This is a genomic window from Duganella sp. Dugasp56 (genome assembly GCF_047304105.1).
Lineage (GTDB): Bacteria > Pseudomonadota > Gammaproteobacteria > Burkholderiales > Burkholderiaceae_D > Rugamonas > Rugamonas hordei.
The window spans coordinates 1-57,028 of record NZ_JBGLYQ010000045.1 but is presented as its reverse complement, the minus strand read 5'-3'; the positions used below and the strand labels follow the sequence as shown (position 1 = coordinate 57,028).

General features: G+C 61.9%; 51 protein-coding genes, 1 tRNA gene and 1 pseudogene (1 of these 53 cut by a window edge). 14 read left to right on the top strand and 39 right to left on the bottom strand.

Features of this window, described 5'->3' with window-relative positions; genetic code table 11:
• Together ACCD07_RS26055 and ACCD07_RS26050 are read right to left on the bottom strand one after the other, a co-directional pair.
• The coding region annotated (locus tag ACCD07_RS26055; protein ID WP_413449008.1) for a hypothetical protein crosses the window boundary (this coding region is incomplete at its 3' end): on the bottom strand, positions 1-1,033 show 1,033 of its 1,442 nt. 409 nt of the annotated region lie to the left of the window's left edge.
• 239 nt (positions 1,034-1,272) lie between these two features.
• Entirely contained in the window at positions 1,273-2,622 is a 1,350-nt protein-coding gene (locus tag ACCD07_RS26050; protein WP_413449007.1) for a sigma 54-interacting transcriptional regulator, read from the bottom strand.
• A 217-nt stretch (positions 2,623-2,839) separates the two neighbouring features.
• On the opposite strand from ACCD07_RS26050, the gene ACCD07_RS26045 reads away from it, so the two are divergent.
• Positions 2,840-3,472, top strand: a complete 633-nt coding sequence (locus ACCD07_RS26045) for a 1-acyl-sn-glycerol-3-phosphate acyltransferase (RefSeq protein WP_176650141.1) — start codon at positions 2,840-2,842, stop codon at positions 3,470-3,472.
• Here ACCD07_RS26045 and ACCD07_RS26040 read toward each other — a convergent pair whose 3' ends face one another.
• The 9 genes from ACCD07_RS26040 to ACCD07_RS26000 are packed head-to-tail and all read right to left on the bottom strand — an operon-like array spanning position 3,473 to position 9,631.
• Positions 3,473-4,030, bottom strand: a complete 558-nt coding sequence (locus ACCD07_RS26040; protein ID WP_413449006.1) for a HupE/UreJ family protein — start codon at positions 4,028-4,030, stop codon at positions 3,473-3,475.
• Positions 4,027-4,668, bottom strand: coding sequence for an urease accessory protein UreG (ureG, locus tag ACCD07_RS26035; RefSeq protein ID WP_353404981.1), 642 nt, complete (start codon positions 4,666-4,668; stop codon positions 4,027-4,029). Before ureG ends, ACCD07_RS26040 begins: the two co-directional genes overlap by 4 nt.
• Before the next feature lie 13 nt (positions 4,669-4,681).
• A complete protein-coding gene (locus ACCD07_RS26030; RefSeq protein WP_176650138.1) occupies positions 4,682-5,362 on the bottom strand; it encodes an urease accessory protein UreF in 681 nt (226 codons plus the stop codon).
• Entirely contained in the window at positions 5,362-5,865 is a 504-nt protein-coding gene (ureE, locus tag ACCD07_RS26025) for an urease accessory protein UreE (RefSeq protein ID WP_176650137.1), read from the bottom strand. The genes ACCD07_RS26030 and ureE overlap by 1 nt, the downstream gene beginning before the upstream one ends.
• A gap of 6 nt (positions 5,866-5,871) precedes the next feature.
• Positions 5,872-7,572, bottom strand: coding sequence for an urease subunit alpha (gene ureC / locus ACCD07_RS26020; RefSeq protein WP_176650136.1), 1,701 nt, complete (start codon positions 7,570-7,572; stop codon positions 5,872-5,874).
• 14 nt (positions 7,573-7,586) lie between these two features.
• Entirely contained in the window at positions 7,587-7,913 is a 327-nt protein-coding gene (locus tag ACCD07_RS26015) for an urease subunit beta (RefSeq protein ID WP_176650135.1), read from the bottom strand.
• A complete protein-coding gene (locus ACCD07_RS26010) occupies positions 7,910-8,440 on the bottom strand; it encodes a GNAT family N-acetyltransferase (protein ID WP_176650134.1) in 531 nt (176 codons plus the stop codon). The genes ACCD07_RS26015 and ACCD07_RS26010 overlap by 4 nt, the downstream gene beginning before the upstream one ends.
• Positions 8,441-8,454: 14 nt before the next feature.
• A complete protein-coding gene (locus tag ACCD07_RS26005) occupies positions 8,455-8,757 on the bottom strand; it encodes an urease subunit gamma (protein ID WP_176650133.1) in 303 nt (100 codons plus the stop codon).
• 16 nt (positions 8,758-8,773) lie between these two features.
• The gene (locus tag ACCD07_RS26000) at positions 8,774-9,631 is read right to left on the bottom strand and encodes an urease accessory protein UreD (RefSeq protein ID WP_176650132.1); all 858 of its coding nucleotides are present in this window, start codon (positions 9,629-9,631) and stop codon (positions 8,774-8,776) included.
• A 193-nt stretch (positions 9,632-9,824) separates the two neighbouring features.
• Here ACCD07_RS26000 and ACCD07_RS25995 point away from each other — a divergent pair, with 193 nt between their 5' ends.
• A complete protein-coding gene (locus tag ACCD07_RS25995; protein ID WP_413449005.1) occupies positions 9,825-10,544 on the top strand; it encodes a PEP-CTERM sorting domain-containing protein in 720 nt (239 codons plus the stop codon).
• 117 nt (positions 10,545-10,661) lie between these two features.
• Positions 10,662-11,558 (top strand): NAD-dependent epimerase/dehydratase family protein, encoded by an 897-nt coding sequence (locus tag ACCD07_RS25990; protein ID WP_413449004.1) that lies wholly within the window; start codon positions 10,662-10,664, stop codon positions 11,556-11,558.
• Between the two features lie 3 nt (positions 11,559-11,561).
• Here the strand turns inward: ACCD07_RS25990 and ACCD07_RS25985 are convergent, their stop codons facing one another.
• The 5 genes from ACCD07_RS25985 to ACCD07_RS25965 form a co-directional block, all read right to left on the bottom strand.
• The gene (locus ACCD07_RS25985; protein WP_413449003.1) at positions 11,562-12,938 is read right to left on the bottom strand and encodes a DUF945 family protein; all 1,377 of its coding nucleotides are present in this window, start codon (positions 12,936-12,938) and stop codon (positions 11,562-11,564) included.
• 102 nt (positions 12,939-13,040) lie between these two features.
• Complete coding sequence (locus ACCD07_RS25980) at positions 13,041-14,822, bottom strand: DUF885 domain-containing protein (RefSeq protein ID WP_413449002.1); 1,782 nt, start codon at positions 14,820-14,822, stop codon at positions 13,041-13,043.
• 23 nt (positions 14,823-14,845) lie between these two features.
• Positions 14,846-17,050: an EAL domain-containing protein gene (locus ACCD07_RS25975; RefSeq protein ID WP_176650125.1), complete on the bottom strand. Its 2,205-nt coding sequence runs from the start codon at positions 17,048-17,050 to the stop codon at positions 14,846-14,848.
• Between the two features lie 42 nt (positions 17,051-17,092).
• Positions 17,093-19,591: an ATP-binding protein gene (locus ACCD07_RS25970; protein ID WP_413449001.1), complete on the bottom strand. Its 2,499-nt coding sequence runs from the start codon at positions 19,589-19,591 to the stop codon at positions 17,093-17,095.
• A 211-nt stretch (positions 19,592-19,802) separates the two neighbouring features.
• The gene (locus ACCD07_RS25965) at positions 19,803-21,449 is read right to left on the bottom strand and encodes a SulP family inorganic anion transporter (RefSeq protein WP_413449000.1); all 1,647 of its coding nucleotides are present in this window, start codon (positions 21,447-21,449) and stop codon (positions 19,803-19,805) included.
• A 283-nt stretch (positions 21,450-21,732) separates the two neighbouring features.
• Here ACCD07_RS25965 and ACCD07_RS25960 point away from each other — a divergent pair, with 283 nt between their 5' ends.
• Positions 21,733-23,028, top strand: coding sequence for a porin (locus ACCD07_RS25960; RefSeq protein ID WP_413448999.1), 1,296 nt, complete (start codon positions 21,733-21,735; stop codon positions 23,026-23,028).
• A 44-nt stretch (positions 23,029-23,072) separates the two neighbouring features.
• Here ACCD07_RS25960 and ACCD07_RS25955 read toward each other — a convergent pair whose 3' ends face one another.
• Positions 23,073-23,630 carry a hypothetical protein gene (locus ACCD07_RS25955; RefSeq protein ID WP_413448998.1) on the bottom strand — a complete coding sequence of 186 codons (558 nt, stop codon included), beginning with the start codon at positions 23,628-23,630 and terminating at the stop codon, positions 23,073-23,075.
• An 828-nt stretch (positions 23,631-24,458) separates the two neighbouring features.
• On the opposite strand from ACCD07_RS25955, the gene ACCD07_RS25950 reads away from it, so the two are divergent.
• Entirely contained in the window at positions 24,459-26,219 is a 1,761-nt protein-coding gene (locus ACCD07_RS25950; protein ID WP_413448997.1) for a fibronectin type III domain-containing protein, read from the top strand.
• 1 nt (position 26,220) lies between these two features.
• Here ACCD07_RS25950 and ACCD07_RS25945 read toward each other — a convergent pair whose 3' ends face one another.
• Positions 26,221-26,793 (bottom strand): TetR/AcrR family transcriptional regulator, encoded by a 573-nt coding sequence (locus ACCD07_RS25945; protein ID WP_413448996.1) that lies wholly within the window; start codon positions 26,791-26,793, stop codon positions 26,221-26,223.
• An 86-nt stretch (positions 26,794-26,879) separates the two neighbouring features.
• On the opposite strand from ACCD07_RS25945, the gene ACCD07_RS25940 reads away from it, so the two are divergent.
• The gene (locus tag ACCD07_RS25940; RefSeq protein WP_413448995.1) at positions 26,880-28,016 is read left to right on the top strand and encodes a thiolase family protein; all 1,137 of its coding nucleotides are present in this window, start codon (positions 26,880-26,882) and stop codon (positions 28,014-28,016) included.
• On the opposite strand, the gene ACCD07_RS25935 is transcribed toward ACCD07_RS25940, so the two are convergent.
• Positions 28,013-29,488, bottom strand: coding sequence for a GGDEF domain-containing protein (locus ACCD07_RS25935; protein ID WP_413448994.1), 1,476 nt, complete (start codon positions 29,486-29,488; stop codon positions 28,013-28,015). The two genes, ACCD07_RS25940 and ACCD07_RS25935, sit on opposite strands and share 4 nt — an antisense overlap.
• 213 nt (positions 29,489-29,701) lie before the next feature.
• Between ACCD07_RS25935 and ACCD07_RS25930 the strand changes: the two genes are divergently transcribed.
• Together ACCD07_RS25930 and ACCD07_RS25925 are read left to right on the top strand one after the other, a co-directional pair.
• Positions 29,702-30,700, top strand: a complete 999-nt coding sequence (locus ACCD07_RS25930; RefSeq protein WP_353404953.1) for an SDR family oxidoreductase — start codon at positions 29,702-29,704, stop codon at positions 30,698-30,700.
• Positions 30,701-30,703: 3 nt separating this feature from the next.
• Positions 30,704-31,651 (top strand): Ku protein, encoded by a 948-nt coding sequence (locus ACCD07_RS25925; protein ID WP_413448993.1) that lies wholly within the window; start codon positions 30,704-30,706, stop codon positions 31,649-31,651.
• Here ACCD07_RS25925 and ligD read toward each other — a convergent pair.
• Positions 31,635-34,115 carry a DNA ligase D gene (gene ligD / locus ACCD07_RS25920; RefSeq protein ID WP_413448992.1) on the bottom strand — a complete coding sequence of 827 codons (2,481 nt, stop codon included), beginning with the start codon at positions 34,113-34,115 and terminating at the stop codon, positions 31,635-31,637. The genes ACCD07_RS25925 and ligD overlap by 17 nt on opposite strands.
• Before the next feature lie 176 nt (positions 34,116-34,291).
• Here ligD and ACCD07_RS25915 point away from each other — a divergent pair, with 176 nt between their 5' ends.
• The gene (locus ACCD07_RS25915; RefSeq protein ID WP_176650113.1) at positions 34,292-34,654 is read left to right on the top strand and encodes a hypothetical protein; all 363 of its coding nucleotides are present in this window, start codon (positions 34,292-34,294) and stop codon (positions 34,652-34,654) included.
• A gap of 91 nt (positions 34,655-34,745) precedes the next feature.
• Here the strand turns inward: ACCD07_RS25915 and ACCD07_RS25910 are convergent, their stop codons facing one another.
• The 5 genes from ACCD07_RS25910 to ACCD07_RS25890 all read right to left on the bottom strand — a co-directional run bounded on the left by ACCD07_RS25910 (position 34,746) and on the right by ACCD07_RS25890 (position 41,921).
• Complete coding sequence (locus ACCD07_RS25910; protein ID WP_176650112.1) at positions 34,746-36,248, bottom strand: efflux transporter outer membrane subunit; 1,503 nt, start codon at positions 36,246-36,248, stop codon at positions 34,746-34,748.
• Between the two features lie 13 nt (positions 36,249-36,261).
• On the bottom strand, positions 36,262-39,450 hold the full coding sequence (locus tag ACCD07_RS25905) for a multidrug efflux RND transporter permease subunit (protein WP_176650111.1): 3,189 nt from the start codon (positions 39,448-39,450) through the stop codon (positions 36,262-36,264).
• 6 nt (positions 39,451-39,456) lie between these two features.
• Positions 39,457-40,704, bottom strand: a complete 1,248-nt coding sequence (locus ACCD07_RS25900; protein ID WP_353404943.1) for an efflux RND transporter periplasmic adaptor subunit — start codon at positions 40,702-40,704, stop codon at positions 39,457-39,459.
• 144 nt (positions 40,705-40,848) lie between these two features.
• Positions 40,849-41,715, bottom strand: coding sequence for an alpha/beta hydrolase (locus ACCD07_RS25895; RefSeq protein WP_353404941.1), 867 nt, complete (start codon positions 41,713-41,715; stop codon positions 40,849-40,851).
• Positions 41,712-41,921, bottom strand: coding sequence for a hypothetical protein (locus ACCD07_RS25890; protein WP_176650108.1), 210 nt, complete (start codon positions 41,919-41,921; stop codon positions 41,712-41,714). Before ACCD07_RS25890 ends, ACCD07_RS25895 begins: the two co-directional genes overlap by 4 nt.
• Positions 41,922-42,045: 124 nt before the next feature.
• Here ACCD07_RS25890 and ACCD07_RS25885 point away from each other — a divergent pair, with 124 nt between their 5' ends.
• From ACCD07_RS25885 to ACCD07_RS25875, 3 genes are all read left to right on the top strand, one after another.
• Positions 42,046-43,002, top strand: coding sequence for a LysR family transcriptional regulator (locus ACCD07_RS25885; RefSeq protein WP_176650107.1), 957 nt, complete (start codon positions 42,046-42,048; stop codon positions 43,000-43,002).
• Entirely contained in the window at positions 42,999-43,970 is a 972-nt protein-coding gene (locus ACCD07_RS25880) for a D-2-hydroxyacid dehydrogenase (protein ID WP_176650106.1), read from the top strand. Before ACCD07_RS25885 ends, ACCD07_RS25880 begins: the two co-directional genes overlap by 4 nt.
• Positions 43,971-44,287: 317 nt before the next feature.
• Complete coding sequence (locus tag ACCD07_RS25875; RefSeq protein ID WP_413448991.1) at positions 44,288-45,550, top strand: IS110 family transposase; 1,263 nt, start codon at positions 44,288-44,290, stop codon at positions 45,548-45,550.
• 134 nt (positions 45,551-45,684) lie between these two features.
• Here the strand turns inward: ACCD07_RS25875 and ACCD07_RS25870 are convergent, their stop codons facing one another.
• The 10 genes from ACCD07_RS25870 to ACCD07_RS25825 all read right to left on the bottom strand — a co-directional run bounded on the left by ACCD07_RS25870 (position 45,685) and on the right by ACCD07_RS25825 (position 52,592).
• Entirely contained in the window at positions 45,685-46,434 is a 750-nt protein-coding gene (locus ACCD07_RS25870; RefSeq protein WP_413448990.1) for an RES family NAD+ phosphorylase, read from the bottom strand.
• A gap of 69 nt (positions 46,435-46,503) precedes the next feature.
• Entirely contained in the window at positions 46,504-47,145 is a 642-nt protein-coding gene (locus ACCD07_RS25865; RefSeq protein WP_413448989.1) for a hypothetical protein, read from the bottom strand.
• An 840-nt stretch (positions 47,146-47,985) separates the two neighbouring features.
• Positions 47,986-48,639 carry a DJ-1/PfpI family protein gene (locus ACCD07_RS25860; protein WP_413448988.1) on the bottom strand — a complete coding sequence of 218 codons (654 nt, stop codon included), beginning with the start codon at positions 48,637-48,639 and terminating at the stop codon, positions 47,986-47,988.
• A 423-nt stretch (positions 48,640-49,062) separates the two neighbouring features.
• Positions 49,063-49,464 (bottom strand): hypothetical protein, encoded by a 402-nt coding sequence (locus ACCD07_RS25855; RefSeq protein ID WP_413448987.1) that lies wholly within the window; start codon positions 49,462-49,464, stop codon positions 49,063-49,065.
• Positions 49,461-49,718, bottom strand: a complete 258-nt coding sequence (locus ACCD07_RS25850) for a hypothetical protein (RefSeq protein WP_413448986.1) — start codon at positions 49,716-49,718, stop codon at positions 49,461-49,463. Before ACCD07_RS25850 ends, ACCD07_RS25855 begins: the two co-directional genes overlap by 4 nt.
• Positions 49,719-49,757: 39 nt before the next feature.
• Complete coding sequence (locus ACCD07_RS25845; RefSeq protein WP_413448985.1) at positions 49,758-50,267, bottom strand: hypothetical protein; 510 nt, start codon at positions 50,265-50,267, stop codon at positions 49,758-49,760.
• Positions 50,268-50,355: 88 nt separating this feature from the next.
• Positions 50,356-50,766, bottom strand: coding sequence for a hypothetical protein (locus tag ACCD07_RS25840; RefSeq protein ID WP_413448984.1), 411 nt, complete (start codon positions 50,764-50,766; stop codon positions 50,356-50,358).
• Positions 50,767-50,865: 99 nt separating this feature from the next.
• Positions 50,866-51,297, bottom strand: coding sequence for a hypothetical protein (locus ACCD07_RS25835; RefSeq protein ID WP_413448983.1), 432 nt, complete (start codon positions 51,295-51,297; stop codon positions 50,866-50,868).
• Between the two features lie 525 nt (positions 51,298-51,822).
• Entirely contained in the window at positions 51,823-51,993 is a 171-nt protein-coding gene (locus ACCD07_RS25830; RefSeq protein WP_413448982.1) for a hypothetical protein, read from the bottom strand.
• Positions 51,994-52,325: 332 nt separating this feature from the next.
• A complete protein-coding gene (locus ACCD07_RS25825) occupies positions 52,326-52,592 on the bottom strand; it encodes a hypothetical protein (RefSeq protein ID WP_176656004.1) in 267 nt (88 codons plus the stop codon).
• Between the two features lie 212 nt (positions 52,593-52,804).
• Here ACCD07_RS25825 and ACCD07_RS25820 point away from each other — a divergent pair.
• Positions 52,805-53,039 (top strand): annotated as a pseudogene (locus ACCD07_RS25820) (glycerate dehydrogenase); the annotation flags it as partial.
• Here the strand turns inward: ACCD07_RS25820 and ACCD07_RS25815 are convergent.
• From ACCD07_RS25815 to ACCD07_RS25800, 4 genes are all read right to left on the bottom strand, one after another.
• Positions 53,040-54,560: a diguanylate cyclase domain-containing protein gene (locus ACCD07_RS25815; RefSeq protein WP_413448981.1), complete on the bottom strand. Its 1,521-nt coding sequence runs from the start codon at positions 54,558-54,560 to the stop codon at positions 53,040-53,042.
• Positions 54,561-54,714: 154 nt separating this feature from the next.
• Complete coding sequence (locus ACCD07_RS25810) at positions 54,715-55,860, bottom strand: L-lactate dehydrogenase (protein WP_176655996.1); 1,146 nt, start codon at positions 55,858-55,860, stop codon at positions 54,715-54,717.
• Between the two features lie 70 nt (positions 55,861-55,930).
• Entirely contained in the window at positions 55,931-56,380 is a 450-nt protein-coding gene (locus ACCD07_RS25805; RefSeq protein WP_413448980.1) for a hypothetical protein, read from the bottom strand.
• Positions 56,353-56,429 (bottom strand) — tRNA-Arg (locus ACCD07_RS25800). Before ACCD07_RS25800 ends, ACCD07_RS25805 begins: the two co-directional genes overlap by 28 nt.
• Positions 56,430-56,555: 126 nt before the next feature.
• On the opposite strand from ACCD07_RS25800, the gene ACCD07_RS25795 reads away from it, so the two are divergent.
• Positions 56,556-56,894 carry a hypothetical protein gene (locus tag ACCD07_RS25795; RefSeq protein ID WP_176655994.1) on the top strand — a complete coding sequence of 113 codons (339 nt, stop codon included), beginning with the start codon at positions 56,556-56,558 and terminating at the stop codon, positions 56,892-56,894.
• Positions 56,895-57,028 lie beyond the last annotated feature (134 nt).

Here is a 57,028-nt window from a genome sequence, read left to right as displayed (position 1 = left end):
CCGAGGTGCCGGCGCCGCCGGTACCGGAACCAGAAGCAGCCGTCGCCGTATGACTAGGCAGGGTGGCCGGTGTCTCGCCGGTAGTGCTCGGGACGGTGCTGCTGGTCGATGCCGTCGCCGCACCGCTGCCGGCACCGCCACCGGACGCGCTGGTGCTGGCCGTGCTCGATCCGCTGCCGGCGCCGCCGCCGGCCGCACCTGCGCCGCCCAAGCCGCCCGCACCTCCACCGCCGCCGGCCGCGCCGCCGCCGTTACCGGTATTGCCGCCATTGCCGCCATTGCTGCCGGTGGCCGCGCCGGTCAGGCCGCCGGCACCGCCGGTCGAACCGCCGTTGCCGCCGCCCGCGCCGCCGGTCGCGGCGCCGGTCGCACCGCCGAAGCCGCCGTTACCGGCGGTGGCTGCCTGGCCACCGCCGCCGGCGCCGCCAAAGCCGCCCGCGCCGCCGCCGCCGCCCGCACCCGTGGTGGCGCCGGTGGCTGCGCCACCCGCACCGCCAAAGCCGCCCGTAGCGCCGCCGACTGTGGCCGTGCCGCTAGTGGCGCTACCGCTGGAGGCGCCGCCGCCGAAACCGCCTGCGGCACCGCTGCCGCCGACGGCATCGCCGCCGTAGCCACCGGTCGAGGTGGCGCTGCCGCCCGTCGCTGCGCCGCCGATGCCGCCATAGCCGGCGCCGCCCGTGCTGCCGGCACTGTTGGTGGCGTTGTTGCCGATGTCATGCACGGTATTGCCGGTCACCGTGCCTGTCAACGTGCTGTTGGCGTTGGCGGACGAGGTGTTGTAGGCGTTGGTCAGGGTCGCGGTGGCCGTGCCGCCGTTATTGGCCGCGGCTGCGCCGATATCGCTGGCAGCGGCGCCGCCGGTGCTGTTGTTATTGTTGTTCTTGTTGCTGCTGTCCTGGACCGCGGACGATGCATCGTTGGCGTGTGCTCCGGCGCCGGATTGGTTCGTTGTCGGTGGCGTCGTGGTTTGCGCATAGGCTGCGTTCATACCAAACGCCAGCGCAATGGCCGCGCTGATCAAAGTTTTTTTCATAGCTGCTCCCTACCTAACAAGTTGTACGGGTTGATCAAGAATAGTTATGCCAGGGGACCGATCTCCCGGCCTACCCCCTTTTGCAAGCTTGATGCCACCCGCGCGTGGTCGCGGCAAGCCATTGAAAACTAAAGATAATTCGCAACAGGGGCACGTTGTCGGCAGGCGCGCCCTGGATTTGCAGGCGCTGTTCGTCACGCGGGTGTGACAGCATCCGGAGCGCTGTCACAGCGGCCGCGCTATTTCGCCGGGGGGCCGTTGGTGTAACAGGCACGCGACGGCGCCGGAATGCCGTGCTTGGCCAGCAGCCGGTACAGCGTCATGCGCGAGACGCCGAGGTCGCGCGCGGCCAGCGTGATGTTGCGTCCGGCCCGCTGCAGGCTGGCGTCGATGGCGTCGCGCTCGGCGCGGATGCGGGCATCGTCCAGCTGCGCCGCCGAGACCGCCGCGCGCTCCGCGCTGAGGCCAAGATCCTGCGGCAGGATCAGGCGGCCCTCCGCCATCACCATCGCGCGCCGCACGCGGTTGATCAGCTCGCGCACATTGCCGGGCCAGTCGTAGTCGCGGATCGCCTGGGCGGCGCGGACGCTGAAGCCTTTGACGCGCGGCGCCCGCTCGCTGGAGAAGGTATGGAAGAAGTGTTCGGCCAGCGGCAGCAGGTCGTCCTTGCGCTCGCGCAGCGGCGGCACGTCGAGCGCCAGCACGTTGAGACGATAGTAGAGATCCTCGCGGAAGGCGCCGCGCGCCACCGCCTGCGACAGGTTGACGTGCGAGGCGGCGATGACCCGCACGTCGACCGCGATGCTGTGGGTCGAGCCCAGCCGGTAGATGGTCTTCTCCTGCAGGAAGCGCAGCAGGTTGGCCTGCAGCTCCATCGGCAGGTCGGCGATCTCGTCGAGGAAGATGGAGCCGCCTTCGGCCGTCTCGATCAGGCCGCGCTTCTCGCGCGCCGCGCCGGTAAAGGCGCCCCGCTCGTAGCCGAACAATTCGGACTGGATCAGCGAGGCCGGAATCGCGCCGCAATTGATGGGCACGAACGGGCCCGTGCGGCGCCGCGAATGCGCGTGCACCGCCTGCGCCACCAGCTCCTTGCCGCTGCCGCTCTCGCCCCAGATCAGCACCGGCGCACTGGCCGCCGCCACCTTGACGATCTGCCGCCGCAGGCGGGTGATGGCGGCGCTTTGCCCGGTCATGCTGTTTTCGTGATTGCCGCTGCCATTGATGATGCCGATGCCGCTGCCGCGCGACGGCGGCTGGCGCAACTCAGCCAGCCCATGCGCATGTCCAAGCGTGTGGCGCAGCCGCACCACGTCCAGCGGCCAGGTGTGGAAATCGGCGCAATGGTCGTGCACCAGCTGGCGCCAGCCAGACGATTCCAGGGCCGGCGCGTGCAGTACCGCCACCCAGTGCATATTCCAGTGGTCGTGCAGGAATCCGCTCACCGTGTCGCACACAGCCTGGTCGTGCGCTTCGACCAGCAACAGACCTACCGGCAGCGGCCGCGCCTTCAGCTGCCGCCGCGCCTCGGCCAACGTGGTCGCCCTCACTACTTCCCATCCTTCTGTTGCAGCGCCCAGAGCTTCTGGCATGGCGCGGATTCCGATTGCTACGCAGAGTATGGTTTTTTTCGTCATGTCCCTTGGACCGCGAAAAGATAAATAAAGTTCAATCTTGCAAATATAATCAACCAGAAGTCGCTTGCCGCGACTACGTCGTCAATATAGAATGCCTGCGCGGTTTTTTTGACGAGGGATATGCCAGCCTGTCAATAGTGAAAATAAGTTAAAACAAAGACGGGGTGCGAACATGAGCGATTTTCAACTGAAACCGGCGGATCTGCCGCATTGGGGCCAGCGCGCCGCCTTGCGCGTGCTGGGCCTGTTCGGCTGGCGCATGTTGTACCGTCCCCTGCCCGGCCCGCGCGGCATCGCCGTGATTTATCCGCATACCTCCAACTGGGATTTCATGGTCGGCCTGTTCGGCAAGTGGAGCCTGAACCTGCCGTTCCGCTGGCTGGCCAAGGACTCGCTGTTCAAGACGCCGCTGGGCGGCTGGTTCCGCTCGCTGGGCGGCGAGCCGGTCGATCGCAGCGCGCCGAACGGCATGATCCGTTCGCAGGCCGAGCGCATGAACGCGGCCGACTGGTACTGGCTGGCGATCACGCCGGAAGCCACGCGCGGCTACCGCCCCGGCTGGAAGAGCGGCTTCTACCACCTGGCGCTGGAAGCCAAGGTACCGCTGGCACTGGTCTATCTCGATTACCCGAACAAGACGCTGGGCCTGATCGACCATCTGCACCTGACAGGCGACCAGGAGGCCGACATGGCCGCGATCCGCGCCATCTATGCCGGCCACCACGGCCTGTATCCGAAAAACGAAGCGCCCATCATGCTGCAGGAACGCCGCGCGGAAACGCGCGACGAGCCGGCAAAAAAATAGTCAGGCGGCCGCCACCAGCATCATGCCGGTGGCCGCGATCATCGCTCCGCCGACCTTCAGCGCCAGCGCCGGGCTGACCCGGCCCAGCAATCTCCCGCCGTAGACCAAGGCCGCGCTGGCCAGCAGCATGCCGACGGCGCTGGCCGCCTGCGGCAGTTCGTGGCCGTGCGCGTTGCCATGCAAGAGCGCGAACGCGCCGACCATCGCCGCCCCAACCGCAGCCGGCAGCCGCGCGGCGACCGCGATCAACAATCCCATCAACACCACCGTCAGCGCGACGCCGGTTTCCAGGCCCGGTATCGCCAGGCCCGCCGCGCCGGTCGCGACGCCGAGCAGCATCATGCCGAGGAAGGTGGGCGGCAGCCAGGAGGCGTTGGACTGGCGGATGCTCCACCCGCCCACCGCCAGCATCGCCAGCAGGTGATCGAGACCGGTGAACGGATGCGCGAAGCCGTCAAGGAAGCCGTGCGTGTGGGCGCCGCCCGCTTGCGGGTGGGCCGCCGCGGCGGCGCTGGCCAGCATCAGAACGGCGGTCGCCGCGAGGTGTTTGTTCTTCATAGCATCTCCTGTGCAAAGTGTGGAACCTGACCGAGCAGGCCTTGTTCGCGGATGAAGTCGATGACGGCGGTCACGCCGTCGCCGCTGCGCAGATTGGTGAACACGAACGGACGCGAACCGCGCTGCTGTCTGGCGTCGCGCGCCATCACGTCGAGATCGGCGCCGACGTGCGGCGCCAGGTCGGTCTTGTTGATGATCAGCAGATCGGAACGGGTGATGCCGGGACCGCCCTTGCGCGGTATCTTCTCGCCGCCGGCGACGTCGATCACGTAGATCGTCAGGTCGGACAGCTCCGGGCTGAAGGTGGCGGCCAGGTTGTCGCCGCCGGATTCGACCAGGATCAGGTCCAGGTTGGGGAAGTCGGCCTGCATGCGGGCGATGGCTTCCAGGTTGATCGACGCGTCTTCGCGGATCGCCGTGTGCGGACAGCCGCCGGTCTCCACGCCCATCAGGCGCTCGGCCGGCAGCGCGTCGGCGCGCAGCAGGATCTCCATGTCCTCCTTGGTGTAGATGTCGTTGGTGATGACGGCCATGTCGAAATGGTCGCGCATGCCCTTGCACAGCATCTCGCACAAGGCGGTCTTGCCGGAGCCGACCGGGCCGCCGATGCCGACGCGCAGTGGATTGGAGGTTGTCATAGTTGTTCTCTCTTCAGGATCGGTATAAACGGCTGTACTGCACTTCGTGCTGCATCGACAGCAGCGACAGGCCGGGCGCCCAGTTGCACATGTCGTCGTCGGCGACGGTTTGCGCGTGGCGGGCGGCGGCTTCGATGTCTGCCCGCAGCGACAGCAAAATGCGCTGGCCCGCCACCTGTCCCAGCGGGACGGATTTGACGCAGACCAGCACCTGGTTCTCGGCCCACGCGAACAGCATCGCCAGCAAGGCGGCGTCGTGCGGGATGTCCAGCGCGGCGACGGCGCAGGCAAAGGCGGTCGGCAGGGCCACTTCCGCTTCGCCCTGCAGATGCGCCAGCATCTCGGCGTCGACGAAGCCCAGTTCGGCCACCAGTTTGGTCAGCGAGTAGCCCATCTGGATGGTCTCGGCGCGGAATTCGGCGCTGTCGCGCGAGGCGATGAAACGTTCGCTCCACTCGGCCGCGCCGCGCCAGTCGCGCCGCGAGTAAGCCTGCATCAAACGCCAGCACACCGGCGCTTCCCACTGCGCCACCACCTCGTGCAGATGGCGCAGGATCCAGGCGCGCGCGGTGTCGGCGTTGTGCACGGTGCCGTTTTCCAAGGCCGCCTCCAGCCCCTGCGAATAGCTGTACGCGCCGATCGGCAAGGCCGGACTGGCGAACTGCAACAGGTTCAGGAGCGCGGAAGCCTGCATTACTTTGCGTCCCCCGGGCGGTGGATCTTCTGGCGCAGCGGGATCGGCGCCAGCGGATTGCCGTCGTGATGATGCGAGTGTCCGCCGCCGTACGCGCCGGACTCCGGCTCGAAGGCGGCCTTCTCCTCCACCACCGTCGCGCCCAGCCCGGCCAGCATTTCCTTCAGCACCGCGTCAGCGCGGATGCGCAGGAAGCCGTCGCCGACCTGCGCCTGCGTGTGGCGGTTACCGAGATGGAAGGCGCAACGCAGCAAGGTGTGCGCGTCGGCGCAGGTGATCTTGTAGGTCGGCTCCGGCGCCGCCACAACCTTGACCACGCGCTTGTCCTCGCCGGTCAGCAGGTCGCCGTCGCGCAGCACGGTGCCACGCACGGTGAACACGGCGACATCCTCGCCGGTATCGAGCGTCGCCCGCAGGCGGCATTTTTCGCGCAGTTCGTAGGGCAGCACCAGTTGGGCCGCAATCACGTCCGCGCTCGGGATTTTAGTGTGCAGTGTCAGCATGATTTTCTAGAACAGGAAGTAGCGTTGCGCCATCGGCAGCACCGCCGCCGCCTCGCACACCAGCAGCTCGCCGTCGGCGCGCACTTCATAGGTTTCGGGATCGACACTCATCTTCGGCGTCAGGCCGTTGTGGATCATGTCGGACTTGCGCAACGCGCGCATATTCTTCGCCACGATCAGCGTCTTGTTCAGCTTGAGCTGTTCGCCGATGCCGGCATCGAACGCCGCCTGCGACACAAAGGTGAACGACTTCTTCAAGCCGCCGCCGAAGGCGCCGAACATCATCCGGTAATGCACCGGCTGCGGCGTCGGGATCGAGGCGTTCGGGTCGCCCATCTGCGCGGCGGCGATCATACCGCCCTTTAAAATCGTCGACGGCTTGACGCCGAAGAAGGCCGGCTTCCACAGCACCAGGTCGGCGATCTTGCCCACTTCGAGCGAACCCACCACGTGCGAGATGCCGTGCGTGATGGCCGGATTGATCGTGTACTTGGCGATGTAGCGCTTGACGCGGAAGTTATCGTTGCGCGAGGAATCCTCGGCCAGCGGACCGCGCTGCACCTTCATCTTGTGCGCCGTCTGCCAGGTGCGCATCACCACTTCGCCGACGCGGCCCATGGCCTGCGAATCGGACGACATCATCGAGATCGCGCCGATGTCGTGCAGGATGTCCTCGGCCGCGATGGTCTCGCGGCGGATGCGCGATTCGGCGAAGGCCACGTCCTCGGCGATGGCCGCATCGAGGTGGTGGCAGACCATCAGCATGTCCAGGTGCTCGTCCAGCGTGTTGACGGTGAACGGCCGCGTGGGATTGGTCGACGACGGCAGCACGTTGCCCTCGCCCACAGCCGCGATGATGTCCGGCGCATGGCCGCCGCCCGCGCCCTCGGTGTGGAAGGTGTGGATGGTGCGGTCCTTGAACGCGGCCAGCGTGTCGGCCAGGTAGCCGCCCTCATTGAGCGTGTCGCTGTGGATGGCGACCTGCACGTCCATCCGGTCCGCCACGGACAGGCAGTTGTCGATGGCGGCCGGCGTGCTGCCCCAGTCCTCGTGCAGCTTGAGGCCGATGGCGCCGGCGCGCACCTGCTCCTCCAGCGGCTCCGGCAGCGAGACGTTGCCCTTGCCGAGGAAGCCCAGGTTCATCGGGAACGCGTCGGCCGCGCCCAGCATCGAGTGCAGGTGCCACGGGCCCGGCGTGCAGGTGGTGGCCGAGGTGCCGGCCGAAGGACCGGTGCCGCCGCCTATCATGGTGGTCACGCCGCTCATCAGCGCTTCCTCGATCTGCTGCGGGCAGATGAAGTGGATGTGCGTGTCGACGCCGCCGGCGGTGACGATCATGCCTTCGCCGGCGATGATCTCGGTGGCGCCGCCAATGGCCATCGTCACATCCGGCTGGATGTCCGGATTGCCGGCCTTGCCGATGCCGGCGATCAGGCCGTTCTTCAGGCCGATGTCGGCCTTGACGATGCCCCAGTGGTCGACGATCACCGCGTTGGTGATCACCGTGTCCATCACGTCGGCGGCCACGCGCTGCGACTGGCCCATGCCGTCGCGGATCACTTTGCCGCCGCCAAATTTCACTTCCTCGCCATAGGTGGCGTAGTCTTTTTCGATTTCGATAAACAGTTCGGTGTCAGCCAGGCGGATGCGGTCCCCTTTCGTGGGACCGAACATTTCCGAGTAGGCGCGGCGCGAGATTGTAGCCATATCAGCCTTTGTTATTAGCTTTTTGGTGGATTGGGGTCCAGCTTGCCCATTACTTTGCCGTTGAAACCATACACCTTCTGCTCGCCGCCCAGCTTCACCAGTTCGACGGTGCGCTGCTGGCCCGGCTCGAAGCGGACGGCGGTGCCGGCCGCGATATTCAAGCGCATGCCGTAGGCTTTCCAGCGCTCGAACTTGAGCTCAGTGTTGACTTCGAAAAAATGAAAATGCGAGCCGACCTGCACCGGCCGGTCGCCCTGGTTGGTCACCACGACGGTCGCAGTGGCGCGGCCCTCATTCAGGCCGATCTCGCCCTCTTCGAGCAGATATTCACCGGGTATCATAGTGAGCTCCTTAAAAACAATGTCTTGTAGTAGATTGCATTTGAACGCCATTCGCCGGATGGGCTGCAGGCGTACTCGGGGAGGCCGGCGGCGTAGGTAAAGCCGCAAGCCAGGTAAAACGGTTCCGCCGGCGAGCCGGCTTCGGTGTCCAGGTACAGCAGGCCGCGCTGCAGCGAGCGCGCCACCTCTTCCACTTCCTGCATCAGCCGGCGCGCTATGCCCTGGCGCTGCGCGCCGCTGTGCACCAGCAGCTTCTGCACCTCGGCGCGATTGACGCCGTTGCGCTTCTGGCACAACTCCATCTGCACCGTGCCGACGACGCGGCCTTCGCGTTCCGCAAACCACAGCAGGCGCGCGTCGGTCTGCATCGCGGCGCGCACCTCGCACCAGTAGGAACTGGCTTCTGTCGGCGTCAGCGATGCCAGGAAACCGAGCGACGAGCCATGCGCCACCGCGTCCAGCAGCAGCGCCACCAGATCGGCGCGGGCCGCGTCAAACTGCTCCAGGTTCGGTTGGAATATCTTCATACGCGCTATGGAATCTATGGAATCGGGTTGTGCACGGTCACCAGCTTGCTGCCGTCCGGGAAAGTGGCTTCGACCTGGATGTCCGGGATCATCTCCGGGATGCCTTCCATGACGTCGTTGCGGGTCAGGATGCGGGTGCCGTCGGACATCAGCTGGGCCACGGTCTTGCCGTCGCGCGCGCCTTCCATGATGGCGCAGGTGATCAGCGCCACCGCTTCCGGGTAGTTCAGCTTCAAGCCGCGCGCGAGACGGCGCTCCGCCACGATGCCGGCGGTGAAAATCAGCAGCTTGTCTTTTTCTCTTGGTGTCAGGTCCATATGTTCTCTAAGGGTTTCAGGTTTGCCAGATGCGTGGCGTGACGGCCTCGCGATCGAGCAGGTGCGGGCGCAAACGGCGCCAGACAGTGAGCATCAGGCGGCGCGCGGTTTCGCTGTCGTCGCCCAGGTGGCGCGCGACCAGCACGCCCTTGGTTTGCGTGACGCCGAAAACGTGTTCGCCGTCGGCTTGAATGTCGGCGCGGATCTCGGCCAGCACGGCGGCCGGCACCGGCTTGCCGGCGGCGATCAGCGTGGCGCAGACGGTCTTGCCGTTCAGCGCCAGCGGGCTCTCCAGACGTCCGCCGCGCATCGCGCCCTGCTCCCACCAGATCAATTTGCCGTCGCGGCGGATGCTGCTGCGCTGGGTGACGGTGCCGGTGCTGAAGGTTTCGCCCGAACCGCGCCGGCCCATGCAAAGGATCTCGCAGCCGATGTAGGTGGCGCCTGCGGCCAGCGCGATGTCCTGCTCCAGCGCCACGTTAGCGGTATCAAAAAAGATCGTCTCTTGCGGCAGCCATTCGAGTGCGGCGCCGGCGCCAACGTTGAGACTCACCGTCTGCCGCGACACCTTGCCGTTGGCCTTGTACCACTTGGCGGCGCCGGGTGTGGTGATGAAGGCATGCGCCTGCGGACCGACGCCGATATCGATCGTCAGCTGGTCGCCGCCGACCACGCCGCCCGGCGGATGGACGACGATCGCGTGGCAGACCTTGGCGTCCTCCGGATACAGCGCCTTCTGCACGCGCAGCGGGCCGTGGTGAAGATTGTCGAACAGCCGCGTGGTGCCTGCGTCGTCCGCGAATCCGAGGGTGAGGCTGGCCTGCCAGGCGCTGTGGCCGGCGGCGAGTTCTCTGGATGCGGTGGTATCGGGCATGACTCACTTAATGCAATCGTCATGCCAGCTGAATTCCGGCGCGGCAGCGCCGTAAGGACTTTTTTTCGCACCAAAGCGAACGTTTTGCACCATTGCAGTGCAATTCATCGTTTGCATGCATTTACTTTTAACTTATTTGCATTATAAAATAGACATGTATAAATATTCATATAATACTCACTCAAGGATACGCATGAAATTCTCTTATTTCGCAGCGGCGTTGGCTGCATCCCTGACCCTGACGCTGGCTCCTGCCGCGCAGGCCGGCGATTTCGGTGCAAACCTGATCGTCAACGGCGATGCGGAAGCAGGTACCGGCTCCAGCAATGGCGGCCTGGTGACAGTTCCGGGCTGGTCGACCGAATCGAACTTCACCGTGGTGAAATACGGCGCCAGCGGCGGTTTCCCATCGGCCGTCGATCCGGGGCCGGCCAATCGCGGCCTGAACTTCTTTGCCGGCGGCGAAAACAACAGCTCATCCCGCGCAACACAGACCATCGACCTGTCGGCCCTGAGCGCGGAGATCAACACCGGTGCATCGCGCTACGATCTGTCGGGTTGGGTGGGCGGCTATGAATCACAGAACGACCATGCCACGCTGACCGCCTACTTCTATTCGGGCACCACATACGTGGGCTTCGGCAGCCCAAGCGGTGGTTCCACCAGCGACCGCGGCTACCACACAGGCCTGCTGCTGCTGGATGCTCAGGACTTCATCCCGGTCAACACAACAAGCGTCGTCATCGCGCTGGACATGACGCGGGTCTCCGGCTCCTACAACGATGGCTATGCCGACAATTTGTCGTTCAGGGTGGCCCCGGCGGCGGTGCCGGAAGCGGATGCCTACGCCATGCTGCTGGGCGGCCTGGCGTTGTTGGGTGTGGTCGCCAAGCGCAAGCAGCGCAAGGCCTGACCGAGATTCCCTGCATCCTTGCCGGGGACTCAAAAGTACTTTGCGCCGCGCCATCTTGGTGTGCGCGGCGCCCCACCCCATACTGTTCGCTTATCGATTTGAATAAGTGAGCATGTCATGAAAATATTCGTCACCGGAGCCGCGGGATTTATCGGCGGCTCGATCGCGGCACGGCTGGCCGGCGCCGGCCATCAGGTCACTGGCCTGGTGCGCAAGCCGGAACAATTGGATGAACTGGCAAAGATAGGCGTGACCGGCGTGGTCGGCACGCTGAACGACCGCGACCTGCTGATCGCCCAGGCGCAGGCGGCCGACGCCGTCATCAACGCCGCCAGCAGCGACAACCGCGCCGCCGTCGAGGCGATTATCGAGGCGCTGGCAGGTTCCGGCAAAGTCTTCCTGCACACCAGCGGTTCCAGCATCGTCGGCGACGCCTCCGGCGGCGAAGGCACCGACAAGATCTATTTCGAAGACCGGTTGCCCGCTCCAACGCCGGACAAGGCAGCCCGCGTCGCCATCGACGACCTGGTGCTGGCCGCCGCCGGCAAGGGCGTGCGTTCGGCGGTGCTGTGCAACACGCTGATCTACGGCCACGGCGCGCTGCCGCGCGACAGCGTGCAGCTGCCTCGCCTGCTCAAGCAGGCGCGCAAGAGCGGCGTCGTGCGGCATGTCGGGCGGGGTTTGAATATCTGGTCCAACGTCCACATCGACGACGTGGTCGACCTGTACCTGCTGGCCTTGGAGAAAACCGAAGCGGGTGTTTTCTATTTCGTCGAGAGCGGCGAAGCGTCGTTCCGCGACATGACCGCCGCCATCGCCCGCGCGCTGAACCTGGGCGAGCCGCAGGACTGGCCGCTGGAACAGGCCAAGGAAGAATGGGGCTACGAGATGGCCTCCTACGGCCTCGGCTCCAACAGCCGCGTGCGCGGCCAACGCGCGCGCACGCAACTGGGTTGGCAGCCGCATCGGCCGCCAGTGCTGGACTGGATCGCCAAGGACATGCTGCGTAACTAGGATTTACTGGGCAGGCACTGGCGCTGGCTGCGGTGCCGGCGCACGGCCGAAGACCTGTACCAGTTCGCCGTTCGGCATGCCCGGCAGCGGAACGATCTTGCCGTTAAAGGTGATCTTGCCGTTTTTGACCTCGATGGCAGAACGCAGTTCGCCCTTGTCCATCACAGCAAAGCCTTCGTTGACCAGTTTGCCGATCACCACAGCGGCCATGTTCCTGGCAGCTGCATCGATCTGCTGGGCGGCATCCGGCGCCGAGGCGTTCACCTGCTTGGCGGCCACCAGGTGCGACACGTCGTTCACCAAGGCCACCGGCAAGCGCACGTCCAGCCGCGCAATGATCTTCTTGCCGAATTCCAGCGGCGCGCTGAAGTCGGCATCCACCATCTTGTCGAAATCGATGCGGCCCTTGATCGAAGCCGTGTTGCCACGATAGCCGGCGCTGATGTCGTCGATCACCACTGCGGCGCCGCTGATGACCAGGTCCTTGCCGAAGTGCGTCAGCGTGCGCATCATCACTTGACGTTGGGCGGCCGGCGCCAGGCCGCTGACCTGCTCATTGCGCAGTTCACTATCCAGGTCAGCCATCGCCTGCGCCGGCAGGTTCACCAGCCGTACGCCGATATTGGCGCGGTCGATCTTCTCGCCGCCGGCCGTGATGGCCTTGCTCGACCAGCCATACACCACTTCCGCCTTCTTGCCGCGCCGGAGCACTTCCGACCTGGCCTGCATATCGTCGATGCGGAACACGTCCTTGGCCTCATGCGTACCCGGCGCTGTGGCACGCACCGACATGGTGCCGATCGTCGCCACCGCCGTGCCGTACCACACACCGTCGGTTGCGCGCGACTGCTTGAAGTCAAAGCGCATGTTCTGCAGCGTCACGCCGCTTTGCATGCCCGCGATCGACAGCGACGGCCAGGTCGAGCTGGAGTTCATCATGCTGCCCGCCTTGTTGGTGGAGACCTTCGCACTCAGCTCTGCCCACGTAAAGACGGTACCGCCGTCCTCCAGATAAGTATGCGGCATCAGCTTCGCCGCGTAATTGACCTGGCCTTTGGCGCCGGCGGTGCGCTGCATCGGGAAAGGACGTTCGGAGCCGAAGATGGCCTTCAGCTTGGGACGCAGCTCGGGCGAAAATTCAAACCTGGTGTACAGGTCCAGCTTTTTCCCGGCATCCTGCTGGCCGCCAGTCGCCGCGTGCATCTCCTTCGCGGCGGCGGCCAGGGTCTCGATGGTGGCGGACTTGATCAGCGACGGCGGCACGGGCCTGGCTGCCGCTTGCGGGTGCGGCTGCGGCGACGGCGCCTGCTCGATGGCCCGAGCGTTGGACTGCGCCAGCAGGACGCTGGCGATGGCTGCTGCGATGGTGGTTTTTTTCAAAGTGCGACTCAGGAAGTTGATGACGACAGGTTCGCGATTGTACCTGCCCAACTTCGCCTGAAATGCGCACATTGTCACGACTACATTACGTTACGTGTAATGTTAGTCCTGGTTCGGATAGGGGCTCTTGCCGCCTTCCGCGATAAACAGGTCGATACGCGCCTCCAGCACCGGCAGCGGCACAGAGCCCAGTTGCAGCACGGTGTCGTGGAAGGCGCGGATATCGAACTTGCCGCCCAGCGCCGCCTCGGCCTTCTTGCGCGCGTTGATGATGCTCATCTCGCCCAGGTAGTACGACAGCGCCTGGCCCGGCCAGGAAATGTAGCGGTCCACCTCCGTCTCGATTTCATGCTCGGACAGCGCGGTGTTGTCGTGCAAATAGTCCTGCGCCTGCTTTCGGGTCCAGCCCTTGCTGTGGATGCCGGTATCGACCACCAGGCGCGAAGCCCGCCAGGCCTGGTAGCTCAGCATGCCGAAGGTTTCGTACGGCGTTTCGTACATGCCCATCTCGGCGCCGAGGCGCTCGCAGTAGAGCGCCCAGCCTTCTCCGTAGGCAGAAATATAGGCGTTGCGGAACGGCGGACGGCCCTTCTGCTCCATCGCCACCGGCATCTGGAACGCATGGCCCGGCGCCGATTCGTGCAACGTCAGCGCCGGCATCGAGTACAGCGCGCGTGCCGGCAGGTTGTAGGTGTTGACCAGGTAGACGCCGGGACCGCCTCGGCCGGAGGTGTAGAACGGCGCCTGGTCGTCCGGCACCGGGATCACGGCGAAGCGGCGGCGCGGCAGGTAGCCGAAGTACTGGCCGACCTTGCCGTCGAACTTCTTGGCGACCCAGGCGGAGCGCATCAGCAGCTCTTCCGGCGTCTTGGCGTAGAAGCGTGAATCGGTACGCAGGAACTGCAGGAAGGCCGGCAGCTCGCCCTCGAAGCCGGTTTGCTTGATCACGTCCTGCATCTCGGCGCGGATCTTGGCCATTTCGCTCAGGCCGATCTTGTGGATCTCGTCGGCGCTCATCGTGGTGGTGGTGAACTCGACGATCTTCGACTGATAGTAAGCCTTACCGTTCGGCAGGCTCTCGGCCGCCAGGTCCTCGCGCGCTTTCGGCACATACTCTTCGCGCATGAACTTCAGCAGCTTGTTATACGACGGCAGCACCGACGCCTGGATCGCCTTCACCGCCGCCGCGCGCAGCTCTTCCTGCTGCGCCGCCGGCATGGTGGCCGGCATGGTCTTGAACGGCATGTAGAACACGGTGTCCTGCGGCGTTTTCGCATCGGTCACCGACGTGATCGAGCTATCGCGGCCGACCAGCGTGATCTTCGGCGGCGTGAAGCCGCGCGCCAGGCCGGCGCGCATGTTGTCGATCTCCTCGCTGAAGTAGCGCGGCACATCGTCCAGCTGCTTGAGGAAGTCGCGATACTGCTTTTCAGTAGTCAGCGGCTTGCGCGCGCCGGACGCCATGTTGGACCAGAAGGCCGAATCGGCGTTCAGCGGCTTTTCGTATTCGCGGAATTCCTGGCCGGCGATCAGCGCGGCGATCTGCGCCTTGTAGACCTGATAGTTGATGCGCTCTGGCGCCGACAGCTTGTCCTGCGGGATGCCGTCCAGTTTCTTCATCACGCCCTGCCAGTAGGCCAGGCGCTGCTTTTGCGTCGCGACGTCGATGCGCGGCAACGAGGGCGATACGCCGTTGTCGTCGTCCTCGTCCTCTTCCTGCTTCTGGCTGATGCGCCACTTCCACTCCTGGGTGTAGATGGCCTTGAACCGGGCGTCGGCAGCGCCGGGTTTGACGGCGGCTGGCGCGGCTGATGCCGCATCCGCGGCGCCCAAGGCTAACAGCATGCATGCGCCGGCGATGGCGGCACTGAACTTCTTGTCCATAAAACTCCAGGGGGATGGGTTGATTACATGTCCAGCAGATTGCGGTGTTCGCGCAGCAGCGCGGTAAATGCCTCGGCGTTGACCGGACGGCTGAAATAATAGCCCTGCATTTCGTCGCAACCGCGTTCGGTCAGGAACTGCACCTGCTCGCGGGTTTCGACACCCTCCGCGATCACGCGCATGTTCAGGTTGTGCGCCAGCGAGATGACCGACAGCGCGATCGCGGCATCGTTGGCGTTGGTGGTCACGTCGTCGACAAACGATTTGTCGATCTTCAGCACGTCGATCGGGAAGCGCTTCAAATAACTCAGGCTCGAATAGCCGGTACCGAAGTCGTCCAGCGAAATGTTGACGCCGATGTCCTTCAGCCGGCGCAGCGCCGCCACCGCCTTGTTCGGATCGCCCATCACCGTGCCTTCGGTGATCTCCAGGCCCAGGTAACCGGGCGCGATGCCGAACTTGCGCAGCGTGCTTTCCACGTACGGCACGGTGGCGTCGTTGGCGAACTGGCCCGCCGCCAGGTTGACGGCCACCTTGATGTCGCCCAGACCCTGGTCATGCCACACCTTGATCTGCGCGCACACCGTCTCCAGCACCCATTCGCCGATCGAATTGACCAGGCCATATTCCTCGGCCAGCGGAATGAAACGGTTCGGCGGCACCTTGCCCAGCACCGCGTTATCCCAGCGCAGCAGCGCCTCGGCGCCGACCATGTTGCCGGTCTTGAGGCACATCTGCGGCTGGTAGTGCACCTCGAATTCGTCGCGCGCGATGGCGCCGCGCAGCTGGCCCTGGATCGCCAGCTTGTCGCGGATCTCCGCGTCCATGCGCTCGGTGAAGAAGGCGTAGTTGTCGCGGCCGATCTCCTTGGCGCGGAACAGCGCCGTGTCGCCGTTGCGCACCAGTTCATCGAAGCTGTCGCCGTCGGTCAGGCTGACGGCGATGCCGATGCTGGAGGTGACGGTGATCTGCTGGCCGTCGATCACCAGCTCCTTGCGCAGGCCGGCCAGGATCTTCTGCGCCAGCGCCATGGTCGCGCCCAGCTGGGCGTCGTCCGCCACGATGATCTGGAATTCGTCGCCGCCCTGGCGGGTCACGGTGTCGCCCTCGCGCACGGTGTCGCTGAGGAAGCGCGACACCACCTGCAGCGCCTTGTCGCCGACGTCGTGGCCGTAGGAGTCGTTGATGCTCTTGAAGCGGTCCAGGTCCAGGCACATCACGGCCACGCAGCGGTTTTCGCGGCGGGCGGCGGCCAGCGTCTGGTCGAAGCGCTGGCGCGCGAGCAGGCGGTTCGGCAGGCCGGTCAGCGCGTCGTGGTTGGACAGGAAGTCGATCAGGTGCTGCTCCGCCTTGCGCTCGGTGATGTCCATGAACACAGCCACGTGATTGGTCACGTGGCCTTCGTCGTCCTTGACCACCGAGGCGCTCAGCAGGCCAGGATAGATGTCGCCGTTCTTGCGGCGCGCCAGGATCTCGCCGGACCAGTGGCCGGTCTTGATCATGGACCTCACCATCAGCTCGAAGGACTTGGCGTCCGGATCGCCGGCGTGCAGCAGGGCCACGCTCTGCCCCACCACTTCCTCGGCGCTGTAGCCGGAAATCTGCGTGAAGGCCGGATTGGTGGCGACGATGCGCGCCTCGCGGTCGGTGACCACGATGGCGTCTTGCGTGGCCTCGAACACCTGGCTGGCCAGGCGCAGGAACTCTTCGTTGGCGCGGCGCTGTTCGATTTCCTTTTCCAGCGACCGGGTCAGCGCTTCCAGCTCGGTGGTGCGCTCGGCCACGCGCTGTTCAAGCGAGGCGCGTTCGGCGGCCAGCGCCTGCTGGGCGCGGCCCAGCTTGACGTGGGCGTCGGTGCGGGCCAGGATTTCCTCGGCCTGGAACGGCTTGGCGATGAAATCGACCGCGCCCAGCGCAAAGCCGCGCACCTTGTCGTCGGTGTCGTGCTGCGCCGACAGGAAGATCACCGGCACCTGGCTCAGCTCCGGCGACGCTTTCAGGCGCCGGCACACCTCGAAGCCGTCGATGCCGGGCATGCGGATGTCGAGCAGGATCAACTCCGGCGGGCGCGATTGCGCCGTCCACAGGGCCAGCTCGCCGTTGGGCGCCTGGCGCACGTAGTAGCCCGCTTCGGTCAGCAGGTCGCTCAGCAGTTTGAGCGAGGCCGGCGTGTCCTCCACGATCAGCACTTCGCCCTTGGTGTGTTGGTCCGACAAATCCCGGTGCATTAAAAGCTCTCTCGCCGTATCAGTGCCATTATCATATACCTGTCAGGCTTGCGCCTCCAGTTCGTTTCCCGCCTCATCCAGCAGCGCGCACAGCTGCGGATACTGGTGCAGCCGTATCATGTGCTCGAAGCGTTCGACCACGCCCGCCAGTTCGTCCGGCAAGGGTTCCAGCAGCAGCGCCACGCGGCTCAGGTTCAGTTCCTGTAGCGCGGTTTTCAGCTCCTGGCGCAACTCCGGCGCCAGCCGCGCCAGGTCGGCGCCGGACAGCGGCTGCGGCAGGTTCTGGCGCGAACTCTGATGGCGGCGCACGAACTGCAGCCCCAGCTGCTGTTCCAGCACCACGTACAGCTGCTCCTGCTCCACCGGCTTGCGCATGAATTCATCGGCGCCGGCGTTCAGCGCTTCCTCGCGTTCCTCGGCAAAGGCCGACGCCGTCAGCACCACGATGCGCGGTTGCGGCCCGGTGGCGTTGGCGCGGATCTGGCGGGTGGCGGACAGGCCGTCCATGGTCGGCATGCGCCAGTCCATGAACACCAGGTCCGGCTGCCAGACGTCGATCATCGCCAGCGCCTGGGCGCCGTCGCCGACCGTGGCCACCTCGAAGCCCAGGGGCTTGAGCAGGCTGTCCAGCAGCGCCGCGCCGTCCGCGTTGTCGTCGGCCACCAGGATGCGGCGGCCGCGCTGCGGCGGCGCCAGCGCCGTCACCTGCTCGTCGTCCTCGCCGTCGGCCAGCGCGCTGTCGGCCACCTGCACCGCGATGGTGAACTGGAAGGTGGCGCCGGCGCCCACCGTCGACTGCACCGACAGGTCGCCGCCCATCAGCTGCACGAATTCGCGCGAGATGGTCAGGCCCAGCCCCGTGCCCTCGTTCGCGCCCGGCCCCTCGGCCTGGATGAACGGCTCGAAGATGCGCGCCTGGTCTTCCAGCGAGATGCCGGGGCCGTTGTCGATGACGGCGAACGCCACCTGGCACTGGGCGCCGTTCGGTACATTGCGCATGATGCCGCGCACCCGCAGCGTGACCTTGCCCTGGCCGGTGAACTTGACCGCGTTCGACATCAGGTTAAGCAGTACCTGGCGCAGCTTGGTGCCGTCGACGCGGGCGCCGGCCGGCAGCCCGGCGCTGTCCAGCTCCAGCTCGACGCCGGTCTGGCCGGCGCGCATGCTGACCATGTCCATCACTTCCTGCAGCATGTCGTCCAGGCTGAGCACTTCCGTTTGCAGCACGGCGCGCCCGGCCTCGATCTTGGACAGCTCCAGGATGTCGTTGATCAGTGTGAGCAGGTGCTGGCCGGAGCGGTGGATGATGGCCAGGTTGCGCTTCTCCTCCGGCAGCATGTTCTTCGAGTCGGCCATCAGGCGCGAGAAGCCGATGACCGAATTGAGCGGCGTGCGCAACTCGTGGCTCATATTGGCCAGGAAGATGCTCTTGGCCTGGTTGGCGGCCTGCGCCTGGCGCACCGCCACCGACAGCGCGTTGGTGCGTTCGGCCACCAGGTCCTCCAGGTGGATGCGGTGGCGGCGCAGCTCCTGCTCGGCCACGCGGCTGGCGGTGACGTCGTAGTTGACGCCGACCATGCGCGCCGGATGGCCCTCGGCGTCGCGGAAGATCATGGCGTCGGCCTTGATGTGATGCACCGAGCCGTCGGCCCAGACCACGCGGAACTCGACGTCGAATTCGGCCGTGCCGTCCAGCGCCTGGCGCAGCAGGGCCTCGGTCGGAATCGCGTCGTCCGGATGCATCAGCTGGCGCCACAGCTCGAGCGGCTGCTCGACCTTGCGGCCCTCGATGCCGTGCAGCCGGTACATCTGCTCGTCCCACACCACCTCGCCGGTGACGATGTTCCAGTCCCAGATGCCGATCGCCGCCGCGCTGGAGGCGATCTGCAGCCGCTCCTCGCTGGCGTGCATGGCGACGTAGCGGCTGTCCATCAGGCCGACCATGTCGCGGATCGAGGCGCTCAGGGTTTTCAGCTCGCCGAAGAACCAGTCGCTGGACGGCAGCGCGACCGTGCTGTGGCCGGCCTTGACGTTGGCGGCGTAGCGCTCGATGGTGGTCAGCGGCTTCAGGATCAGCTGCCACAGCAGCAGGTAAAGGCTGAGCACCAGCGTCACGTCCAGTACGAAGATCATGCCGGCGATGGTGTACAGGCGCTGGCGCAACTGCTCGATCAGCACCGCCGGCGAGGCGTACACGGTGATGGTGCCGATGTTCTGGCCGCCGGCGACGATGGCGCGCGTCTCCGACAGCAGCTCCGGACTTTCCGGCACGCGGGCAGCGGCGACCAGCTGCGCCTTGTCGTTACGGGTCAGGATGAAGGGTTGGCGGCTGGCGGCCGGCGCCACCGCGCTGGCATACAGGTCGCGGTTGCTCAAGCCGCTCTTCATGATGGTGACGATCTGGGTTTCGTCGAAATTCCAGGCCGGCAGCGCGACGGCGGAAGCCAGCTCGTCGGCGCTGTTGGCCAGCGTCTTGTGCAGCTGCTCCCAGCGCTGGGCGCGCTCGACCTGGTAGAAATACAGCGCGAACGTGGTCAGCACCAGCGTGACGACTGCGGTCAGTGTGACGCTGACAAATACGGCAATAGAAACTCTGCCTGCACGGCGAGCGAGTCGGTCCAACATCGGAAAACCATTCTTTGGGGTTAGTCTGCGTGGCTGCGACTTAAATCATAGGTTCAAACCGACCGGAAGTCCATGGATTTTATTGCCCAAAAGGATTTAATTTCAGGATTGGCAATATTTTGCACGATCAAGCAACATCCTTGGCAGGATGCAAATGGTCGAAGGCCATCGCGGTGCTTAAAAACAGCTGGCCGTTGAGTTGCTGCAGCAGCGTGCTTTGACGCAAGCGGTCCAATACCGGCCCCTTCACTTCGGCCAGGTGCAGGCCGATATTGCGCCGTTTCATGCGATCGTTCAATTCCGACAGCGCGAACAGCGCGGTGGTGTCGATCGAGCTGACCGCCGTCATCACCAGCACCAGGTGGCGCGCGCTCGGATGGGTGGCCAGTTCGGACTCGATGCGCTCGGAGACCGCTTCGACGTTGCCGAAGAACAGGTTGGCGTCGATGCGCAGCATCAGCAGTTCCGGCTGGGTTTCGGCCGGATAGCGCTCGATATTGCGGAAATGCTCGCTGCCGGCGATGCGGCCCAGCACCGCGATGTGCGGTCGGCTGGCGCGCCAGATCAGCGTGCCCATCGACAGCGCCACGCCGATCACCACGCCCGCCTCCACACCCAGCGCCAGTACGCCGAGGCAGGTCGCGCCCCAGGCCAGCGCGTCGCCGCGGTCGTAGCGCCAGGCGGTGCGCAGGATATCCAGTTCCAGCATGCCCAGCACGGCGACGATGATGGTCGCGGCCAGGGTCGGCAACGGCAGCAGCGCCAGCCAGCCGGTCGGCGCCAGCAGCGCGCAGGCCAACAGCGCGGCCGTGACCAGACTGGCCAGCGGCGTGTTGGCGCCGGCGGCGAAATTGACGGCGGAGCGCGACAGGCTGCCCGTCACCGGAAAGCCGCCCGACAGTGCGCTGGCCACATTGGCCGCGCCCAGGCCGATCAGCTCATGGTTGCTGACCAGTTTCTCGTTGCGCTTGAGCGCCAGCGACTGCGCCGCCGACATCGACATCAGGAACACGATGAAACCGATCAGCAGGCCCGGCTGCACCAGCGCCTTCCAATGCGCGCTGGACGTGGCCAGGTTCAGATGTGGCAGTCCGGCCGGCACTGCGCCGGTGGTGCGCACGCCCATCTCGGGCAGGCCGGTGGCGGCCATCAGCACGATGGCGCCCAGCACCACCACCATCGGCGCCAGCTTGGCGGCGATATCGGCCACCGTCGCCGGCACGCCGCAGCGCTTCAGCAGACCGGTCAGATACTGCCGGGCCAACACCAGCAACAGCAGCGAGCCGACGCCCAGCTCCGCACTGGGCAGGTGGATATGCGGCAGGTCGCCACCCAGCAGGATGTGCAGCTGGTCGAAGGCGATGACGATGGCCGAGCCGACGGTAAAGCCGCTCATCACGGGACGGGAAAAGAAATTGGCCAGGAAGCCCATGCGCAGCAAGCCGCACAGCAGCAGCGCCACGCCGGACACCAGCGCCAGCTGCGCCGCCAGCACCGAAGCCAGCGCCGATCCGGCCGGCGCCAGCGGGCCGATGACGGCGGCCGTCATCAGCGAAACGATGGCCATCGGGCCGACCGACTGGGTCATGCTGCTGCCGAACAGCGCGTAGACGATGGGCGGCAAGATGCTGGCGTAGATGCCGACCACCGGCGGCAGTCCCGCCACCAGCGCGTACGCCATGCCCTGCGGGATCATCATCATCGCCACCACCAGCCCGGCGCTGATATCGCCAGGCAGCTGGGCGCGCCGGTAGTGCTTCAACCATTGCAGCATTTGTTCGTCCAGAGTACTAGAAATATCGCCAGTCTACGTCATCGGGCACGGGGCGGCCCAGCCCTTAGACGTTTTTTATTCTTATATATACGAAAATTGCATAAGTCCAAGTGCTGTCACGATAGCAAACCGCGCTTGTGTCTTTTTCACAACCCCAAATTTCCCGCCACGCGCGGCGTTCTGTACAAGTGGCGACAGCGCTGGCATATTGAGGAAACGTTCTAAATAGCACGAACGTTCGATCTTAAAAATCGAAAACAAAAATAAACACTACTGGAGACATATGAAAACAAAATTACTCGCCGGCATGATCGCGGCATGTTGCGCCGCCCCTGCCCTGGCCCAGTCATCCGTGGTGATCTACGGGATAGCCGACGCCGGTTTGATGTACGTGAATAATGGCGGCAACGACGCCCGGACCAAACTGGTCAGCGGCATCGCCGACGGTTCCCGCCTCGGCTTCAAGGGTGCGGAAGACATGGGCGACGGCTACAAGGCCGTCTTCAACCTGGAGATGCGCGTCCAGCTCGACAATGGCAGCAATCAGGCGGGCAATTTGTCCAGCAACCAAGGTTACGCCCTGACCAAAGGCTTGAACTTCACCGTGCCGGCCGCCGCAGGAGGCGCCGCCACCGCGGCCAAACTGCTGGCTGGCGTGCAAGGCGCGCTGCAGCCCGCGATCAACGTCAACCTCAACGGCGCCATTTTCGACCGCACATCGATGGTGGGCCTGGTGACGCCGGCCGGCGCCATCCTGCTCGGACGGATGTACACACCCGACTATGAAGTGCTGGCCAACGCCGACGTGTTCGAAACCGGCACAGCCGGTGGCTGGGGCGGCATCGTCGGCGGCACCGGCGGCTTGCTGACCGCGGGCGTGGCGATCCGTTCCGACAAATCAATACAATACCGTGTGCAATCGCCGAAGGGCATCAGTGCCGCGCTGATGTACGGCACCGAGAACTCGGGCTATATCGGCATGGACAAACGCTCCTGGGGCGCCAACCTGTTCTATAAGGCGAACGGGCTGGATGTCGGCCTCGGTTACAACCATGGCAGCGATCAACTTGGCAATCGCGGCCTGATCACCACCACGCTGGGCGGCTCCTACAAGATCGGCAACTGGAAACTGTTCGCCGGCTACCATCAGCAGCGCAACGACAACTCGGTGATCATCCTGTACGCCGATGCCGCCCTGGCCCCGGCCTTCGCCGCCTTCGGCCCGGCCCTCGGCCCGGTGCTGGCGGGCCAACTGCACAGCACGCTCGCACGCACTTTCTACCTGAACGCCGCCAGCACTCAGGTCGGCTTCCACTACCAGACGGGCGCCGGGCGCGTCATGGCTTCGGTGGCGCGCCAGCACGACAGGACTGCTTCCGGCAGCGACGCCACCCAGTTCGCCCTGGGCTACGACCACAACCTGTCCAAGCGCACCGATTTGTACATGGTGGCGGCCTACATCAGGAATCAGGGCGATGGCCAGTATGCGATTGGCGCCGCCAGCGCCTCGGGCGGATTTACCTCCAAACCGGGAGAGGCCAGCAAAGGAATCCAGGTCGGCATGCGCCATCGATTCTGACGCGGCGGCGGCCCCAGCTGCGTAGCGGGCAGCTGGGGCATCGGTTACCAGGCCTTTTCCTCACGATCTGCAACCCTGCGGGTGGTCCGGTCCAGGCGCCCGCGGATGTAGCGCAGGTGCAGGATCGGGTAGATATTGACGAGCACTTGAGCGAAGGAAAAGCAGGCCACAAAGCCCCACCTTCCGCTTAGCGCAACCACAGCGATAAACGGTGTGAACAGAACGGTAGCCCAGAAATGTGCGGCTTCCGACGACTCGATCTGACGACGAAGCTTCACGACATCTCCACGCTGCTGAGCAAGATATACACCGGCGTTCAGGTAGCGTAGCGGCGTGTGGCGCAGCATTCTGCCAAAGCCGGGAACGCGAAGCCGGCGGAGGATGTCGCCTTTCTGCTCCCAGGAGCGAAGCTGGTAAAGCGCGCCAGGCATTCTTAGTGCATACAGCGGCTCGGCAATTTTAGCGATGCCGAGAAAGTAGAACATCAGAAGTAATGCAAGCCACGGCGACGTAATGCCAATGACCGTACTCAGCAATGCGAACGACGCGCCAAAGACCAGCACGACTGACAACAGGAGCAGCGCATGAAGCCAGGCACGCATGTGATGTTCCTCGTATGGTTACGGGATGCCAGCCTCCCTTGCCCCCAATCTGGCGCCATCAAATTGGACTTTCCCGCACCCTGTCCCGATGACACGACGATTTGACTATGTCACTGCGGAGAAAATATCCCTCGCACTTTTGACCAGGGCGGCTTTTGGCGCCGCGGCAGGTCTCAGAACGGCCTTACTCTATGGCATTCCTGGTCCACTTACAACGAAAGTCTTTGGCCGTGACCACCGGCTGACGCGTTCAGAGATTCCTGGAATTGCGGCTGGGCTAGACCGAAGAAATTTTGTGCGTGTGGACTAGCAACCGAGCATCTATTGCCTTGATTAAGTCCTATGATCACTTTTCCGCTTCAAATTTTTCTTTCACGAGCGGCAGGAAACGCTCAACCACAAACCATCGAGTGAGCCCGCAATCTCCACATACAACGACTCGATACCTGGCCCCATGGAGGAATCCAACCGGGAGTAGCTCGCTACCCGGAACGATTTCTTTTGAAAAATGCTCATTACTGCCACATTCCGTACAGGATTTCCCAACTGCCATCGCTTATCTCCATAGTTATCAGGTAGCCATGCAGGCCGCCGCTGGCCTGCGGTTTGTCTCAATAGCAAGAATAACATCTTGCCTAAACGAAAAATGCGCGGATTGTCACCGCTTGCTTGACGGTCAATGCTGCGGCACGAACAGACATCCTCCTTGCAAGTATTGCGGCGGCGAGACAGTAGAAATACTGTGTTTTATGCCACGTTAATCGTTTTCTAATACTATCGGATGGCCGCCATCGTTGCGGCCCATCACACGATAACAGGAGACCTCGAATGACGAATATCGTTAGGCAGTCCCGTATCTGCAGCATTCTCGTGACCTCGATGCTGGCCGCCTGCCAGCATGCGATGCCACTGGCAACGGCCATGGCGGCCCCCATCACCCTGCCGTCCTACAACGTAGATCCCGCGCAAAGCTCGGTTTCCGGGCTGTCGTCCGGTGCGTTCATGGCGGCGCAAATGCATGTGGCTTACTCGGCCACCTTCAAGGCCGGCGCCGGTGTCGTCGCCGGCGGACCTTTCTATTGCGCGCAGGGTTCGGTGGTCACAGCGACCGGCCCCTGCATGGCAGCCACCAGCACCAGCAAGCCGGCAACCTCCAGTCTGATATCGACCACCAACAGCTGGGCCAGCCAGGGACTGATCGACGCCACCAGCAACCTGGCCAACTCCAAGGTCTACCTGTACTCGGGCTCGATCGACAGCACCGTCAAGCAGCTGGTGATGAACGAGGCCAACACCTACTATCAGAACTACATCAGCAGCGCCAACATCTTCTACAAGAACAACGTGGCCTCGGAACACGCGATGGTCACCGACTACTTCGGCAGCGCCTGCAGCACCAAGGCCAGTCCCTACATCAACAACTGCAATTTCGACCTGGCCGGGGAAATCCTCAAATGGATCTACGGCACGCTGAACGCGAAGAACACCGGCACCCTGGGCGGCAGCTTCGTCGAGTTCAACCAGACCGAATTCATCGCCAACCCGACCACGCACGGCATGGCCGCCAGCGGCTGGGCTTATGTGCCGGCCAACTGCGGCGCCGGCCAGCAGTGCAAGGTGCACGTGGTGCTGCACGGCTGCCAGCAGGATCCGACCAAGATCCAGGACCAGTACTACCGCAACACCGGCTATAACAAATGGGCCGACACCAACAACATCGTGGTGCTGTATCCGCAGACGGCGCCCAGCAGCACCGGCAATCCAAACGGTTGCTGGGACTGGTGGGGCTACGACGATGCCAACTACGCGAAAAAGAGCGGACGCCAGATGGCCGCGGTCAAGGCCATGGTCGACCGTGTGACCAGCGGCTTTGCCGCCCTGCCCGCGCCCACCGGCCTGCAGGTGACGGGCGTGACCAACAGTTCGATTGCATTGGCATGGAGCGGCGTGACGGGGGCGGCGGGATATGACGTGTACCGTGGCGGCGCCAAGGTCAACACCGCACTGGTGGCGGGCACCGCCTACACCGACAGCGGACTGGCGGCAGGCACCAGCTACAGCTACACCGTCAAGGCGGTGACGTCGGGAGGTTCCAGCAGCACGGCCTCGTCGGCGGTCAGCGGCACCACCAGCGGCAGCCCGCCGCCACTGACCACGCCGACCGGCTTGAACGTCAGCGGCACCACCGCCAGCAGCGTCTCGCTGGCGTGGAGCGCGGCTTCCGGCGCCAGCGGCTATCACGTGTACCGCAACGGCGGCAAGGTCACGGCCAGCCCGGTCAGCGCCACCACCTACACCGATACCGGCCTGGCGGCCAGCACCAGCTACAGCTATACGGTGACGTCCTATGCGGCGGGGAATGAGAGCGCGCCGTCGTCGGCGGTGACGGGCACCACGCTGTCCGGCTTCACGTGCAGCGCGACGACGTCGTCGAACTATGCGCACGTGACGGCGGGCCGCGCGGTCAACAGCGGCGGCTATGCGCTGGCCAAGGGCTCGAACCAGAACATGGGGCTGAACAACACCTTCTACACCACCACGCTGGCGCAGACCTCGGCCGGTTACTACATCATCGGCAACTGCCCGTAAGCTAGGCTCCTGCGGGCAGCGATTGCTGCACCGCCCGCAGGATTTCCGCCGACAGCGCTTCGTCGTCGACGGCGCGCGCCAGCACGATGGCGCCGACCATCGAGGCGTAGGTGGCCAGGGACTGACGGCGCCTTTCCGCGTCGTCGGCACCCGGCATCAGCTTTTCCAGTATCGCCATCTGCCCGACTGCCCCTTCAGTCAGCGCATGACGCGCCTTGGGCCCGAGGCGTGCGATGTCCGCTCCAAGCGCGGTGACCGAGCAGCCCTTTTCCGGATGCTCGCAATGCTGCCTGGTCAGGTAGCCGTCGCTGATTTTCTCCAGCGCGGTATCGCGCCCTTCGGCCAGATATCCTTCCCAGCGCTGCACCGATTTTTTCAGCGCATGCGCGGCGGCCTCGGCCAGCAAGTCTTCCTTGGAGTCGAAATGGCCGTAGAAGCCGCCATGCGTCAGGCCGGCGCTCTTCATCAGATCGGCCACGCCGATGCCGTCGTAGCCCTTTTCACGGAACAGCCGCGCGGCCGTTTCGATGATGCGCTCGCGGTTGAGCGCCACTTGCTCCCTGCTGACTTTCATAGTCATCTCCTCCTGAATCCCTGTTGACATTATACATTACGAGCGTAATATATCAATCATTGCGATCATCATTTAAAGGAGTCATCATGAAAGCCGTTATCAGCGCCTATGCCCGTTCGCCCTTCCATTTCGCCCGCAAGGGCAAGCTGGCCGAGGTCCGCCCCGACGACCTTGGCGCGCAGGTGGTCAAGGGCTTGATGGAGCGCACCGGCCTCGACCCGGCATTGCTGGACGACGTCATCCTCGGTTGCGCCTATCCCGAATCCTCGCAGGGCAACAACCTGGCGCGCATCGTGTCGCTGCTGGCCGGCTTCCCGCACCAGGTCAGCGGCATGACGGTCAACCGCTTCTGCGGCTCGTCGATGTCGGCCATCCACATCGCCGCCGCGCAGATCGAGGCCGGCCTGGGAGAAGCCTATCTGTGCGTCGGCATCGAATCGATGACGATGGTGCCGCAGGGCGGCTTCAACTTCTCACCCAATCCCGCGCTGCTGGCCGAAACCGACGCCTACATCAGCATGGGCGACACCGCCGAAAACGTGGCCCGCAAATACGAGGTGTCGCGCGCCGACCAGGAACTGCTGGCCTTCCAGTCGCACCAGAAGGCCGCCGCGGCCCGCGCCGAGGGCTTGCTGAAGGATGAAATCGTGCCGATCGCCACCGCAAGCGGCGAAGTGATCGCCGAAGACGGCTGCATCCGTCCGGGCACCACGGTGGAAGCGCTGGCGTCATTGAAGCCGGTGTTCGATCCCGAGCATGGCGTGGTCACGGCCGGCACCTCGTCGCCGCTGACGGACGGCGCCTCGGCGGTGCTGGTCACCAGCGAGGCTTTCGCCCGCAAGCACGGCCTGAAGCCGAGCGCGCGCATCGTCGCGATGGCGGCGGTGGGATGCGACCCGGCGCTGATGGGCATCGGCCCGATTCCGGCCACGCAAAAGGCGCTGAAGATCGCCGGCCTGCAGGCCAGCGACATCGATGTGGCGGAGATCAACGAGGCGTTCGCATCGCAGGCGCTGGCCTGCGTGCGCGAACTGGGGATCAAGCCGGAAGTGTTGAATATCGATGGCGGCGGCATGGCCATCGGCCACCCGCTGGGGGCGACCGGCGCCCGCATCACCGGCAAGGCGGCGTCGCTGCTGGAGCGTACCGGCGGCCGCTACGCGCTGGCCGCCCAGTGCATCGGCGGCGGCCAGGGTATCGCGACCATCATGGAAAGGATTTAAGCCGGCTCGATGAGGTTACGGCCCGCGCGCTTGGCGCGGTGCAGCGCCGCGTCGACCCGGTCCAGCACCGTGGCGCTGCCCTCGTCCGCACCGACCTGGGCGATGCCCAGGCTGACGTTGACGGCGGCCTTGCTCGGCAAGTCTGCGTCGGCGATGGCGGCGCGCAGCTTCTCGGCCAGGCGCATGGCGTCGGCTGCGCCGGTGTGGGTGGCGACGATCATGAATTCGTCACCGCGCATGCGTGCCAGCAGGTCCGAGGTGCGCAGGCGTTCCTTGACGATGTCGGCCACCGCGCGCAGCGTCTGCTCGCCGACCGGGGAACCGTATAAATCGTTTTCGGAATGGAAGGCGGCGACCTCGAACGACAGCACGGCCAGCGGCAAGGCGTAGCGGCGCGCGCGGCGGATTTCATTGTCAAGGAAGTCTTCGCCGGCGCGGCGGTTGGAGGCGCCGGTGAGCTTGTCGATGGTGCTCATCAGCGAGATCTGGCCGTTCAACTCGTCGTTCCGATGCTTCAATTCGCTCATGCCAAGGCCGAAGCTGACAAACTGCGCCAGGCTGGAGAAGCAGGCGAACTGCTCGCGCGAGAACACGATGTGGCGGTCGAACATCAGGCAGATCGCGCCCATCTCGGGGCTGCCCGGCTCGGCGCGCAGCGGCAGCGCCAGCACCATGTGCACGGCGCGGTCGTGCAGCGTCATGGCCAGTTCCGGGTTGCCGGATTTTTCCGGCGCGTCCAGCAGCACCATCTCGCCGCGCGCCACGGCCAGCAGCGGCGGGAAGATGTCGCGCAGCGGCGATTGCAGCAGGCGGTCGCGCCGCTGCAGCAAGCGCGCCAGATCGAGGTGGTTGCGCGATTCCTGCGCCACCAGTTGCAGGTCGCCGCGCTCCTTCATATGCAGCAGCGACGTGTGGCGCACGCCGGGGAAATTGCACAGCGCCAGGCAGATCTGCCCCGCCATGGCGTCGATATTGTCGATGTTGGCCAGCGCGCGCTGCAGGCTGCGCTGCACGCCCAGCAGGTCGCGCAATTCCTTTTCCTTGTCCAGCAATTGCTGCTGCATGAAGGCGGCTGAATCTTCCGGCTGGGCCAGCGCCTGCGCGACGGCTTGCTGCAACTCGTCGTTCAGCACCGGACAGATGCGGTAGTCGAACTGGCCGTAGGCCATCAGCTCCGGCAGCCACGCAGTGTGCTCGTAGGCGCACAGCACCAGCACCGGCGCGCCGGCGTGGGCGCGGATCAGCGCACCGACACCGGACAATTCGCTCATCTGCTCATAGCCGTTCAAGTCCAGCACCAGCAGGTCGACCTGGCGCTTGGCCAGCGCGGCGGCCGCCGCGTCGACGCTGTCGGTCAGCGCCAGCTGCGCGAACATCTCGCCGCAACAGGCTTGAAACTCCGAGCGGCGCTCGCCGCTGGCATTGAAAAATACACCTGTGCTGCTACTGGCACGGCCCTGAACATCCGCCATATTTGTTGCTCCCGCGTATTTCTGTATTTGATGAAAACGTCCCCTTCCGCTAGTGTGCCATAAAGTTCATAATTAGCAATATTTTTTGTATTAAAGATCAGTTTATTGCCCGGCAAACTTGTTTGCGTCGCAAATTAATCATATGTGAACGAGCGCACCGTCATGGAAGCGCGCGGCGCGAATACTGTTCCTTCGCAGTCGAGGAGAACAATCATGCCAAACAGCAAGAACCAGAGCGATGCGGGCGCCATGCAGCGCGAGATCCAGCAGCGCCAGGACCAGTCCGACCAGCGCGCCCGGCAGGAACCGCGCGCCAGCCAGATCGGCGAGCGCCAGGGACCGGTGCAGACCACGCAACACGACTATCCCGGCACGCCGCTGCCGGAGCAGCATCTCGAAAAACCCGGCATCGAGGCGCAGATGCAGCTCAAGCCGGAGTTCCTGGCGCCGGACTACTGCGGCAGCGGCAAGCTGGCCGGCATGGCGGCCATCATCACCGGCGGCGACTCCGGCATCGGCCGCGCGGTGGCGGTGCTGTATGCGCGCGAAGGCGCCGACGTGGCCATCATCTATCTTGACGAAGACGAGGACGCCAACGAAACCAAGCGCTACGTGGAGGCCGAGGGCCAGAGCTGCATGCTGCTGCGCGGCGACGTGCGCGACGCGGCCTTCTGCCGCGACGCCGTCGAGCAGGTGCACGAGCGCTACGGCCGGCTCGATATCCTGGTCAACAACGCGGCCTTCCAGGAGCATGCGGAAAAGCTCGCCGACCTGACCGAGGACCGTTTCGACCTGACCATGAAGACCAACGTCTACGGCTACTTCCACATGGCCAAGGCGGTGCTGCCGTATCTGAAGCGCGGCGCCTCCATCATCAACACCGGCTCGGTCACCGGGTTGAAAGGCTCGAAGCACCTGCTGGACTACTCGACCACCAAAGGGGCGATCCACGCGTTCACGATGTCGCTGGCATCGAACCTGCTGGAGCAAGGCATACGGGTGAACGCGATCGCGCCGGGGCCGGTGTGGACGCCGCTCAATCCCGCCGACGCGCCGGCCGAGAAGGTGGCTCAGTTCGGCCAGGACACCGACATGCGCCGGCCCGCGCAGCCGCAGGAGCTGTCGCCGGCCTACGTGTTCCTGGCGGCGCCCTGCTGCTCCAGCTATATCAGCGGCATCGTGCTGCCGGTGACCGGCTCAGTCGGCGAGTAGGCCATGGCCGCGCGCGCATTGTGGAAAGGTGCGATCAGCTTCGGGCTGGTGCACATCCCGGTCGAGATGTATTCGGCGGTGCAGGAGCACGAGCTGGACCTGACCATGCTGGACCGGCGCGACTTTTCGCCGGTCGGCTACAAGCGCTATAACAAGAGCACCGGCAAGGAAGTGACGTGGGACGACATCGTCAAGGGCTATGAGTACGAGGACAACGAGTACGTCGTGCTGTCGGACGAGGACCTGAAGCGCGCCAATGTGGAGGCGACGCAGACCATCGACATCCAGGCCTTCGTCGACGCGGCCGACGTGCCGCTGACCTACTACGAACAGCCCTACTACCTGGCGCCGTCGCGCGGCGGCGCCAAGGTGTACGCGCTGCTGCGCGAGACCTTGCGCAAGGCGGGCAAGATCGGCATCGCGACGGTGGTGATCCGCACCAAGCAGCACCTGTGCGCGCTGGTGTGCGTCGAGGACAAGATCGTGCTCAACACGCTGCGCTACGCTTCGGAGATACGCGATGCCACGGAGCTGAAGCTGCCGCCCGCCACGATGAAAGCGGCCGGCATCAGCGACAAGGAGCTGCAGATGGCGCTGTCGCTGGTCGAGGGCATGAGCGAGGAGTGGAAACCGGAGCAATACCACGACACCTATAAGGACGATGTGCTCGCGCTGGTGAAGAAGAAGATCAAGGCCGGACAGACCAAGACCATCACCGCAGCAGAACCGGAGGCCAAGGCGCCCAAGTCGTCCAACGTGGTCGATCTGGTGGCGCTGCTGCAGGACAGTCTGGGCAAGCGCCCTGCCGCCAAGAGCGGCAGTAGTGGGGCGCACGCCAAGCCGGCTGCAAAATCGGCTGCAAAACCGGCAGCGAAAACGTCCGCGACAGCAAAGACCGCCGCCAAGCCGGCTGTGTCCAAGGCCGCAGCGCCGATCAGGCGCCGGGCTTGAAGCCTATCTGCCTCATCGCCGACGCCAGTCCCTTGGCCGATTTGGCGTAGTCATCCCAGGGCGCGTTGCCCACATCGAGCCGGGTGTGGACATTGGCGACGTTCCATTGGTCGGCGCTGTGCAGGCCGGCCAGCTCTTCCCACCTCACCGGAACCGAAATGCCCAAACCTGGCCGCGTGCGCGCCGACCAGGCGGCGACCGTGGTGGCGCCGCGACCGTTGCGCAGATAGTCGATGAAAATCTTGCCGACGCGGTTGCGCGGGCCGCTCTTCAGCACGAAGCGCTCCGGGATGTTGTGTGCCATGTGCGCCACAATCGCCTGCGAAAACGCCTTGACGTCGTCCCAGCCGTAGCCCGGCTTGACCGGCACCACCACATGCAGGCCCTTGCCGCCGCTGGTTTTCAGGAACGACGGCAAACCCAGATGATCGAGCAAGGCGCGCAGCAGCAGCGCGCCCTCCTGCACCTGCGCCCACGTCACGTTCTTGCCGGGATCGAGATCGAACACCATGCGGTTCGGCTTCTCGTAGTTGGAGGCGCTGGCGTTCTGCGTGTGCAGCTCCACCACGTTCCACTGCGCCGCCGACAGCAAGCCCTGCTCGGTCGATACTTCCAGCATCGGCGGATGGTCGGGATCGAGCGCGGGATCGAGCCGCTTCACGCCGGGCAGCTTGTCGGTCTCGGCGTGCTTCTGGAAAAACAGCTCGCCGCCCACGCCGGCCGGCGCGCGCACCAGCGAGACCGGACGGCCCTTCAGATGCGGCAGCATCAGCGCACCGACCAGCGCGTAATAGCGCACCAGCGCGATCTTGGTGGCGCCGCTTTCCTTGTCGATCACGCGGTCGGGATTGGTCACTTTGAGCGAGGCGGGCAGTTTTCCCTGTACGGTGCTAGCTGGCTGCATGTCCGGTTTCTCCTTTAGATGAGCCGGTACTTCACGGATGATGGTGCCGGCCTTTTTATCCTTGCGCAGTCCCTTGAATACCGCGTGGCGGATCGAGCCGGAATGCGTCCATTCGCCGAAGCTCACTTCCGCCACCAGGGCGGGTTTGAGCCAGTGGGCTTTCTTGTCGATTTCGCGGTTCGGGGCGAACGGGCTTTTGTCGGAGGCCAGCTTGTCCATTTTACTTTTTACTTCGCGCAGCGTGGCGGCGTCGAAGCCGCTGCCGACATTGCCGGCATATTGCAGTTTACCGTCCTTGTCGTAGGTACCGAGCAGCAGCGAGCCGAAGCCGCTGCGCGAACCTTGCGGATCGGTGTAGCCGCCGATGACGAATTCCTGGCGCTGGCCGCATTTGAGCTTGATCCACGTGCCGCTGCGCCGCGAGCTGTAGCGGGCGTCGCGGCGCTTGCCGATGATGCCTTCCAGCCCCATGCGGCAGGCGGCGGCGATGATTTCCTGCGGCGTCGCGTCCATCGTGGCGCTGTAGCGGACGCTGTCCGACGGGCGCTGGTCCAGCACCTCCCGCAGGATGGCGCGGCGTGCCTCCAGCGGCGTGTCGCGCAGGTCGCGGCCGTTGTGGAACGGGATATCGAACAGGAAGTAGACGATCTCGCCGGGGTTGTTCTCGTCGAAGGCGTTTTGCAGCAGGCCGAAGTCCGGACGGCCGTTGTCGTCGTGGACCACGATTTCGCCGTCGTACCAGCCGTCGGGCAGCTTCATTTTGGCGAGCGCGTCGTGCAGGGTTTGCAGCTTGTGCGTCCAGTCGTTGCCGTTGCGGGTGATCAGGCGGATTTCCATGCCGTCGACACGCGCCAACAACCGGTAGCCGTCGAACTTGATCTCGAAGATCCAGTCCTCCGGCGACGACGGCGGCGCATCGACCAGCGTCGCCAGTTGCGGCGACAGCGACTCGGGCAGCGCCGCCTTGGGCGCCTCGACAGCGGCTTGCGCAGGCGCAGGCGCGGATGCGGGCAGCGGCAGCGACTTGACGCTGTCCGGCATCTCGTCCACCACGCTGAACTCGTCGGCCGGCCGCGCGTAGTCGTCCTTTTCCTTGATCAGCAGCCACGGCTCCTGCTTCTCGCCCTTGCCCTTCATCCGCACCAGCACCCACTTGCCGTGCATCTTGTGGCCTTGCAGCTCGAACTTCAGGTTCCCCGCCGCCAGCGCCTTGTGCGGATCGTCCAGCGGCCGCCACAGGCCCTTGTCCCAGATAATCACCTTGCCGGCGCCGTACTGTTTGGGCGGTATCGTGCCTTCGAAATCGTTGTACGAAATCGGATGGTCCTCCACATGCACCGCCATGCGCTTGTCGTGCGTATCGTAGCTGGGCCCTTTCGGCACGGCCCAGCTCATCATCACGCCGTCGAGCTCCAGCCGGAAATCGTAGTGCAGGCGGCTGGCCCAGTGCTTTTGAATGACGAAGGTGCGCGCCTCGCCGCCCTCCTCGCCGCCTTCCGCTGGCTCGGGCGTGACGGCGAAGTTGCGCTTGGCCTTGTAGGTTTTAAGCGAGTCTCTCATGCAGCCAGCGTAGCCCCGCGCCGCGCCGCGTTCCGTGCGGTCACGAACATGTAAGCAATCTGGAGAGCTTGTAAGTGAATGTAAAGCCCGTCAACGGGATGCTTCCGGGGCGCGTTTTTCGCTCAGTGACACGGGAATTGTCCCGGCTCTAAATCAACCTGAATGAGGATTTCATCATGAACAAACTTATCGCTACCCTGATCGCCGGCCTGTTCGCTACCGCAGCTTTTGCACAGACCCCGGCTACCACCCCAGCCACCACCCCGGCTGCTACGCCTGCCGCTGCCAAAGCTGAAGCCAAAGAAACCAAGACCGTCGCCAAAGCCGAAGCGAAAGAAACCAAGGCTGATGTCAAAGCCGAGGCAAAAACCGCCAAGGTAGCCGCCGAAGCCAAGAAAGACGTCACCGTCGCCAAGGCCGATGAGAAAGCCGACAAGGCAGACGCTCACGCCAAGGCCACCAAGACCAAAGCCAAAGCCCACGCCAAGGCAGAGAAAGCCGAAGCCGCAGCAACCCCGGCTCCAGTCGTGACCAAGTAAGCACGACCCCATTGCGGCGCGCCCGGCGCGCCGCATAAAAAAAAGCCTGTGCCGCTCACGCGAACACAGGCTTTTTTATTGCCGATCCAGCTTATCGCTGCGCAACTTTCTCCGGCGCCTTCGCGCCATCCCAGCCGCCGCCCAGCGAGCGGATCAACGCCACCGTGGTCACCGCGCGATTGCCGCGCAGTTGCACCGCGCTGCGTTCCACCGCCGCCAGGTTGCGCTGCGCGTCCAGCAAGTCGAGATAGCTCGAACGGCCGGCCGTGTACAGCTTCTGCGCCAGGTCGGCGGAACGGCGTGCCGACACCACCGCGTCTTCGATCTGCGCGGTCTGGCCAGCCAGGATGCGCAGGCCCGCCAGGTTGTCTTCCACTTCCGCGAAAGCCACCAGCACGCTCTGGCGATAAGTGCCGACCGATTCTTCCAGCGCGGCTTCGCTACGCGTGATGTTGGCCTTGTTGCGGCCGCCGTCGATCAACGGCATCGACATCAGCGCACCCAGCACCCACGAACGGCTGCTCCACTTGAACACGTCCGCAACGGTGTTGCCGGACGTGCCGCCGGCGGCCGCGTTCAGCGTCAGCGCCGGGAACATCGCCGACTTGGCCACACCGATGCGGGCGTTGGACGCCTCCATCGCGCGCTGCGCCGAAGCGATGTCCGGACGGCGCTCCAGCAGCGACGACGGCATGCCGGCCGGGATCACCGGCAGCAGCGACGTATCGAGCAGCGGGCTGGCGCCGGCCGTGTAGCTGGCCGCCGGTTTGCCCAGCAGGACCGCCAGTGCATGCTCGGTCGTCACACGCTGACGTTGCAGGCCGATGGCTTCGGCGCGCGAGGTCGCCAGTTCGGTCTTGGCGCGCGACAGATCGAATTCGCCGATGTCGCCCAGGTCGAAGCGACGCTGGTTGACCTTGACGTTTTCTTCGCGGGTCTGCACCGTGCGGTTCAGCGTTTCCAGCTCGGCGTCGGTGGCGCGCAGACGGAAGTATGTCTGCGCCACGTCGGCTTGCACCGACAGCAGCACGGAGCGGTACGTCGCTTCAACCGAGGCGGCGTCGTTGCGGGCCGCGCTGACGTTCGACGATACGCGGCCGAACAGGTCGACCTCGTAGCTGGCCGTCAGGTTGGCGCTGAACACGTTGCCCGGAGCGACCGGCGTACCTGCCGGCAGGCCGAGCGCCACGTCGGACTGGCGCTGACGCTGGGCGCCGGCGTTGACACCCACTTGCGGAATGCGGTCCGCCTCGGCGATGCCGGCGATGGCGCGGGCCTGCTTGACGCGGGCGGCGGCCACCGCCAGGTTGGCGTTGGCCCTGGTGGCTTCGGCGATCAGCTCATTCAGGGCTGGATCGTTGAAAGCCAGCCACCATTCGCCGCGCGGCTGCGCCTCGGCGGCTTGCGCCTGTTTCCAGGTGCTGCCGTCGGCCGCGGTCTTCACCGGCGCAGGCGCATCAGGTACCTGCGATTCCTTGAACGCGGTCGGCACGTCCATCGCAGGCTGCTTGAATTCAGGCGCGGCGCATGCGGTCATCAGCAAGGCTGCCAACACTGGCGCCACACCTTTGGCGATCATATGCAGTTTGTTCATCGAGTTGCTCATGTTAGTGAGTCCCTTCCAGTTTTGCCACGGCGGCGTCGCCAGCCACAGCAGGTTTCTTCTTCTCCATGCTCACGGCCAGCTTGCGCAGCAGGACGTAGAACACCGGCGTCAGGAACAGGCCGAAGAAGGTCACGCCCAGCATGCCGGCAAACACCGCCACACCCATCGCATGACGCATTTCCGAACCGGCACCGTGCGAGAACACCAGCGGCAGCACGCCCATGATGAATGCGATCGACGTCATCAGGATCGGACGCAGACGCAGGCGGCAAGCTTCCAGCGCGGCGTCAACGATGCTGCGGCCATGGTGTTCCAGTTCCCGTGCAAACTCCACGATCAGAATCGCGTTCTTCGAGGCCAGGCCAACCAGCACGAACAGAGCGATCTGCGTGAAGACGTTGTTGTCTCCGTGGGTCAGCTTGACGCCGACCAGCGCGCAGAAGATCGACATCGGCACGATCAGGATCACCGCCAGCGGCAGGGTCCAGCTTTCGTATTGCGCAGCCAGCACCAGGAACACCAGCAGCACGCACAGCGGGAACACATACATCATCGTGTTACCGGACAGGATGTCCTGGTACACCAGTTCCGTCCATTCGTAGCCGATACCCTTAGGCAGCACTTCGTTGATGATCTTGGTCATTTCAGCCTGCGCTTCGCCCGACGACACGCCAGGAGCGGCGCCGCCGTTGATCTCCGCCGCGACGTAGGCGTTGTAGCGCTGCACGCGGTCCGGGCCATAGCTGTCCTTGACGCGCATCAGCGACGACAGCGGAATCATCTCGCCCTTGTCGTTGCGGACTTTCAGCTGGGCGATGTCCTCGGCGTGCGAACGGAACTGCTGGTCAGCCTGGACGCGCACCTGGTAGGTACGGCCGAACTGGTTGAAGTCGTTCACATACAGCGAACCCAGGTTGATCTGCAAGGTCTGGTAGATCGTCTGCAGCGGCACGCCCAGTTGCTTGGCTTTCGAGCGGTCGATGTCGGCGAACAGCTGCGGCACGTTGATCTGGTAGCTCGAGAAGACGCCGGCCAGTTTAGGGTTCTGCCATGCCTTCATCTGGATCGCCTGGATCGCCTTGTACAGCGCGTCGTAGCCCAGGTTGTCGCGGTCTTCGATCATCACCTTGAAGCCACCGGTGGTGCCCAGGCCGTTGACCGGCGGCGGCGGCAGCACCATCACGAACGCGCCTTCGATCACGCCCATGCGCTTGTTGATTTCAGCGGCGATGGCTTGAGCCGATTCGCTCTTCTTGGTACGTTCCTCGAACGGTTTCAACGGCGTGAACACGATACCGGCGTTCGGCGCGTTGGTGAAGCCGTTGATCGACAGGCCAGGGAAAGCCACCGAATCGGCCACGCCAGGGATGTCCTTGGCGATGTCCGACATCTTGCGGATGACGGCGTCGGTACGGTCCAGCGAGGCGGCGTCCGGCAACTGCGCGAAGCCGATCAGGTATTGCTTGTCCTGCGCTGGAACGAAGCCCGGCGGCACGATCTTGAACATGAAGCCCGCCGCAACCGCCAGCACGGCGTACACGACCAGCGAACCGCCTTTGCGTTTCAGCACGCCGGTCACGCCGGTTTCATAGCCGTGCGATGCGCGGCCGAAGAAGCGGTTGAACCAGCCGAAGAAGCGGCCGAAGATCTTGTCCATGACGCGGGTCAGCGCGTCTTTCGGTGCGTCGTGTGGGCGCAGCAGCACGGCGGCCAGGGCCGGAGCCAGCGTCAGCGAGCTGAATGCCGAGATCACGGTCGAGATGGCGATGGTCAGCGCGAACTGCTTGTAGAACTGGCCGGACAGGCCCGATACGAAGGCGATCGGCACGAACACGGCGCACAGCACCAGCGCGATGGCGATAATCGGACCGCTCACCTCTTTCATCGCCTGGATCGTCGCGTCATGCGGCGACAGGCCGTTGGAGATGTTCCGTTCGACGTTTTCCACCACCACGATCGCATCGTCGACCACGATACCGATGGCCAGCACAAGGCCGAACAGCGACAGCGTGTTGATCGAGAAGCCGAAGCCCAGCATGACGGCGAAGGTACCGACCACCGACACGGGAACGGCCAGCAGCGGGATCACCGATGCGCGCCAGGTTTGCAGGAACACGATCACCACCAGTGCCACCAGGATGATCGCTTCGATCAGCGTGTGGATCACCGCGCGGATCGATTCGCGCACGAATTGGGTCGGGTCATATACAACGCTGTACGTGACGCCTTCCGGGAAATCCTTCGACAGGCGGGCCATGGTCGCACGCACGTCCGCCGACAACTGCAGCGCGTTGGCGTTCGGTGCTTCGAAAATGGGGATCGCCACGGCCGAATTGTTGTTCAGCAGGGAACGCAACGCGTAGGAGTTCGAACCCATCTCCATGCGGGCCACGTCCTTCAGCAGCGTTACCGCGCCGTCGGCATTGGTCTTCAGGATGATGTTGCCGAATTCCTCTTCGCTTTGCAGGCGGCCTTGCGTGTTGACGGTCAGCTGGAAGTCGGCGCCCTTGGTAGGCCCCTGGCCGATGACACCTGCGGCCACTTGCACGTTCTGCTCGCGGATCGCGTTGACGACATCGCTGGCGGTCAGGCCGCGCTGTGCCACTTTCTGCGGGTTCAGCCAGATACGCATCGCGTAGTCGCCGGAACCGAACAGCTGCACCTCGCCCATGCCGGGCAGGCGGGCCAGTTGGTCCTTGATGTTCAACACCGCATAGTTACGCAGATACAGGTCGTCGTAACGGCCGTTCGGCGATTGCAGGTGGACCACCATGGTCAGGTTGGGCGACGCCTTCACGGTGGTCACACCGATCTGGCGCACCTCTTCCGGCAGGCGCGGAAGCGCGCGCTGGACGCGGTTCTGCACCTGGGTTTCAGCCTGCTCGACGTTGGTGCCGATCTTGAAGGTGACGGTCAGCGCCAGCGCGCCGTCCGAGGTGTTTTGCGAGGACATGTACAGCATGTTCTCGACGCCGTTGATCTGTTCCTCAAGCGGCGCGGCCACGGTTTCGGCGATGATCTTCGGATTCGCACCCGGATACTGCGCGCGCACCACCACCGACGGCGGCACCACGTCCGGATACTCCGAGATCGGCAGCTTGAAGATCGATATCAAGCCGGCGACGAAGATGATGATCGACAGTACAGCCGCAAAAATCGGCTTGTCGACAAAAAATCGAGAGATATTCATATTGTTTTATTCCTTGCTGGTACCGGTTTTCGCCTTGGCGTCAACTGCGGCGACTTTTTCATCTTTTTTAGCTTCGGTTTTTGGCACGTTGGCGGCCAGCGGATCGACATCCATCGCCACCATGGTCGGCGTGATCGGCGCACCTGGATGCACGCGCTGCAGGCCATTGACGACGATCTTCTCGCCCGGCTTCAAGCCGTCGCGCACCACGCGCAGGCCGTCGATCGCAGGTCCCAGGGTCACAGGGCGGTACTCGGCCTTGTTGTCCTTGTCGACCACGAACACGAACTTGCGGTTCTGGTCCGTGCTGATGGCGCGGTCGTTGATCAGCAGCGCCGACTTGGCGCCGGTGGAGCCGGCCAGCTGCACGCGGGCGAACAGGCCAGGCACCAGCGCGCCGTCGGTGTTGGCGAAGGTGGCGCGCATGCGCACCGAACCGCTGCGCGGATCGAGCTGGTTGTCGACGAATTCCAGCTTGCCCTCGTGTGGGAAGCCGGTTTCGTTGGCCAGGCCGATCTTGACGGTGGCCGGCTTGCCCTGGTGGGCGGCCGCGCCAACGCGCAGATAGGTGTCTTCGTCACCGTCGAACGATGCATAGATCTGGTCCAGCGAGACCACGGAGGTCAGCACGGCCGACGCATCGACCAGGTTGCCCAGCGTGATTTCAGCCTTCGATACGCGGCCGTTGATCGGCGACGTCACCTGCGTGTAGCTCAGGTTCAGCTTGGCCGACTCGTACTGCGCCTGCGCGGCACGGACGTCGGCGTCCAGCTGTTTCAGGCTGGACGACAGCGCATCGTATTCGCGCTGGGCGATGGCTTTGTCGGCCAGCAGCTTCTCGGCGCGGGCCAGCTCCAGCTTGGCCAGGTCGGCCTTGGCGCGGGCCGAGCCGGCTGCCGCTTCGGCGCGGTTGGCTTCGGCCTGGTAAGGACGCGGATCGATGACGAACAATACGTCGCCCTTCTTGATCTGGCTGCCGGGCTTGAAGTTGATCGCGGTGATGAAGCCGCCTACGCGCGGACGGATCTGCACTTGCTCGATCGCTTCCAGGCGGCCCGAGAACTCCTGGGTCTCGGTGATGGTTTTCTCGACCACGGTGGCGGCGGAGATCGGAGGACCGCCTGCCGCAGGGGCTTCGGCCGTCTTGCCGGTCGCGTCATCGCAACCGGAGAGGCCGAAAGCGGCCAGTCCCGCCAGCGCCATAGCGGCGGCCAGCGGCCGGGCTACAGCGGTGATTTGGTTAATGTTTTTCATGTTAATTCCCTTTTATATGAAAATAATTAATAGAAATGGCGGCACCGGGCACCCTCAACGAATTGCGAGAAAACACGGTACTAGCGCCCCGCTGGCAAGCCAATGGGGACGTGACTACAGATACTGCTAAGAGGTTGGGGAACCCTATGAGGCTGGCGGCGTCTCGGACCGTTCCAGGCCAGCGATGAAACTGGCGATTTCTCCCAGCGCGTAACACTTGCACGCGCATTCGTTGCGCGCCCCTACTTCATCGAGGGACGCTGCTGGCATTCGGTTGACGGTGGTCTTCACGCCGCAGGCGATCAGCTTGGCACCATATTGTTCCGCTTCGTCGCGCAGCGGGTCGTCTTCGGCCGACAGGATCAAGGCCGGCGGCAGGTTTTTCAAGCGGCTCGACTGCAGCGGCGACGCGTACGGGTGGGTACGGTCGGCGGCGTTCGGCAGGTAGCCGCGGTAGGCCGCCGCGCAGGCGTCGGCCAGGTCCAGCAGTTCCGGCGCGTTCTGCATCTCACGCATCGACCAGGTGCTCAGGCCGGGGTCGAGCATCGGCATCACCAGGATCTGGCCCATCAGCGCCGGGCCGCCACGGTCGCGCGACATCAGCGCGCACACCGCCGCCAGGTTGGCGCCGGCTTCGATGCCGGCCACCAGCAGGCGCTTGCCAGTCCAGCCCAGCTTGCCCTTGTTCTTCTTGGCCCAGACCAGCACCGCGTGCGCATCTTCGGCGGCGGCCGGGAACGGGCGCACCGTCGCCAGCGTGTAGCCCGAGGCCAGGATGATGTGGTCCGGGCTGTCGTTCGCCATGTGCCGCAGGAAGATGTCAGCGTCATCGAGGTCGCCGCCATTGAAACCGCCGGCGTGAAAGAACACGATCAGCGAATCGCGCTTGATGCCGGCCTCGCCGCAGGTGTAGATGCGGGCCGGCAGCGGGCCTTCGGCACCCTTCACTTCGATGCCGCGGACCTTCAACTGGTCCGACAGCTGCGGCAATGGCTCGGCGACGCTGCTCATCGCTGCACCGTATCCGCTGCGCTGGACAGCAGGGCGGTGTCGGCGCAAGCCAGCGTTTCGCCGGCGGCCACCTCGGTCAGGGCACGCACGCCGGTCGCTTCGGCCTTGGCCGCCTGCGAGTAGGCATCGGTATAGACCACGCTCGCCAGGGCGACCGAAGTCAGCGCCAGTGCGATCGTTGCAAAAATTCCGTCCCGATATGTCATGGTGTTCCCCTTTCCTTCCAATACTTTCCTTGTGCAGTACAACAATCTTAAACTTGTTCTACAATCCGATAAATAGTGCAATGTCGAATTGATTGTTCAGGATTCCGAACAATGGGACTCAGAAATGAATAAACTACAAGCGATGGAAGTCTTTGTGCAGGTGGTGGACGCCGGCGGCTTCACGCGCGCGGCCGAGCACATGCAGCTGCCCAAGGCGACCGTGTCGACGCTGATCCAGTCGCTGGAGGCCGCGCTGGCGGTCAAGCTGCTGCACAGGACCACGCGCCAGGTCAGCGTGACCGCCGACGGCGCCGCCTATTATGAGCGCTGCCTGCGCATCCTGTCGGACGTGCGCGAGGCCGAGGAATCGCTGTCGCGCACCCGGCTCAGCCCGAGCGGACGGCTGCGCGTCGATGCGCCGACCGGCCTGGCCAGCGATGTCCTGATCCCCGCCCTGCCCGATTTTTTCACCCGCTACCCGGACATCCAGCTGGAGCTGGGCTGCAGCGATCGCACCATCGACCTGATCGAGGAAGGCGTCGACTGCGCGGTGCGTGGCGGCCAGCTGGCCGATTCCAACCTGATCGCGCGCCGGGTCGGCATCCTCAATTTCGTCACCTGCGCCACGCCGGACTACCTGGCGCGCTACGGCCGGCCGGCGCACCCGGATGAACTGGTGCGGCACCGCTGCGTGAACTTTTTTTCGTCGCGCACCGGCAAACTGTTCGACTGGGACTTCGCCCGCAACGGCGAGCGGATACAGGTCGCCCTGCCCGGCCACATCGCCGTCAACGACACCAATGCCTACATCGCGGCCGGGCTGGCGGGGCTGGGCATCGTGCAGATGCCGAACTTCATGCTGGAGCCGATGCTCGGCGACGGCCGCTTCGAGCTGCTGCTGGCCGACTGGACCAGCGACCCGCTGCCGGTGCATGTCGTGTATCCGCAAAACCGCCACCTGTCGGCCAAGGTGCGCGTGTTCGTGGAATGGGTCGCCGAACTGTTTTCCAACCATCCGGGCATGCGCCTGCCAAAAGCATCGCCGGCCGCGCGCGCCATACCTTTTGAGGTCGCACTATGACTGAAGCACACCGCATCGTTTTCCTCGACCGCGACAGCGTGATCGCCAACATCCGCAAGCCTGCCTTCGCGCACGAGTGGACCGAGTACCCGGCCACCGCCCATGCCGACGCCGCGGCGAGGCTGCGCGACGCGCGCGCCACCATCGCCATCACCAACAAGGTCAAGCTGCGCGCGGAAGACCTGGCGCAGCTGCCGGACCTGAAGATGATCGCGGTGGCGGCCACCGGCACCGACATCGTCGACCTGGCGGTCGCCCGCGAGCGCGGCATCGTGGTCTCCAACATCCGCAACTATGCGGTGCACACGCTGCCCGAGCACACCTTCGCGCTGATGCTGGCGTTGCGCCGGCAACTGGTGGCCTACCGCGCCGACATCGAAGCGGGTCTGTGGCAGAAGTCCGAGCGCTTCTGCCTGTTCGGCCACCCGGTCTCGGACTTGGCCGGCAGCCGTCTGGGCCTGTTCGGCTATGGCGCGCTGGGCCGGTCGGTGGCGCAGATCGCGCGCGCCTTCGGCATGGAGGTGATCGTGCATACGCGCTCGCCGCTGGCGGACGCGAAGGCCGACGGCGTGCGCGAAGCGGGCTTCGATGAAGTGCTGGAAACGTCGGACATCATCAGCCTGCACCTGCCGCTGACCGACAAGACGCGCAACATGATCAGCGCCAAAGAGTTGATCCGCATGAAGCGCAGCGCGCTGCTGATCAACACCGCGCGCGGCGGCCTGGTCGACGAGACCGCGCTGGCCGACGCGCTGCGCGCGGGCGTGATCGCCGGCGCCGGCTTCGACGTGCTGACGCAGGAACCACCGCCGGCCGACAATGTGCTGCTTAACCTGCGGCTGCCGAATTTCCTACTGACGCCGCACTCGGCCTGGGCCAGCTCGCAGGCGATGCAGGTGCTAGCCGATCAGCTGATCGACAATATCGAGGCGTGGGTGGCGGGCGCGCCCAGGAATGTGGTGGCCTGATAAACGTACAACGAGGGCGGTGGTCGCCGCCTTGGCCGATGTCGGCTTCCGCCCCATTATAGTTAGTCCGTCTCGTTTTTCTCAACACTAGAAAGATCAACGGTGTTGTGATTGGAAGGCGGGACATGCACCTGCGGATCACGAATATTCCGCCCCAAACATCCGATGTTCGCCGAGTTAGCTTCGGCTCCGCAGGTGTGCTTGTGTTCGAAAACGAATACTCAGGGTTTGCCGTCCGACCGGCTCGCTATATTGCCTTCGAAGAGCACAAGCATGCATGATCCCATTGATCATCCTAGCACTTCGGGAGGTGTCTGATGAACCATTTCGACGAGGCGTGTTTCGCCGTCTACATAGGCATTGACTGGGCCGATGCAAAGCATGATTTCTGCTTGCAGGAAGCCGGCGGCAACCAACGAGAGTTTGGAGTCTTTTCGAGCCAGGCCGCGAATATTGACGAGTGGGTCAGCAACTTGCATCGGCGCTACGGCGGCAAGATTGCCATCGGTCTAGAACTGACGAAAGGGCCGTTGGTCTACGCGCTGCAAAAGTACGATTTTCTCGTATTGTTTCCGATTAATCCGGCAACACTGGCCAAGTACCGTCAGGCGTTTAAGCCGAGCCGCGCAAAAGACGACCCCACGGATGCCGAACTAGCGCTAGATTTATTGTTACGTCATCCAGAGCGCTTTAAGCCTATCGAGCCGCAGAGTCCGGCAATGCGGGCACTGCTGAGTTTCGTCGAACGGCGCCGCGAACTCATTGGTGACAAGACCCGGTTTACCAATCGCCTCACCAATACACTTAAGCAGTATTATCCTCAAGTTCTGGAATGGTTTGACCACCATGACACCATTTTGTTCTGTGATTTCATCACACGTTGGCCGACCCTGGAAAAAGCTCAGGGCGCGCGACCCGCAACTCTCGACCGGTTCTTCAAGCAGCATAACGCCAGACGTGCATCGGTAATTGATGCGAGGATGGCGGCGATCAACGCCGCGAGACCATTGACGCGGGACGTGGCGATCATTGCTCCACACCTGCTGGAAACACTGGTGTTGATTGAACAAATCAAAGTCGCGTTAAAGGCCATCGAACGCTTCGACGATGCCATTGCCCGCCTGGCCCCAACCCTACCGGATTTTGAATTATTCGCGGCCTTGCCAGGAGCAGGTCCCACACTGGCGCCGCGACTCCTGGTGGCGTTTGGCGAACAACGCGAACGATTCGCTTCCGCGAAGGAGTTGCAGCAATACTCAGGTGTGGCACCAGTGACTGAGCGAAGTGGGAAGAAAAGCTGGGTTCACTGGCGATGGCAGTGCCCGACCTTTGTTCGCCAGACATTTGTCGAGTGGGCAGGCCAGACCATCAACAAGTCGGACTGGGCAGGCAGCTACTATCGACAACAGCGTGCCAAGGGAAGTTCCTATCAAGCGGCTGTACGAGCTTTAGCCTTCAAATGGTTACGGATACTTTTCCGTTGCTGGCAGAGCCGCGTGCCCTACGATGAAGCAAGGTACATGGCAAAACTGCGGCAGAAAGGCTCTGCCCTCGGCAATTCAACTGCGCCTGCGGCTTGACGGAGCACCTCAGGGCGTGACTCGGACCTTCGCGATTATTATCGAATTTGCGCCAACCCGGGCATTCGCATGATTCTCGCCCTTTTTTCGAACAGCAGCCAGCACGTGGATAGATAATTAATGGACAGGTTGTTTTAGCTGGTAACAAAATATCGATTAGCGCATTCTGAAAAATATAGTTTCACTTCTTTAATTTCATTAACAGTGCAACTAATTAGGTTTGCCTTATTTAAGTCAAATAAAACAACGTTATAACCAGATTCCAGTGAGCTTTTGAAGCAAATTCCATCGTATCCACACGACTTAACTAATTCTGTCAATATCTGAGTTGCAACGTAGTCAGATGCCACATCGGAATTGCTGATTGGTTTTGAAAACTCTTCATTAATTCTTGACCAGACTGCATCCTCTATTTCTTTTGGATTTTTAGGTGGCTCAAATAGACACCGAGCCAAACTATAATTATTCGAAACGCCATAACAGTCAATTAACTTCAGATCTTCTATAACCTGAAATTCGGCACAGGAAATCTTTTGCCCTCGCGACGGACGTAGCTCTGCCATACTTGTTCCGGGATCGCCAGACAAATACAAGTAGGAAATTCCCTTGGGGTTAGCTCGCCCCTCCGTGGAACCTCGAAGAAGCGGTTTCATCCGTTCCTTTGGATAACCAACAACTATATGCTCACCTTTGTGCTCAAGTTCAGAATATCCAATCTGTGAGCGATAAAGTATCCAATATTTTGGCAGAGTACGAATTCTGCTTAAAAATGATTCTTTTACATTTTCCAGAAATTCTCTAGCATTAGAAGAGTGAACGTAGCGACTTTCAAAGCGAACATGCTCTTTGAAATTTTCAAAGTCATTCCAATTTTTAAAAGTCATTTATCACTACCCAAACTTAATTATTTATTTCACAATGTCCGACCTGACCTCGCCCCCATTCTTGGTGGTTCAGACGACAGGACTAACAGTGGTGAACGGGCCGTCTGCAGCAGCTCGAATCATCCGCGGAGGTGTACCGTCACTTGGGGCATCAACGATCCACACCCCATTGAACTCCGGCACACGAATAGTAGTTTTATGCTTCTTCAAAAGTGCCCGAATTTTCCGTATTGCCTCCGGAAGATCCTGAGCAAAATTTTTCCAACCCTTGTCATTTCCCCACGGGTTATCGGCATGAAGGAACTTTCCCAAACGCTCGTATAGTCGTTCAAAGTCCTTTTTCTTCATATATCCATCAAACGGCTTACCAAAGTGCCAAGCATTAGGGGCGATCTTGGTTTCTTGCAACAGTGGGTCAGGATAGAAGTCCGTATTGACTTGATGCAGTCCATGGAAAATTTTGCCTGCGTGGTATTCGTCACTGATTCTTGTGGGCTTGGCTGCATTGCCCCGAAACGCAGCGTACATCTGCTTGTTGGGTGCAATCGCAGCAAACGCAATTGCTTCCATCGCCTTACGTAGCTGTAGTGTTGCGGATTCAAGATCACATTGATGACCGAGAGATTTATGAGTCGCAAGATATTGCTCACTAGCAGAAAGACGTGTAAGAGCCTCCCGCATTAACTCCAAGTAAATTATTGGCTCGTTCATTTCTCTGGCCTATTCTGTGCGTGCAGCTGTCAAGATCAGATCAAGCTGACGATATTTTTTCTCTGAGCCACCGAAACCACTCACCGGTATAGGTGTCAGGCACATTAAACGTCGCGCTACCCGTCTCAAGGTCTAAAAATCTGTTCAGTATCTTGACGGCTCCGTCCGATGTCTGCACGCTCCAAGGAGATGCCTCGAAGAGAAGGGCTGAAGGGAGCCGCTCACCGGTACGGTCCAAGTACCAATCTTCAGGCTCAGATTCAAGCAGCTTTCGCAATAGTGCTTTTTGCTCCGAATTTAGAACAAAGACGCCCTCTAATGGAGAGCGGGTAAGGTTAAATTCGAATTGCTGGTTACTGTAGGTGAGTATCATTGAAGATCGATAGAGCTATTGAGAAAAATTTGTCTGCTGCTGGCCGGCTAAGGCCGGTGCAGTCGGATGCGCGACCGAACTGCGTCTAAGATCACCATAACCATTGAACAAGTACTATTCCGAATGCATGCGAGATTATGTAGATCATTGCAAATGCCGTCATGGATAATCCAAACATGAATATCAAAAGGAGCCAAACAGCATAGATGATTGGGTGCGCAGAGAATTCAATGTTTACGCCATTATCCCGCAGCGCAGCCTTCTTACTCCACAAGAAAGGTATTCCTGCCACAAAGAACATGCCAAAAAGGAAAAGTCCGAACATAACAACCGGCTTTTGATAAGCGGAGTGTAAGCCCCCGGCCCCGAAAAGGCAGGCAAACATCAACCCAAGATAAGAGTATATAAGACGTTTCATTAAGTTTTTTGTTGTCTAATGACCGGTATTGGCCGGTTGCCGAACATCGTCAGTTAACACTCGGTTTCCAATCGTATTCCATATAGGAAGCAGCGGCTTCAGCTTGCTTCTTGCCTAACTGGCGCTCAATCAGATACAACGTCCCGTCTATTCCAGCGGACAGCCCAGCAGTGGTGATAATTTTTCCGGCATCTACGAAACGTTTGTCACTGACCTTTGTAGTCGGGAACATCGTAGCAAGCTGGGGGCGCAGAGATGCGGTGGTGGTTGCGGAGATTCCATCTAAGAGGCCGGCTTTTCCCAAGATAAATGCACCGGAGCACACCGACATCGTCACCTTTACTTTCGCGCTGCGTTCCCGTATCCAATCCAGCAGCTTCGGATTTTTCCATGCCTCTTTGATGCCTCCGCCGGGGACTACCAACACGTCCGCCTCTGGCGCGTCGGCGAAATCATAATCGGGCGTCACCTTTAAGCCCCAAACCGACTCCACTGTCGATTTTGTTTGGCCAACAGTGAATACTTTTACGCCGCTCGCACCAAAGGCTTCAATTGGGCCTGCGTAATCAATTTCCTCAACACCATCGAAGAGTAGGATTGCGACCCTGAGGCTACTCGAAGACATATCATGTGCCTGACTAACGCAAGACGAGGCCAATAAAATCAGCGTAAGTAATGACTGGAAAACGCGTGCTATTTTCATCTACTTCCTTATATAGTTGGCTCTGCTCGCTTGTTTTTTTGACCGGCTGCTTCTGGCCGAACGCCGCCGTCACGATATCTGGACAGCTGTGCAATTTCGAGGTGTCGCATTTTCATGAAATAGGTCGGCCAGATACTCACACAGCTCATGCTCAGCGATGTCAGCCGGGACAACGAAGTCTGCCGGCCTACGCTTCCCTTCTGCTCCAAGGTAAAAGGCGCGCCAAGCCTCGGCTGTACCAGTGATAGCAATAAACGAACCGAAAATGTTAAACCTAAATTCTTTCATGCGAGCCCCGATGTTGTCACTTTTCTCCGTCTGCTGGTGGCCGAACGCGGCCGACGGCGTTCAGGATAACAGCTTGCTCAGCTGCAAAACTCACGAATTTTCACGCCACGCCGAGACCGCCTAAAAAATGGAACCTCAAGACTTTCGGCGTTTTAATCGTTTACCTGGAATCCCGATAAATTGGTCAGTTGATTTCTTGCCGGTTGAGCTTTCAACCATAACGCGAAAGTGACGACCGTACGCTGCATCTGTACCAAAGCGAGCAACTAGGGTTTTAATGTATGCCAGCTCGATACCGTGCTTCTCGCACATCTGCGGCACGGCTTCACGAAACAGAACAATGGCGCCGCTCAATGACTCGGATGGCTTCGCTCCAGAAGTTGTTCCATTTAAAAAATCTACTGTTATATGCCCATCTTCAGAGGCAGCGGCTTCAGCAAAAACATCCATACGGTAGACGCCAATAATGAAGCCCATGCCACTGGCCATTGAGTCTGCAAGGTTATGCCCGAGGGACTTGAGCTTACCGAATTTCATAGAGCTTTGGCATAAAAAGCCCACACATTGGGAGAAACCTCGGCAGCAGCAAATCGAACTTCTCCTACTGACTTTTCAATTCGATATACGCTGAAACGATGTGTCTGAGCCGGGTAATCAGGATGGGGCAACTGAACGGCGTCATCTCCGGTTTTTAACCATTTATGCGACCAGACTTCCGCGCCATCAACGGTGAATAGTTCGCCCTCAGCAACGGTACCCACTGTCGTCCATCGAAATTCTGCCACCATCATCTCCCGTCACTATGTCTAGGTCCGCTGCTGGCTGCCGATTCATGACGAACGCAGCCATGCGACTTGGCCCCATCCATCGGCGCGCCCAGATTCGTATTCCACAATGAAGTGCGGAGCACCATCAGCTGATGGCGTCACTTGGAAAGGGTCGTAAGTTTGTACCACTCGAAGCCGATATTCCCCCGCCGGCAGCTCAATGCAATTTTTCCGCTCGAATTTCGAAGGGAGAGTTTCATCATCAAACTGTGCCGCCATTGTTAGCGCATCATAGGAGACAAGATGAAGCCCGTGGTCACCAACACGAATCGCACCAAACTCTTCACGAAATCCTGGAGCAGTAGTGATGCCTTCACGTGCTACGACAAGGTACTCGTCACCGCCGTCGCCACAATCCCAGACGACCATCGCCTTTGACTCCATAGCCTTTTCAAAGTGAGCGATGATGTCCTCATACGTCCAATCAGAGGAAATGAACGAGGCGTACGCGGCGCAATCTACAAGGCTTAACAAGCCAGAGTCATCGATAATCGTAAACTCAGTGTATTTCATTTTTCATTATTCTTTTTTCACTGTTCGTACCAAGCGAAACCGGCTTCATATATCGGTGATCGGTCTTGGCCGCAAAACGACGACGGCCTCACTCAGTTTTTCCGGAATCATGTGATTTTTGAAGCAACGGAATTGCATCGTTTTGCAAACTAGCTAGACAGCTGCGGGCTTCCGCATCCATTAAGTTACTTTTCTCACGTTTCTCCCGCTCCAAAACATCAACCACTCTTTGTGTCGCTGAGTCTTTTTCACGGACGAGAAAATCCCCATGTGATGCGGTGGCAGCTGCAAGCCAGAACATGTTCTTTCCTTCGCGGTACCCGTTTAAACCCTTGCTCGTCGGTTCATGCTTTGACAGGTATTTGTAGAAAAAATCATAGACATTGGCACAGTAGAGGAATCTTCTGGCTAAAGCATCGCCATCCGTGTCGGCCAGCGCTGAAGCAGAAGACACTCCCATGAAAATAAGGACAGCTGCTGACTTGGTAATTAAACGCATCAATTTTCCATAAATTCTAAATAGGCACCATTATCTCAAAGTCCGCTCGTGGCCGGATACTGCCGAAACAAAAGCTCGGCACCTACGAAGTATCAGCATTCAATCTTCATCCTCAAAAAGGAACATGCCTGCATGAGTCCGAGTTACAACAACGTACGCCGTCTCCATGGTTGATTTCGTAATCGGATTCCAACCTTGCTGCGTCCCATTGACAAGATAGTCTGGCGAATCGAAGAATTCCAGAAACTCTTTTGCGACACTGGCTGCTTCTTCCGGAGGGAGCATCTCAACGGAATAGGCAAGACTCAATTTAAGGCTGACCATCAATTGTTCTTCGAACCTTTCGCGGGAAACGGTTTGCCACTTGTCACCTAACATGCCGTATCCAAGATTGGATGAAAGCCAATCGGCCTTCGCATTGGGTAGCAGTTCCTGGCATTGGATAGGCAAGGTTACCATCGAAGCCGAGACAAAACCCTCAAGCCATGGATGGTTTGCCACATGGACAGCAAGTTCTTCAAACGTACGCATTCAATTCTCGTCAATTCTAATCCATGAAAACAATCCGGCGGCTGTTGGCCGGTTACTGTCTCCAGCACCGGTCGTTTTCAAGTCCTACCAAATACCACGTCGAGGGAGTCTAGGTCCCAACGTTCGCTCCGGTCAATCGGGTAAGTCAGCACTTCTCCCGCATCGAGCAAATGTCCCAGCCGTTGTCGAATCAAGCGCATGGCAAGATTTAAAGACTGGAATGAGCTTTCGCCTACGACGTCAGGATACCTATCATCAACTCCTACCAAAGCGGCCGGACACGCCCATGCATTGGTGCTTTTGTACGGAATGCCAACACACGCTTGAATCAGCACTTCGGCCCCATCCGCTCGGACCCAAAGAATTTCTTCAGTGGCTATGTAGACTGGATTTTCGATTTTCAACTTTCGTCCCTATGCTAGGCCCCAGACAACTGTCTTTGAGCAGTGCGTCAATGCCTGCTGCTGGCCGAACGCCGCCAGCCTCTATGATGTCAAGACCAACTCTAACGTTGGCCCATCCTGCTCAGTTGAAGCAAACATCCCAATCCGTTTCATTATCGGACGAGACGGAAGCCAACACGTAGCCCGTCGACAGGGAAATTTGCAGTTCGTTGCTGTGCTCAGTTAACGATGCACACTCTATCATCGCACCAACGACCTTCTCGGTAAGTGCATCCAGGTCAGCGTCGTGCATATGAATTTCTTTACGCGATATCAGATACCCGGAACTCTTTGCAAGCCAGTCATAACCCAGAAATACAGTTACCTCACCGCGTGGATTTCCGACCGTACCATTTCGCCTAACTCGCCCTGGACCTAGAACGCCAAGCTCAAGGTAGCAAATCGAATGGTCCGAAAACCACACATGTGACACACACATTCCCGTCAAGCGTTGAAGATCTATGGGCAAAATGAATCCTTAGAGGAAATTGGAAGCGGCTGCTATTGGCTGATCCCTGCCGATTGTAGTTGTGATAGCGAACTTGCGCCGGTCAAGCCCGCCGTCTCTGCTATAGGATGGGGCGTTCAATCGCCAAAAATTAAATCAAACGCTTTAACATAGTTGAAACCAAGGTTCTCGCTATGCTTGGTCTGGTAGTAGCTGAGCCTGCCGCGCGTGACATCGACGCTCCATGTCCCCCATCCGTAAATTTCTTTCGGGAGATTATGAAACGCATAAGCGAGATCATGCGCCTGTTCCCCATCTAGATAACGGAGTTCGATGAACGCCGACGCAATAAGATCGCAAATTTTCTCGCGCTGAGCTTCAGTTGGCAGGGCTGACGATTTCATAGGTTTTTTTTCAGCAGATTGGGCACCGGGTTGACGAGGTTGCTAGTTGACGGTCTGGTCTTGGCCGAACTCGACCGACGCCGTTCAGGATAGCAGCTTGCTCATCTGCAAAACTCACAAATTCCCACTTCAGACTGAAGCAGCCCCAGACTCTTAATCCGCCTTGATCAGTTCTACGCCATCTACAACCACGCTTCGGGGTCCACTCCCAGAAAGAGTTGATCCGCATGAAGCACAGCGCGCTGCTGATCAACACCGCGCGCGGCGGCCTGGTCGACGAGACCGCGCCGGCCGACAACGTGCTGCTCAACCTGCGCCTGCCGAATTTCCTGTTGACACCGCACTCGGGCTGGGCCAGCTCGCAGGCGATGCAGGTGCTGGCCCGATCAGCTGATTGACAATATCGAGGCGTGGGTGGCGGGTGCGCCCAGGAATGTGGTCGCCTGATTATCCGGGTACGTCCGACTGCTGGGGCAAGGGCAATTTTTTTCGGCGCGACTTGTGTTCGTACATCGATTGATCCGCCATAGCGAGCAGCAACTCGCTGGTCGATCCGCAACGGGGGTAAATGGCGCTGCCGATGCTGGCGGCGGCTGTCAGGGTGAGCCCGCCGATGTCGTATGGCTGCTCCATCACGGCCTCGAGCATCGCAACCACCTTCTCCGTTTCGGCGCCGCCGCTATTGACCAGCACGACGGCAAATTCATCGCCGCCCATGCGCGCCGCCATGTCAGCCTTGCGAATATGCGAGCTCAAGCGGCTGGCCGCCTGGCGCAACAATTCATCGCCGGCTGCGTGGCCGTGCGTGTCGTTTATCTGCTTGAAGCCGTCAAGATCAAGGTACAGCAGGCCAAGGGACGCGCCCGTACGCTCGCACGCGGCCAGTTGCCGGTCCAGGAAAGCATGCAGCATGACGCGATTGGCGATGCCGGTCAGCGCATCGTGATGAGCTTGATGGGTCGCCGCATGCAGCATGTCCGATGCCTTGGCCAATGCCAGACCGACCTCGTTGGCCTCGCGCAGGCCATAGTTGGCGGACTTGACTTCCCCGCCGGATCCCAGCGCCAACGCGGGCGGGATCAAGCCTTTCATGGCCCGGCGAATTTTGGTGCCGATTATCCAAGCGAAGACCAGGCCGGCGCCCAGTGTGACGATGGTAGCCAGCACCAGCAGCCACAGCTTGCCGACGGTCTGGGTCCTCAACACCTGCAAGGGTATGCCGATAGCCACTGTCCATCCCGAGTATTGCGCGCGCGCCAGCACGGCAAGGATAGGTTTGCCATCCAGGGTGGCCGTTTCGAACGAGCCTTCAGGCTGTTCGCGCATGCGCTTCAATACGTCGGGAATCGCCAAGGCCCCCACATAGCGCTGCATATCGGCCGAACGTGCAACGATTTTTCCGCTTCTGTCCAAAATACTGGTGACCCAGTGCTCGGGATAATTTTGATGCTGCAGGATTTCGCCGAAACGTTCAACCGTCACCGTGCCGGACAACACGTTCAGCCCGCCGCCGTACTGCACAGGAATGCCGATCGAGACGATCTGCCGCCCGGACAGGCGGCCGGTGAACAGGTTGGAGATATAGGTCGCCCTGTTCTCGCGCAAAGCCTTCAGTGCAAGCTGGTCCGGTTCCGGTGGCAGTGCTTGTCCTGTAGGCATCACGGTGTTCATCACCTGCCGTCCCTCGGCGTCCTCAAGCACCACGTTGAACATATTTTGCTTGATTGACAGCTCGCTGGCCTGCGCATGGAGTGCTGCCAGATCGGGGGCCATGAAGCTCGGCGACGTCGACAGCGCGAACAAGGAGGACTCGACGATGGCGAACTCCTTGTCGACCTCCATCGCGTTCGCGCGCGCGGTGGCCATGGCGCTGCGAATAAAGTTTTCCCGCGTAAGTTGGTAATCGTAGGAGATAAGAATGCCGGCGAGCAGGAAGGCGGGGAAAATGCAGGCTGCGACCAACAACATCAGCCTGGACCTGATCGATGGCGGATGAGATAACTTCATCGAAGCAAGGCAACTATGTGCAAGAGAATGTGTTTAGATTCTACAACAAATAGTTTATTGCCATACATGAACTTTTCTCATATTCCCGGATTACGGACTGCACGCCGTCATGCCATCAAAAGCTCCCCGGCAGCAGGATGTTTTTATCGACCTTGGTCACATCGCGCAGGCCGCAGAAGGCCATCGTCAGATCGAGCTCGTTGCGGATGATGTCCAGGCACTTGCTGACGCCCTGCTCGCCCATCGCCCCCAGGCCGTACAGGAAAGGACGGCCGATGTAGACGCCTTTCGCGCCCAGCGCCAGCGCCTTGATCACGTCCTGGCCGGAGCGGATGCCGCCGTCCATGTGCACTTCGATCTGCTTGCCGACCGCGTCGGCGATGGCCGGCAGCGCGCCGATCGACGACTGCGCGCCGTCCAGCTGGCGGCCGCCGTGGTTGGAGACGATCAGCGCGTCGGCGCCGCTTTCCACGGCGAGGCGCGCATCTTCCGCATCCATGATGCCCTTGATGATCAGCTTGCCGCCCCAGCGCTGCTTGATCCACTCGACGTCCTTCCACGACAGGCTCAGGTCGAACTGCTGGCTGGTCCACGCCGACAGCGACGACATGTCCGACACCGAACTGGCGTGGCCGACGATGTTGCCAAAGCCGCGCCGTTTGGTGCCCAGCATGCCCAGCACCCAGCGCGGCTTGGTGGCCATGTTGACGATGTTCGGGATGGTCAGCTTCGGCGGCGCCGACAGGCCGTTGCGCAGATCCTTGTGGCGCTGGCCCAGCACCTGCAGGTCCAGCGTCAGCACCAGCGCCGAGCAGCGCGCGGCCTTGGCGCGGTCGATCAGGCGGTTGATGAACTCGCGGTCCTTCATCACGTACAACTGGAACCAGAACGGCTTGCTGGTGTTGGCGGCGATGTCTTCGATCGAGCAGATGCTCATGGTCGACAGCGTGAACGGCACGCCGAATTTTTCGGCCGCCTTGGCCGCGAGGATTTCGCCGTCGGCGTGCTGCATGCCGGTCAGTCCGGTCGGCGCCAGGGCCACGGGCATGGCCACGTCCTGGCCGACCATGGTGCTTTTCAGCGTGCGGTTTTCCAGGTTGACGGCCACGCGCTGGCGGAATTTGATGGTCTGGAAATCGTCGACGTTGGCGCGATAGGTGGATTCGGTCCACGAGCCTGCATCAGCATAATCGTAGAACATGCGCGGCACGCGCTTCTGGGCCAGCACGCGCAGGTCTTCAATGGTGGTGATGATGGTCATGCACACTCCTCCGTAACGATGATCGGCAAATCATCGGGCATTTCGGCGGAAATGCCAATAGGAATGTACTTCAGCGATTGTGGAGGTAAATTTGCAGCATGGCGAAATTGACGGCAAACTGCAGCGCGCTGGCCGACAATACGACGCCGATCAGCCAATTGCGGCTGCTTTGCACGATCTTTTCAACGTCCGCCTTGGTCGCATAGTGCGACAGACGTTGGTCCAGATATTCCCTGGTCACGTAATTGGCACGGATTTCCTTGACGATATCCACCACCGTTTCCATTTGATACTCCAGCAGCGAGACGCGCACCTCGATACGTTCATCATTTGCCATGATGTCCTCCAAGTCAAGCAGCGCCATCCGGGCGCGATCAGGGCAGCTTACGCCGGCAAGAACAAACCGCTCAGGATGTGGCGCAAAGATAAGACCCGGCGAACAAAGAAAAAGGGCCTGAAGATTACTCTTCAGGCCCTTCGTCTTACGAATTTTGGTGCGGCTGGCAGGAATCGAACCCACGACCCCTTGGTTCGTAGCCAAGTACTCTATCCAGCTGAGCTACAGCCGCTTAAGGCAATATTATAACAGGGGAAACTCAAATCAAGAAGCATACCGGCGCGAAATCTCACATATTTGGCCGGCATGTTGAGAAATCCGATTGACCGGCAAAATAAGCGGGACGATCATGCTTCCTATGAGTGCGACCACCGACAAGGATTATATCGACGCCAAGCTGGAGGCAACCGCCGCCAGACTAGAGGGCGTTGTGCGGGAAAATGAGGCGCAGCTCAGGACGTTGGAACAAACACTGCAATCGACTGCACAATCGCTACGGGCCGATTATGCAGCCCAGTCCGCACAACTGGAGGCCAACTTTCACCGCACGCAGAGCGAAATGATCAAATGGGTGGCCGCCACCTGCATCGGCAGTTCGGCGCTCACGATCGCGGCGATGTCGTTCATGTTGTCCAATTACGCGCCCAAGACTCCGGCGCCCATCATCGTCTACGCCCAGCCGGCGCCGCCGCGATAAGCTCCGCGTAAAGAAAAAGGGCCCGAAGATTTCTCTTCAGGCCCTTCGTCTTACGAATTTTGGTGCGGCTGGCAGGAATCGAACCCACGACCCCTTGGTTCGTAGCCAAGTACTCTATCCAGCTGAGCTACAGC

Excerpts from the sequence above, each read along its gene's own strand:
- ACCD07_RS25965 (WP_413449000.1), bottom strand. The coding sequence starts at position 21,449 with ATGCTGCAATGGTTGAAGCACTACCGGCGCGCCCAGCTGCCTGGCGAT.
- ACCD07_RS25860 (WP_413448988.1), bottom strand. The coding sequence starts at position 48,639 with ATGAAAATAGCACGCGTTTTCCAGTCATTACTTACGCTGATTTTATTG.
- ACCD07_RS25910 (WP_176650112.1), bottom strand. The coding sequence starts at position 36,248 with ATGAACAAACTGCATATGATCGCCAAAGGTGTGGCGCCAGTGTTGGCA.
- ACCD07_RS25870 (WP_413448990.1), bottom strand. The coding sequence starts at position 46,434 with ATGACTTTTAAAAATTGGAATGACTTTGAAAATTTCAAAGAGCATGTT.
- ACCD07_RS25930 (WP_353404953.1), top strand. The coding sequence starts at position 29,702 with ATGCCAAACAGCAAGAACCAGAGCGATGCGGGCGCCATGCAGCGCGAG.
- ACCD07_RS25995 (WP_413449005.1), top strand. The coding sequence starts at position 9,825 with ATGAAATTCTCTTATTTCGCAGCGGCGTTGGCTGCATCCCTGACCCTG.
- ACCD07_RS25885 (WP_176650107.1), top strand. The coding sequence starts at position 42,046 with ATGAATAAACTACAAGCGATGGAAGTCTTTGTGCAGGTGGTGGACGCC.
- ACCD07_RS26030 (WP_176650138.1), bottom strand. The coding sequence starts at position 5,362 with ATGCAGGCTTCCGCGCTCCTGAACCTGTTGCAGTTCGCCAGTCCGGCC.
- ACCD07_RS26050 (WP_413449007.1), bottom strand. The coding sequence starts at position 2,622 with ATGCCAGAAGCTCTGGGCGCTGCAACAGAAGGATGGGAAGTAGTGAGG.
- ureE (WP_176650137.1), bottom strand. The coding sequence starts at position 5,865 with ATGCTGACACTGCACACTAAAATCCCGAGCGCGGACGTGATTGCGGCC.
- ACCD07_RS25990 (WP_413449004.1), top strand. The coding sequence starts at position 10,662 with ATGAAAATATTCGTCACCGGAGCCGCGGGATTTATCGGCGGCTCGATC.
- ACCD07_RS26040 (WP_413449006.1), bottom strand. The coding sequence starts at position 4,030 with ATGAAGAACAAACACCTCGCGGCGACCGCCGTTCTGATGCTGGCCAGC.
- ACCD07_RS25825 (WP_176656004.1), bottom strand. The coding sequence starts at position 52,592 with ATGAAATCGTCAGCCCTGCCAACTGAAGCTCAGCGCGAGAAAATTTGC.
- ureC (WP_176650136.1), bottom strand. The coding sequence starts at position 7,572 with ATGGCTACAATCTCGCGCCGCGCCTACTCGGAAATGTTCGGTCCCACG.
- ACCD07_RS26000 (WP_176650132.1), bottom strand. The coding sequence starts at position 9,631 with ATGCCCGATACCACCGCATCCAGAGAACTCGCCGCCGGCCACAGCGCC.
- ACCD07_RS25850 (WP_413448986.1), bottom strand. The coding sequence starts at position 49,718 with ATGATGGTGGCAGAATTTCGATGGACGACAGTGGGTACCGTTGCTGAG.
- ligD (WP_413448992.1), bottom strand. The coding sequence starts at position 34,115 with ATGAGAGACTCGCTTAAAACCTACAAGGCCAAGCGCAACTTCGCCGTC.
- ureG (WP_353404981.1), bottom strand. The coding sequence starts at position 4,668 with ATGACAACCTCCAATCCACTGCGCGTCGGCATCGGCGGCCCGGTCGGC.
- ACCD07_RS25955 (WP_413448998.1), bottom strand. The coding sequence starts at position 23,630 with ATGCGTGCCTGGCTTCATGCGCTGCTCCTGTTGTCAGTCGTGCTGGTC.
- ACCD07_RS25840 (WP_413448984.1), bottom strand. The coding sequence starts at position 50,766 with ATGCGTTTAATTACCAAGTCAGCAGCTGTCCTTATTTTCATGGGAGTG.
- ACCD07_RS25945 (WP_413448996.1), bottom strand. The coding sequence starts at position 26,793 with ATGAAAGTCAGCAGGGAGCAAGTGGCGCTCAACCGCGAGCGCATCATC.
- ACCD07_RS25835 (WP_413448983.1), bottom strand. The coding sequence starts at position 51,297 with ATGCGTACGTTTGAAGAACTTGCTGTCCATGTGGCAAACCATCCATGG.
- ACCD07_RS26015 (WP_176650135.1), bottom strand. The coding sequence starts at position 7,913 with ATGATACCCGGTGAATATCTGCTCGAAGAGGGCGAGATCGGCCTGAAT.
- ACCD07_RS25960 (WP_413448999.1), top strand. The coding sequence starts at position 21,733 with ATGAAAACAAAATTACTCGCCGGCATGATCGCGGCATGTTGCGCCGCC.
- ACCD07_RS25830 (WP_413448982.1), bottom strand. The coding sequence starts at position 51,993 with ATGCACGACGCTGACCTGGATGCACTTACCGAGAAGGTCGTTGGTGCG.
- ACCD07_RS25855 (WP_413448987.1), bottom strand. The coding sequence starts at position 49,464 with ATGAAATTCGGTAAGCTCAAGTCCCTCGGGCATAACCTTGCAGACTCA.
- ACCD07_RS26010 (WP_176650134.1), bottom strand. The coding sequence starts at position 8,440 with ATGAAGATATTCCAACCGAACCTGGAGCAGTTTGACGCGGCCCGCGCC.
- ACCD07_RS25845 (WP_413448985.1), bottom strand. The coding sequence starts at position 50,267 with ATGAAATACACTGAGTTTACGATTATCGATGACTCTGGCTTGTTAAGC.
- ACCD07_RS25900 (WP_353404943.1), bottom strand. The coding sequence starts at position 40,704 with ATGAAAAACATTAACCAAATCACCGCTGTAGCCCGGCCGCTGGCCGCC.
- ACCD07_RS25935 (WP_413448994.1), bottom strand. The coding sequence starts at position 29,488 with ATGGCGGATGTTCAGGGCCGTGCCAGTAGCAGCACAGGTGTATTTTTC.
- ACCD07_RS25865 (WP_413448989.1), bottom strand. The coding sequence starts at position 47,145 with ATGAACGAGCCAATAATTTACTTGGAGTTAATGCGGGAGGCTCTTACA.
- ACCD07_RS25880 (WP_176650106.1), top strand. The coding sequence starts at position 42,999 with ATGACTGAAGCACACCGCATCGTTTTCCTCGACCGCGACAGCGTGATC.
- ACCD07_RS25795 (WP_176655994.1), top strand. The coding sequence starts at position 56,556 with ATGAGTGCGACCACCGACAAGGATTATATCGACGCCAAGCTGGAGGCA.
- ACCD07_RS25875 (WP_413448991.1), top strand. The coding sequence starts at position 44,288 with ATGAACCATTTCGACGAGGCGTGTTTCGCCGTCTACATAGGCATTGAC.
- ACCD07_RS26005 (WP_176650133.1), bottom strand. The coding sequence starts at position 8,757 with ATGGACCTGACACCAAGAGAAAAAGACAAGCTGCTGATTTTCACCGCC.
- ACCD07_RS25940 (WP_413448995.1), top strand. The coding sequence starts at position 26,880 with ATGAAAGCCGTTATCAGCGCCTATGCCCGTTCGCCCTTCCATTTCGCC.
- ACCD07_RS25950 (WP_413448997.1), top strand. The coding sequence starts at position 24,459 with ATGACGAATATCGTTAGGCAGTCCCGTATCTGCAGCATTCTCGTGACC.
- ACCD07_RS25895 (WP_353404941.1), bottom strand. The coding sequence starts at position 41,715 with ATGAGCAGCGTCGCCGAGCCATTGCCGCAGCTGTCGGACCAGTTGAAG.
- ACCD07_RS25925 (WP_413448993.1), top strand. The coding sequence starts at position 30,704 with ATGGCCGCGCGCGCATTGTGGAAAGGTGCGATCAGCTTCGGGCTGGTG.
- ACCD07_RS25915 (WP_176650113.1), top strand. The coding sequence starts at position 34,292 with ATGAACAAACTTATCGCTACCCTGATCGCCGGCCTGTTCGCTACCGCA.
- ACCD07_RS25810 (WP_176655996.1), bottom strand. The coding sequence starts at position 55,860 with ATGACCATCATCACCACCATTGAAGACCTGCGCGTGCTGGCCCAGAAG.
- ACCD07_RS25905 (WP_176650111.1), bottom strand. The coding sequence starts at position 39,450 with ATGAATATCTCTCGATTTTTTGTCGACAAGCCGATTTTTGCGGCTGTA.
- ACCD07_RS25980 (WP_413449002.1), bottom strand. The coding sequence starts at position 14,822 with ATGGACAAGAAGTTCAGTGCCGCCATCGCCGGCGCATGCATGCTGTTA.
- ACCD07_RS26045 (WP_176650141.1), top strand. The coding sequence starts at position 2,840 with ATGAGCGATTTTCAACTGAAACCGGCGGATCTGCCGCATTGGGGCCAG.
- ACCD07_RS25890 (WP_176650108.1), bottom strand. The coding sequence starts at position 41,921 with ATGACATATCGGGACGGAATTTTTGCAACGATCGCACTGGCGCTGACT.
- ACCD07_RS25815 (WP_413448981.1), bottom strand. The coding sequence starts at position 54,560 with ATGTTGTTGGTCGCAGCCTGCATTTTCCCCGCCTTCCTGCTCGCCGGC.
- ACCD07_RS25975 (WP_176650125.1), bottom strand. The coding sequence starts at position 17,050 with ATGCACCGGGATTTGTCGGACCAACACACCAAGGGCGAAGTGCTGATC.